Below are 52,723 nucleotides of genomic sequence, written 5' to 3'. Positions count from 1 at the left end.
TTTGCCTGGCACCAGGAAAAGGGCGGAAAGCTCTGGTGGGTTCTGGAAATGGGCACCGGCGGCTGACCTTGCCGCGCGCGGCCAGCCCACGAGGGCCACACCGCCACGTCAGCGGGATCAGGCCGCCTGCACCGATTGCGCAGTGGTCAAAATCGCATACAGCTTGACCGGATCAGGATTGGCCCGCAGCTTGCTGCAGACAGATGTGTCACGCAGCGTCCGCGAAACCAAGGCCAGCGCCTTGAGGTGCTCGACACCGGCATCCTCGGGGGCAAACAGGGCAAAGGCCAGATCCACAGGCTGCCGGTCGACTGAACCGAAGTCGATCGGCTTTTCCAGCATCACGAACACGCCCGCCACGGCGTCCAGGCCCGACAGACGGGCATGCGGCAGCGCCACTCCGTGTCCGACACCGGTCGGGCCGAGGCTCTCACGCTCGAGCAGATTATCGACCACGGTCTGAGCATCCAGCCCCAAGGCGCTGGCGGCGACTTCCCCGATTTCCTGAAACAGGCGCTTCTTGCTGGATGCGGCGGACAACACGCGCACCGCTTCGGGCTTCAATATGCTCGAAAGCTCCATTATCTTGCTCCACGGCATTGCCCCCGCCGGTGCGGAGGCAGTGCCTTTATCCTTGCCTGTTACGGATCGATCCAGCCGATGTTTCCATCGTCGCGACGATATACGACATTCAATCCGTCCTTGTTTTCGTTCCGGAACACCAGCACCGGCGCGCCCGCAAGTTCCATCTGCATGACAGCCTCACCAACGCTGAGCGATGGGATCTTGGTTTCCATCTCGGCAACGATGATTGGCTGCAAGGAGTCGGGTTCCTGCTCCGGCTCCGAATCGTTCGAGGCGAGGATATAGGACGACGCCCCGAAGAGTTCAACCGGCTCGGACCGCTCGCGGTGGTGGTCCTTCAGGCGGCGCTTGTAGCGGCGCAACTGCTTCTCCATCTTGTCACAGCACGCCTCGAATGCCGCGTAGATCTCAGTGGCATGGGCCTTGGCCTGAGCCGTCAGGCCGGTGGACAGATGCACGGTGGTTTCACACACATATTCATGCGCTGAACGGGAAAAGACGACGTTGGCGTCCGTTGCGCGCTGGGCATATTTGCCCACAACCTCGCCCAGTTCGGTCTGCACGTGGGTCTGCAGGGCCGCACCGATGTCGATCTGTTTGCCGCTGATTTGGTAACGCATGTGATCTCCTTCACAATTCACACCCCTGTTTGCGCCGCATCATGCGGCAGGCTTGTTGTTATGGGGTGGGGGGTCGAGACGCTGTACGGGGTTGCCGATCATCGCGCCCTTCAACGAAGGGGGATCGAGATCCAGACTGAATCCACGCAAGCGCCATATCCCAATTCAGCCAACAGGCGGCAGCAGAGTCAATCAAAACACGAGCACAGATTCGAGAAAACTGTCGCGGAATCCCTCCGTCATCCGACAAGTTTATGAAATTCTGAAGTTTTCGCCCAAATAGACGCGGCGCACGTTCTCGTTCTCGACGACCTCGTCCGGGGTGCCCGACATCAGAACCTGCCCGTCATGCAGGATATAGGCGCGATCCACGATTTCCAGGGTTTCGCGTACGTTGTGGTCGGTGATCAGCACGCCGATTCCCCGCTTTTTCAAATCGGCCACAAGATGGCGGATGTCCCCTACGCTTATTGGGTCCACCCCCGCAAACGGTTCATCCAGCAGCAGATATTTCGGATCGGCCGCCAGGCAGCGGGCGATTTCGACCCGCCGCCGCTCGCCGCCCGACAAGGCCAGCGCCGGCGCCCGCCGAAGGTGCTCGATCGAAAAATCCGACAGCAGTTCCTCCAGCCGCTCCTTACGCCGATGCGCATGTTTGACCGAGATATCCAGAACCGCGGCGATGTTGTCCTCGACGCTGAGACCGCGGAAGATCGACATCTCCTGCGGCAGATAGCCGATTCCCATCCGCGCCCGCCGATACATCGGCAACGTTGTGACGTTCTGACCGTCCAGCGTCACCGAGCCAGCCTCGGGGAAGACCAGCCCGGCCACGGAATAGAAGGTCGTGGTCTTGCCCGAGCCATTCGGCCCCAGCAGCGCCACGACTTCGGACCGGTCCAGCGTCATCGAGACATCCCGGATCACCGTCTTCTTGCGATAGGATTTCCGCAGCTTGTCGATCTTCAGCCCGGACGCCCCTTCAGCAACGGACAGTTTCGGCCCCGCCATCAATCACCGCCCGACTTGAGGATTGTCTTGACCCGGCCGGTCATGGTCGCGGTTCCGTCCGCCAGATTCGCGACCATCCGATCGCCGCTGATCGTGCTGGGCCCCTGGCTCAGCAGAACGTTGCCTGTCATGACGACAACCCCGCTGTCGATCGTGTATTCCGCCCAATCCCCCTCGGCCGCATCCGGTGGGCTGACCAGCAGAACGTTGTCGGACGCCTCGAGGCGCTCGATCCCCGAGCGGTCCTCGTTGTAGATCACCAGAACCCGATCGGCCGACAGGCGCATCTGGCCCTGCACGACGACGACATTGCCCAGAAACTCGGCCGACCCGTCCTCCTGGTTGACCTTGAGCGTCTCCGACGTGACCTCGACCGGCAGGCTGGGGTCTGCTGCGGCTGCCCCGAACGCCACTTGGGCTTCCTGGGCGCCCGCCGGGGCCGCCCCAAAGGCCAATGCGGCACACAAAGGAACTATTCGAAAATCAAACACGGGTTATCTTTCGGTCTTTTTCGGCTCGTATATCAGCTTCACGCCGTCTGTAAAAACAATATGGACGGGGCCGTCGGAATTTTCGGCACCGAAGGTCATCCGCCCGGCCGTGAAGTTGCCGATCGGCCCGGTCCCAGCAACCTGCCCCGGGGTGTCGCCTCGAATCTCGTCTAGCGAGGTGTTCAGAAGATCGGTCGTGACCCGGATACCATCGGTCGTGGTGATGACCACATCGTCGGAGAAGGTCGCCGTGCCCTTGTCGGGGCGGATCAGGCCGGTGTTGGAATCAAGGGTGATGACGCGGCCGCCGTTCAGGCCAAGCTGCCCCTTGAACTCGGCCGCCGTGGGCGCCTCGTCCGCGGTCCCGCGGCTGGCGCGGACGGCTTCCACCTGAATATCCTCGCCCTTGCGGGTGACGCCGCGATAAATTGGCTGCGTCACAAGCTGATTGTTCAGGCGTTCGTCGATATCCTGCTGCGAAAACGGAACCGCCACCTTTGTCTCGATGCTGCGCGACAGCAGAAACACCATCGACAGCAGCAGGATGGCCGCCAGCGGCAGCAGAACCTTGAGGAACTGCACCATGCGCGAATAGCGATCCATCCCGGCCCTCACTCAACCCAGCCCGACGCGCAGGCAGTCGTGGATGTGCAACAGCCCCTGCGCCCGGCGCGGCTGCTCCGGGTCCACTACAAACAACGAGGTGATCTTGCGCGCGTTCATGATCGCCACCGCCTCTTCGGCCAGCGCGTCGGGCGCGATGGTCGTGGGGTTGGCAGTCATGACCTGGGCCGCCGTGTTGTTCAGCAACCCGTCCATATGCCGGCGCAGGTCGCCGTCGGTGATGATGCCGACCAGGGTGCCCTCTGCATCGGTCACGCCGACCACGCCAAAGCCCTTCTGGCTGATCTCGATCAGCGCGTCGCTCATCGGGGTGTCGGCCGACACCAGCGGCAGTGCGTCGCCGCTATGCATCAGGTCGCGCACCGCGCTCAGCTGCGCACCCAGCTTGCCGCCGGGATGGAAGGCGCGGAAATCTTCGGGCTTGAAATCGCGGTATTTCATTAACGCGATCGCCAGCGCATCGCCCATAGCCAGTGTCAGCGTGGTCGAGATCGAGGGCACCATGCCGTATCCGCAGGCCTCGCCCAGCGCGGGGATCAGCAGATGCACGTCAGCCTGCTTCATCAGCGTACTGTCCAGCCGGCTGGACAGGCCGATCAGCGGAATCCCGAACCGCCGGGTAAAGGCCAGCAGGTTGGCCAGCTCGGGCGCCTCGCCGGAATTCGATATCGCCAGCACCACGTCATCCTTCGACACCATGCCCAAGTCGCCGTGGCTGGCCTCGGCCGGATGCACGAAATAGGCGGGCGTGCCGGTGCTGGCCAACGTGGCCGCGATCTTGTGCCCGATATGACCCGACTTGCCGATGCCGCTGACGATCAGCCGGCCTTTGGCCTGCAGGATCAGCCGCACCGCGTCGGCGAAACGGTCATCCAGCCCTTCGGCCAGAACCTCGAGCGCGCGGGCCTCGTCGGTGACGACCTGCCGGGCGGTTTTCAAAAAGGAGTCGGTATCGGTCATGAGTGCGCAAAAATGTCGGTTTCGGGCCAGCCCGCCAGATCCAGCCTGGCTCGCATCGGCAGGAAGTCGAAACAGGCCCGCGCCATCTCGGTCCGGCCCTCGCGTTCGAGCCGCGCATCCAGCGCCGCGCGCAGCTGGTGCAGGTACAGAACGTCCGAAGCGGCATAGTCCAGCTGCGCCCCGGTCAGGGTCTCGGCACCCCAGTCGCTCATCTGCTGTTGTTTCGAAATGTCGATGCCCAGCAGCTCTTGGCACAGGTTCTTCAACCCGTGCCGGTCGGTATAGGTGCGCACCAGGCGGCTGGCGATCTTGGTGCAATAGACCGGCGCCGCCAGCGCGCCGAAAGCGTGGTACAGCGCGGCGATGTCAAAGCGGCCGAAGTGGAACAGTTTCAGCACCTCGGGGTTTTCCAGCATGGCGCACAGGTTCGGGGCCTCGGTCTGACCCTTTTCCACCTGCACGATGTGGCTGTGGCCGTCGCCGCCCGACATCTGGATCACGCACAGACGGTCGCGATGCGGGTTCAGGCCCATGGTTTCGCAATCGATGGCCACGACGGGGCCCAGGTCCAGCCCGTCGGGCAGGTCGTTCTTGTAAAGGTAGTTCGCCACGAATGTTTCCTTTGCACGGTGGTGTCACCGAAATAGGGTGTTTGACCCGCAAACTCAACGCCATCCGCCCCATGGCGGTACTCGGGTGTCATTGCGGTTGAGGCATCTACGTCCGGCGCATAGGGTCGGGTCATGACTCAACCGTCCTGTGCCTCGTCTGAACAAACTACCGCCCGCCCGGGCGACGGTGGCCCCCACGACGCGCGCCGGGCCGTTTCAGGGTTTGCGCGGTGCTGAACATTCTGCGGAACCGGACGTACCGTCACCTTCTGGCCGCGCAGGTGGTGGCGCTGCTGGGCACCGGGCTGGCGACCGTGGCGCTGGGGTTGCTGGCCTATGATCTGGCCGGCGAGTCCGCCGCGATGGTGCTGGGCACGGCCCTGACCATCAAGATGATCGCCTATGTCACGATTGCACCCATCGCCGCGGCTTTTGCCGAAAGGCTGGACCGCCGCCGCATGCTGGTGACGCTGGACATGGTGCGGGCCGCGGTCGCGCTGTGCCTGCCTCTCGTGACCGAGGTCTGGCAGGTCTATGTGTTGATCTTCGTGCTGCAATCGGCCTCGGCCGGGTTCACGCCCGCGTTCCAGGCCACGATACCCGATGTTCTGACCGACGAGCAGGATTACACCAAGGCCCTGTCGCTGTCGCGACTGGCCTATGATCTGGAGAACCTTGTCAGCCCGATGCTGGCAGCGCTGCTGCTGCTGGTCGTCAGCTTCGACAGCCTGTTCTGGGGAACGGCGCTGGGCTTTGCGGCCTCGGCCTTGCTGGTGGTCTCGGTGGTCCTGCCCTCGCCCACGCCCCGTCAGCCACGTGGGGTCTTTGACCGAACAACACGCGGTATTCGCATCTATCTGCGGACACCGCGCCTGCGTGGCCTTTTGGCGCTGAGCTGGACCGTCGCCGCCCTCAGCGCGATGGTTCTGGTCAATACCGTGGTGATCGTGCGCAGCGACCTGGGCCTGCAGGACAGCGCCGTGGCGATCGCCCTGGCCGGGTTTGGCGGCGGGTCGATGCTGGCGGCTTTCGTGCTCCCGGCGCTGCTAGAGCGTCTGCCGGATCGCCGCGTGATGCTGGCCGGCGCAACGCTGGCGACCGCGACCATGGCTACCGCTGCGCTGCTGTCCGCGGTGGTGCCGATTTCGCTGGCGATGCTGACCACGCTTTGGGCGCTTGTGGGTTTCGGCTATTCCTGCACGCTGACCCCATCCGGGCGGTTGCTGACCCGATCCGCCCATCCCGAGGACCGCGCGGCCGTGTTCGCCGCCCAGTTCACCCTGTCACATGCCTGCTGGCTGGTTCTGTATCCGCTGTCGGGCTGGCTGATGACGCAACATGGGGCGACAGTGGCGATGGCCGCGCTGACCGTTATGGCCTTGGGCGGCCTGATGCTGGCCGCCTGGACCTGGCCCGCATTCCAGCCGCGGTCCATCGCGCATGACCACCCGGACCTGCCGGCCGATCACCCGCATCTGTCCGGGCCCGATCCGCATGCGCACCCAATCATCATCGACGACCTGCACCCCCGATATCCGCACAAACCTTGAGGGCGACCGCCCTATTGCCGTAGACCCGAACCACTCGACCGACAGCCGAAAGCCCCATGGACCAGCTTGACCGCCGCATCATCGCCGCCCTACAGCACAACGCGCGCGCCTCGACCACGCAGATCGCGGCGCGTCTGGGCGTGGCCCGGACCACCGTGCACGAACGTATCCGTCGCATGGAGGAAACAGGCGTGATCGCGGGCTACTCGGTCCTGCTGGGCCGGACCGACGACACGCCCAGGGTGCAGGTCGTGGTGCTGCTCGAGGTGCAGCAGAAAGAGACATCGCGCATCATCAAGCGGCTGGAAGCCTATCCCGAGGTCAAGCTGTGCCTGTCGATCAACGGCGAATTCGACCTGCTTCTGTCGGCCGAAGCCCCCCGGATCGAGGATCTCGACATCTTGGTGGACGAGCTGGCCAAGATCCCCGGCGTGCTGCGCACCAATACCAGCGTCGTGTTCGGTCGCAGGATCGACCGGAGCTGATCGGCGCTAACCCTCTGTAAACCGAAAGCTGGCTAGTTTGGCCCGGTCAGAAGAATCCCGGACCGGCAGAATGCCAGAACTCAAGATCGTTTTCCTATCGCTGTGGGTGCAGGCCATGGTCGCCACGGTGGCCTTGGCCATACCGGACATGCGCACCGCCGACATCTGCGACCAAGCGGCCCGGCGTGCCGCCCGGGCCGAGGGTGTCCCGCTGGATGTCATGCAGGCCATCACCCGGGTGGAAACCGGGCGCCGCGTCGATGGCAGCCTGCACCCCTGGCCCTGGACCGTGAACCTGGAAGGCAAGGGATACTGGTTCGGGTCCGAGGCCGAGGCCAAGGCCTATGTGTTCGAGGTGTTCAAATCGGGCGCCCGCAGCTTTGATGTGGGCTGTTTCCAGATCAATTATCGCTGGCACGGCAAGGCGTTCCGGTCAATCGACGCGATGTTCGACCCCGATCAGAATTCTGCCTATGCGGCGCAGTTTCTCAAACAGCTTTATGCTGAACATGGCGACTGGTCGGCCGCTGTCGGCGCCTATCACTCACGCACCCCAGAATATGCTCGCAGATATGTCACCCGGTTCCAGACGGTTCTGGCCGCGCTGTCCGACACGCCCGAACCGGCCGCCCGTCAGGCGGTCGACCCGTTCCACCGCTCCGCGCTTCCGTTGATCCCGCTCGGCCCCTCCCCCACCAAGGTCGACCGCCCCGCCCTGGGATCACTTGTTCCGGTATCCGGGACCGCAGTGGCCTTCATCACGTTCGATCAGGAGTGACGCGTGCTGAAACTTGACCCAAGGACCTTGTTTTCACCCACGGTTCTTCTGGCGCTGGCGCTGATGACCGTGATCGTGATGATGATTCTGCCAATGCCGTCCTGGGTGCTCGACATCGGGCTGGCGGCCTCGTTCGCACTGGCGATTTTGATCTTCACCCTGACCCTGTTCATCGAGCGCCCGCTGGATTTTTCGTCCTTCCCGACGATCCTGCTGGCCTCGCTGATGCTGCGGCTGTCGCTGAACGTGTCCTCGACCAAGCTGATCATCGGGCAGGGCCACACTGGCCCCAACGCCGCCGGCGACGTGATCGAAGGCTTTGCCCAATTCGTGATGAGTGGCAGCATCTTCCTGGGTCTCGTCGTGTTCGGTGTGCTGCTGATCGTGAATTTCATGGTCATCACCAAGGGCGCCGCGCGCATGGCCGAGGTCGGCGCAAGGTTTGCGCTGGACGGGATGCCGGGCAAGCAGCTGGCCATCGACGCCGACATGTCGGCCGGTGCGATCGACCACCAGCAAGCCAAAGAACGGCGCGAGCTTGAACAGCAGGAAACCACGTTTTTCGGCTCGCTGGACGGGGCGTCGAAATTCGTCAAGGGAGATGCGGTCGCCGGGCTGCTGATCACTCTTCTGAACCTCGTGATGGGGCTGATCATGGGGGTGATCGTGCATGGCATGCCGGTTGCATCGGCGTTCGAAACCTATGCCATCCTGACCGTGGGCGACGGGTTGGTGTCGCAGATTCCAGCCGTGATCATCTCGATCGCATCGGCCCTGTTGCTGGCGCGCGGCGGCACGCAGGGCGCGACCGACAACGCGTTGTTCTCGCAACTGGGCCGGCATCCGGCGGCGCTGGGCACGGTTGCGGTGCTGATGGCGCTGTTCGCGCTGGTGCCGGGCCTGCCCTTCCTGCCCTTCATTCTGGGCGGGGCGGTCCTAGGCTATGCCGCCTATCACGTTCACAAGAAACAGAAGGCCGAGGCCTTGGCCGCGCGATCGCCGGCTCCCGAAGCCCAGGCGCCGTCCGCGCAGGCGATCGGCGATGTTCTGGACCTGGACGATGTGCATTTGGAGTTCGCGCCCGATCTGGTCAGCATGGTTCTGAACCCCGGAACCGGTCTGGATGCGCGGATCGCCAACATGCGGACCTATGTCGCCTCGAGCTTCGGCTTGATCCTGCCCGAGATCCGCCTGACCGACCGTGCCGATCTGCCGATGGGCACCTATGTGATCAAGGTGCAGGGGGTCGAACAGGCCCGCGGCGTGCTGCACCCCGACCTGATCCTGGCGCTTGTGCAGGAAGGCGCTGATCTTCTGCCCGACGGCAATGATGTGACCGAACCGGTCTATGGTGCCCCGGCCCGGTGGATCCTGCCCAAGGACCAAGAGGCCGCCGCCCTGAGCGGTGCCACCATCGTGACCCCACCCGAGATCCTGGCCACACACCTTCTAGAGATCATCAAACAGAATTTCTCGCGCCTGCTGACGCTCAAATCCTTGCGCCGCCTGCTGTCCGAGATGACCCGCCTCAGTGATCCCGCACGGGCTGAGGCCAACCGCAAACTGCTGGACGAACTGATCCCCGACAAGGTTCCGATCGACACGCTGCATGCGGTGCTGCGGCTGCTGCTGGACGAGCGGGTCTCGATCCGCAACATGGCGCTGATACTCGAAAGCGTGGCCGAGGCGCGGATGACCACGACCCAGCCCAAAGCCATCTGCGAAATTGTGCGCCAACGGCTGGGCTTCCAACTGGTGGCCGAACTAAAGCGCACAGACGGCTCGATACCGCTGATCCAACTGGCACCGGAATGGGAAGAGACCTTCGCGACCTACCAGATCGACGCGCCTGGCGCCGGATTGGATGTGGCGCTGCCGCCCAACCTGTTCAACAAACTTGCCGACGGAGCCGTGCAGGCCTTGGCCAGTACTGCGGATCAGGGGTTGCATCCGGCCCTGGTCACATCCACCCGCCGCCGCAGATTGTTGCGTACGATCCTGCAGGCGCGCGGTGTGTCGAACCCGGTTCTGTCGTTCGAGGAAATCGGGCTCGAGGCGCGGCCAGCATTGGTCGGGACGGTGCCGGCATGATCGCCCTGCCTCCGGCGCTGCTCGACCAGTTGGGAGCCGGGCTTTGGCTGGCTTTCGTCGTGTTTCTGCGCGTTTCGGCCTTTGTGTCTCTGCTGCCCGCCTTCGGCGAGCGCAGCATTCCCACCCGAGTCAAACTGGGCGCGGCCATCGCCTTCACCCTGCTGATCGCTCCGGCGGTACCGGGGCCGGAAGTTTCTGCAGGCCTGCTACCGCTGGTGAAGGCAATCCTGACGGAGACCCTGATCGGGCTGTTTCTAGGTTTTGGTCTGCGGTTGTTCGTGCTGGCGCTGCAAACCGCCGGTTCGATCGCGGCCCAGGCAACCTCGCTGTCCCAGATCCTGGGGGGTGCTGCGGCCGAGCCGGTGCCCGCCATGGGGTATCTGATGACACTGGCCGGGCTGGCATTGGCGACGGTGATGGGCCTTCACATCCGCGCGGCGCAATTCCTGATCTACAGCTACGCGCTGTTTCCGATCGGCAGCGCACCCGCAGCATCAGATCTGTCGCAATGGGGCGTGGCCCAAATTTCCCGCAGCTTTTCCCTGGCCTTCGGGCTGGCAGCCCCATTCGTCATCGCCTCGCTGATCTACAACCTGGCCCTGGGTGTCATCAACCGGGCCATGCCCCAGTTGATGGTTGCCTTCGTGGGAGCGCCCGCGATTACCTTCGCCGGCCTGTTTCTTCTGTTTGCCGGAACGCCCATCATCCTGTCCACCTGGAGCGACGCTATGTTCGCGTTTCTCAACGACCCGGTCGGAGCCAGCCCATGAGCAGCCAGGACGACGACACCGATAAGTCGTTCGAAGCCACACCGCAGAAGCTTCGGAAGGCACGCGAAAAAGGCGAGGTGGTCAAGTCCAATGACCTGTCCGCCGTGGCGGCCTATGCCGGGCTGACGATCGCACTGATCGTTGTCGGCCACTACTCTGCAGAGCACTTGGGCTCGGCCTTCGTCGTTTTGATCGACCAGTCTTTCGCCCTCGGCCCGCTGCTGGTCACCGGATCGTCCAGCGGGCCGGTGGGAGGATTGATGGCGGTCGTTGCAAGCTCGGCCGGTGCGCTGCTGGCCGTGCCCGCCATCGTGGTACTTCTGAGTCTTCTGGCGCAAAGGGCGCTGGTCTTTGCCCCCAGCAAACCGAAGCCGAAACTGTCACGCGTTTCCATCCCGTCAAACGCAAAAAACAAGTTCGGCCGCGGAGGTTTGTTCGAGTTTGCCAAAAGCTTTGCAAAGCTGGTCATCTACAGCGTCTGCCTGGCATTATTTCTGCACGCAAACCTGTCCCAGATTCTGTCGGCCGCAGCGGCGCCGCCCAAGGCGTCGATCATTTTGCTGATGAACCTGCTGCTGCGCTTTCTCTTCATCGTGGTTGCCGTGACGCTCGCGATCGGCGCCATCGATTATCTTTGGCAATACGGCGAACACATGCGAAAGAACCGGATGTCGCGAAAGGAGCTGCAGGACGAAACCAAAGAGTCCGAAGGCGACCCCCACCTGAAGCAGCATCGCAGACAGCGCGCACAGGAAATCGCGACCACGCAAATGATGGCGGACGTACCAAAGGCCGACGTGGTCATCGTCAACCCTACGCATTATGCCGTTGCACTGAAATGGTCGCGCGCGCCCGGAACGGCGCCCGCCTGCGTGGCCAAGGGGGTCGATGAAGTTGCGGCGACGATCCGAAAAACCGCGATCGAGGCCGGCGTTCCCATCCATTCCGACCCGCCGACGGCGCGCGCGCTGCATGCGACGGTCGAAATCGGTCAGGAAATCCCGGAAAACTACTATCGCCCCGTCGCCGCGGCCATCCGCTTTGCCGAAGCCATGCGCAAACGCGCCAGGAAAGGTATCTGATGAAGGCAGACAAGCTCTCGGACCTTGTTGCGGTGACCGCTGCCGCCTTTGAAAAGGAACATCAAAAGCTGCGCCCGATCCTCGAACAGGAGGCCCGTGTTCGAAACCGGATCTCGCAACTGGACGCACAGCTGGCACAGGTCCGTTCGACGGCCGCCGACGCGACGGGCTACAGAATGGCCGGCGCCGACGTCATTTGGTACGGCTGGGAGGCATCAACACGCAGGCAACTGAACGCCGAGCTGGCTCGGATCCGGTCGCAGAAGCTTGCGATGATGGACGGGTTGCGTCAGGCCTTCGGGCGGAAACAAGCATTGGAAAATCTCGTGGAACGGCAAGCGACCGCGCTGCGGCGCGCACACCTGCGAAAAACCGATTGAGGCGACACCGCCACGACTGGAGAGGAGCCGTCAGGTATCCTGACGGCTCATGCTGACGATCAATACGCGGTTGACGTCATCCCCAAGGTCTTTCCTGGCGGCCTCCAAAAGAGATCGGCGCAAGGTTTCCATGTTGTCCGAATGGGTGAACGCCCCGTCAAACCCCCCCATGTTCGCATGGTCGAACAACACCTGAAGGAACGCGTCACGTAACTTCGGTTCGAGCCTGTAGAACGTATCTTCGTTGCCGGGCTGGGCTTCGAGGCTGAGCGACACAGTGACCAGGGCGGAAATCCTGTCATCCTCCACCAACGGCACAACGAACTGCTTCGTCAGCTTGAGGTACTCATAGCTCGCTTCCTCGCCTTTCTTCCCATGCGCACTTTCATCATGAGAACCCGCCGGCGCAGTTTGGGTCTGTGGTATTTCCTCTTCGGCTTTGGGGGGGGCCTTCTTTGCGCTCTCTCCATTTCCCTGGGCTTCAGCCGACTTGTTCGACGCAAGGAAAAGGCCGGCTGCGGCGCCCGCGCCCAGCCCCACGACCAAAAACACGATGGGCACCAGTTTTTTCATCTCGCGTCACTTTCAAAACGGCAACAGGGCGTCCAGAACCTGCTGCCCGTACCTGGGCTGCTGGACATCGGTGATCTGGCCGCGGCCACCGTAGGATACGCGGGCCGAGGCGATCTTGTCGTAGGTGATCTCGTTCTGGCGCGAGATATCCTGCGGTCGCACATAGCCCGAAACCAGAAGTTCCCGCAGTTCGAAGTTCACCCGCAACTCCTGTGACCCGGAGATCGACAGAACGCCGTTGGGCAGCACATCCACCACGGTTGCAGCCACGCGCAGCGTCAGCTTTTCCTTTCGCTTGACCGATCCCTTCCCCTTGCTTGAGGATGCCGAGTCGATGGAAACGGCCTCATCTAGGGATGCGCCCTCGGGCAAGTGACCGGCCGCCCGCTGCGGCAGGCCGAACAGGCCCGGTATCTTCAGCTCGTCCGACCCGCTGCGCGAGCGGCTGGTGTCATTCGAAATTTCCGCTTTTTCGTCCAATTCGATCACAACCGTGAGGATATCGCCCTTTTTCATCGCACGTTGGTCACCCAACAATGATTGCTGACCACCGCTCCATAGCGACGCACGATCGACCGCGCGCTGCGGTTGCGTGTGCAGAGGCAGGCCGGGCCACAGCATGGCGACATGTTCAGGCGATTTCGTGTTGGGCGACAGGCTTGGCGGCTTGCCCAGATGGTCCAGACGCCCGCAGGCGGCCAATGCCAGGATGGCAAGAAGCCGTGTTGAGACTTTCATGATCAGTTCACCTCGATTTGGCCATCCGGCTGGATTTCGCCCGACACCGTCGTGCGGGATGACAGGTTCATGACCCTGATCCGCTCGCCGGCGGCCCCCCGACCCAAGGCTCGGCCCTCCGCGGCAATGGTCAGGCCGTTCCGGGAAAACTTCAGCGTCACCAGGTCATTTCGGTCCACGATTGCCGGCGGGCCAACGTCAGATGGGTGAATCGGACGACCCGGATAGAGCGCTGTTCTTGCCTCTTTCCCGACCAACTGTTCCAAGGACCGGGCTGCACCGGCCACATCGCCCGGCTTGGTCTGCAGATCCGTTTCCGCGATGATTTCCTTGGGCCGGATCGTTCGGGTCGGCACGACGATATCGGCGAACGCGGAAAGCGGGCTGAGCAAACACAGGGAAAGAAGCACCACCTTCATCAGCGCACCTGCGTCGTCGCGCCCATCATCTGATCGACGGCCGAGATCACCTTGGCGTTCATTTCGTATCCACGCTGTGCTTCGATCAGTTCGGTCACTTCGCGCACCGCATCCACCGAACTGTCTTCCAGATAGCCCTGCCGAAGCGTACCCAGACCATCTTCGCCCGGTGTTCCCACGATCGGCGCACCCGAGGCTTCGGTTTCCTTGAACAGGTTGCTGCCGATCGCTTCGAGCCCTTTGGCATTCGAAAAACTCGCCAGCGTGAACTCGCCCAATAACTGCCCTTCGGCGGTGTCGTCGAAATAGGCATAGACCTCGCCGGCGGCGTTGATCGAGATTGACCGGGCATCGTCCGGAATGGTGATTTCCGGTGCGACGGCGAACCCGTCCGATGTGACGATCAACCCTTCGGCCGAACGCTTGAGGCTGCCATCGCGGGTGTAGGCCGATTGCCCGTTGGGCAGCGTCACTTCCAGATATCCACGCCCTTCGATGGCGATGTCCAAATCGCTGCCCGTCGCCGAGAGCGCACCCTGGGCCAGTTGCACGGTGACCGCCGCCGGACGAACCCCCAAACCCAGTTGGATTCCCGTCGGCAAAACAGTTCCGTCCGAGGCGTTGACCGTTCCGGCCCGCGCCATCTGTTGATAGTGCAGATCCGCGAACTCGGCGCGCCGTGCGTTGTAGCCGGTGGTGTTCATGTTCGCCAGGTTGTTCGAGATCGTCTCAACCCGCATCTGCTGGGCCGACATTCCGGTCGCGGCAATCTTGAGAGCTCGCATTTCACATTCTCCTGCTGTTTGAGATCAGCGCATCAAGGTTTTAAGGGCGCCGCGGACTCGGTCGTCCTCGGCCTCGAGAAAACTCTGGCCCAGTTCGTAGGCACGCTGAATCTCGATGAGCTTGGTGACCTGGTCGATCGCATTGACATTCGACCCTTCGAGAAACCGGTTCAGCACCACTGGTTCCTCCACCGGCTCGACTTCGCCTTCAGGCCGAAACAGTGTACTGGCTTCGCGCACCAGCCGCGTCCCGTCCGTGGGGCGGTAGACCCCGATCTGGCCCAACAGCTGCCCATCGATGCTGAGCGTTCCATCGCCCCCGACATCGATCGTCGCTGCGTCGGGCGGAATGAAGACAGGCGCCCCGTTGCTGTCCAGAACCCGATATCCGTCGGGGGTGACCAGATCTCCGTTGGCGTCGGGCGCAAAGCTGCCCGCGCGGGTCAGACGGTTGCCGGACGGAGTCTCGATCAGGAAGAAACCGTCACCCTCGATGGCAAAGTCGAACTGACCGCCAGTTTCCGTCAGAATCCCCTGCTGGAACGAAGTGTTGCGCACCTGCGCGCGACTCATGGACAGCGACGGGCCGCCCGACATATCCCGAACGAACTCGGAGAACACCAGCCCTTGCTGGCGATAGCCGGTGGTATTGGCGTTGGCGACGTTGTTCGCCACGATGCGCATTTCGCTCATCAACCCCGACTGCCGGGACAAAGTAACATAGGCGGTATCCATCAGCGGCCTCCTGCAATCAGCGGAACCAGTGTCGAGGTGAAGAAGGTGACCAGCGTCTGGGTCATGAACCCCATCGAAATCCAGAAGACGATCACGATGGCCACCAGCTTCGGAACGAAGGTCAGTGTCATTTCCTGGATCGAGGTCAGCGCCTGGAACAGGCCAACCGCCAGGCCGGTGACCAGCGCCACCGTCAGGATCGGAACCGAGGTGATCACCGCGATCCACAAGGCCTGGCGCACGATGTCATAGAACAAACCTTCGCTCAGCATGGCTCAGACCGGCATCCGAAGGATTTCCTGGTAGGCCTCGACCACCTTGTTGCGCACGACGACCGCCGTTTCCACGGCAAGTTCGGTCTGGGCCAAAGCCTGCACCAGCGCATGTGGATCCGCCTGGCCGACCATCGCGTCCTTCGCCACGCTTTCGCTGTGTTTCAGCGTCGCGGCAAAATCCTGGAAGGTGGCCCGCAACCCTTGCGCGGCGCCGGACCGCTCCGGGTCGGCCTGTGTGGCCGGACGGGCGTGAGCATAGTTCTGTGCGGCGTTGATCGTTCGGATATCCATTCTGGTCGTCCCTTATTTTCTCAGCAATTCCATCAGGCTGGATGACATCTGTCGCGCCTGATCGAACATCTTCAGGTTGGCCTCGTAACTGCGCTGCGCTTCGCGCGCGTCAGCGATCTCGATCATCAGATCCACGTTCGACCCCTGATAGTGGCCGCTTGCATCCGCCAGCGGATGGCTGGGGTCATAGATCTGCGACAGCGCTTTCTGGTCCAGCTGGACGCGCCCGGTTCGGACCAGATCGACACCTTCGTCGTTCACCGCCTCGAACGAGACGGTCTTGCGGCGATAGCCCGGCGTGTCCGCGTTCGAGATGTTCTCGGACACATGCCGCAGCCGCGCCGACTGGGCCCGCAATGCGCTGGCCGTCACTTTGAGGGAATCCGAAAAGTCACTCATCTCCCGCTCCTCATGCTTTGCCCAGGCTGGTGCGCAGGATGCCGATCGACGATTTGTAGATGGCCAGAGCCCGGTCATGCTGGCGCTTGACCTCGACGGCCTTCAGCATCTCCTCCTCAAGCGAGACGCCGTTGCCGTTGGGGTCGACGGCCCCCGCGCGGACCTGTTCGGCCCACAGCCTGCCATCCATACCCACGCCGTTCAGGTGGCCAGGCCGTGTGGCGACCATCGCCGGCGTGGATGACGTGTTTTCGAATGCTTTGGAAAACGGCTCGATATCGCGAGCCCGATAGCCGGGCGTATCCGCGTTGGCCATGTTGCGCGAGACCACGGCCTGCCGCTGACCGGCATGGGTTGCCATGGCGTACGCAACTTTAAAGACGTTCAGGTCCGAGAACATCGGGGCTTCTCCCTCGATCAATTTCAATCAAGGCTTAACCCCGATTCCTTTAGAAACCGTTTTCAGAAACCAGTTGGAGCCAACACCATGTCAGACCTCGATCCGTCGATCCTGAAGCCCCTGTTCGACCGGCTTTCACCGGCGCGGCGCATGGGTCTCGTCAACGGTGTCACCCGCGGAGTGATCGAAATCGAGGGTCTGGAGAACGCGGCCCGAATCGGTGACCACCTCACCTTGCAGCGGCAATCCGGTCCGGATCTGGCGGGTGAAGTGCTGCGGGTCGAAAGCGGCGTCGTTCACATGCTCCCCGCCGGCGCGCCCGATGGCGTCCGCCTGGGCGATCGCGTGTTTCTCGAGCCGACCCCGGTCTTTGCCCCCGGCATGCATTGGCTGGGCCGGGTCGTGGACCCGTTCGGGCAGCCGCTGGACGGCAAACCGCTGCTGCCGGGCACGACCCCACGCGACATCATGGCCGCGCCCCCGCCGGCGGTCGATCGCAAGCCGCTGGGTGAACGCATGGCATCCGGGCTGGCCGTTCTGAACACGGTTCTGCCCATCGTGCGCGGGCAGCGCATCGGCTTGTTCGCGGGATCCGGTGTCGGCAAATCGACTTTGCTTGCCACCCTGGCCAGATCGATGCAGGCCGACGCGGTGGTCGTGGCCCTGGTCGGCGAGCGAGGTCGCGAGGTCAACGCGTTCGTCGAGGAGGCCCTCGGGGCGGACGGGCTGAAGAGATCGGTCGTCGTGGCCGCGACATCGGACCAGTCGGCCCTGGCCCGGCGCCGCTGCGCCTGGTCAGCCATGACCGTTGCCGAATATCTGCGCGATCAGGGGTTGAACGTTCTGTTTCTGGCGGATTCCGTCACCCGTTTTGCCGAAGCCCACCGCGAGATCGCCGCCGCCATGGGCGAGGCGCCATCGTTGCGCGGTTTCCCGCCCTCGACCACACCCCTGATCGCTGGCCTGTGCGAACGGGCCGGCCCCGGCACCGCGCAACAGGGGGACATCACCGCCGTTTTCAGCGTGCTGGTGGCCGGGTCAGACATGGACGAGCCGGTGGCCGACATCCTGCGCGGGGTTCTCGACGGCCACATCGTCCTGAGCCGCGAAATCGCGGAACGTGGACGTTTCCCGGCCATAGATCTCAGCCGCTCGGTGTCGCGGTCACTGCCGAACGCCGCAACGGACGAGGAGAACCGGATGATCGCCGAGACCCGCAGCCTGGTGGGCAGCTATGAACAGTCCGAGGTTATGATCAAGGCCGGGCTGTACACGCCGGGCACCGATCCCCTGCTGGATCAGGCGGTGCGCGCCCATGACGAGCTGGATGGATTCTTCGCCAAGCCGGACCCCGACGGGATCCGAAACAGCTTTGACCGCCTGGCCGTCATCCTGCGCCGCGCCAAGGCCGGAACTGCGCTCTAACACTGAGATCGTTTCTTAGAATTTTAAGTGTTAAGCGGACCTTAAGCCCCTTCCGATAGTTCTGAACACCGGGTGAAAAAGGGTGGTGGAGATGGGTGCGCAAACGAATGCGCCGCCGATCATCATCAAGAAGAAGCGCGCATCAGGTGGCGATGGCCACCATGGCGGTGCCTGGAAAGTCGCGTATGCCGACTTTGTCACGGCGATGATGGCCTTCTTCATGTTGATGTGGCTGCTGAACGCAACGACCGAAAAACAACGCAAGGGACTGGCGGACTATTTCTCACCGACGATTCCGGTGCACCCGGTGTCGGGCGGTGGCGACGGCGCCTTCGGGGGCGAGAACATGTTTTCGGAGAAGACCATGGTGATGGATGGCTCCGGCGCAACGAACAAGAATCCGACCGAAGCGAAACGGGCCCGCGGATCGACCGGGGTCGATTCCCTTGGCGACGGGCGCGGCGCCTTCGAGGATTTTTCGACGCTCGAAGCGCAGTTGTTGGGCCGGGCCGGTGAGAGCCTGGTCTCGAAGAAGGCTCTCAAACACATCGTGACGCGGGTCACCGATGAAGGCCTGGTCGTCGAACTTTTCGCGACCGAGTCCGAACCGCTGTTCGAACCGGGTACCGACACGCCGACGCAGATGATGCGCGCGTTGATCCTGCTGGTCGCGCGGTCCTCGGATCTTGTGACCAACGCGATTGCGGTGGACGGCCATGTCCGATCTGCTCCGGTGGTTCTGGCCCAGGATCCTGCGTGGGATCTTTCCACGTCCCGCGCGCAGGCGGTCCGCAAATTGCTGCAGGACGATGGTGTCGATGCCCGCAGGCTGGACCGCGTGACCGGCCATGCCGACCGGGAACTGGCCGTCGAAAACCCGATGGCCCCGCGAAACGACCGGATCGAGATCGTGTTCCTGCGCGACCCATGACCGGAAATGATGCGTCGCATTTTACCTGTTAGCGCGCTGTTAAGGCCCGGCGCGTTAGCTGTTGCGGAAAGATTAGACGCAACAAAAGGGCGTGCCGATGACAATTTCTTCTTCGCTGAATGCCGGCGTGGCCGCATTGAAGGCCAATGCCAACCGGCTTGCGACCATTTCGGACAACATCGCCAACTCCTCGACCTACGGATACAAGCGGGTTGAAACGGATTTTCATTCCATGGTCACGTCCGGACAGGGCGGCAGCTATTCCGCCGGCGGCGTGCGCACGACCAGCCAGCGCCTGATCGACCAGCGCGGATCCCTCGTGACCACCAACAATTCCACCGATCTGGCCGTGCGAGGCCGCGGCATGCTGCCGGTTCGGTCCAGCTCTCAGATCGGCACATCGTCAAACGAGATGCTGCTGACCACGACCGGCTCGTTCCGGACCAATGCCGAAGGTTACCTTGTTACCGAATCGGGGCTGGTACTGCTGGGCTGGCGGGCCAATCCCGACGGTTCGATCCCCAACGTCTCACGCGACACGCCCGCCGCGCTGGAGCCGGTGCAACTGAGCGTCAATCAGCTGTCGGGCTCGCCAACGACCGAAATGAACCTGCGCATGAACCTGCCGGCAACGGCCACCGATGCTGGTGCGCCCGGCGATCCACAGCCCCTGTCGGTCGAATATTTCGACAACCTCGGCAAGCCCGAGACCGTGGATATCGAGCTTGTGCCGACCGTCCCGACCACTGGCTCCAGCAACCAATGGACGATGACCCTGCGGGATTCGGCTTCGGGCGGGGCGATCATCGGAGAATACGTTCTGACCTTCACCGACAGCCGCACCGCAGGCGGAACCCTGGCCAGCGTCACTGCGGTTTCGGGTGGGGCCTATGACCCCGCGACCGGAAGCTTCGTGGTCAACGTCGCGGGCGGGCCGATGGAGGTCAATGTCGGGCTGATCGGCGACCCTGACGGCATCACGCAATTGTCCGACACGTTCGCCCCGGTCTCGATCACGCGCGACGGTTCCGCCGTCGGCACGATGTCGAGCGTGCAGGTTGACGAAAATGGTTATGTCTATGCGCTGTACGATACAGGAGTGACGCGGCGGATGTACCAGATCCCGCTGGCGGATGTTCCAAACCCCAACGGCCTGACCGCGCTGGACAGCCAGACCTATGCCCCCTCGCGCGAAAGCGGCACCTATTTCCTTTGGAACGCGGGCGAGGGCCCGACCGGTGAACTGATTTCCTTTGCCCGTGAAGAATCGACAACCGATGTCGCCACCGAACTGACATCGATGATCCAGACGCAACGCGCCTATTCGTCCAGCGCCAAGGTGATCCAGACCGTGGACGAGATGCTTCAGGAAACCACGAACATCAAACGCTGAGCCTGACCTGAGCACCTGAAAGGAGCGGTCCCATGAGCATGTCAACGGCATTGAACAACGCCCTGGGCGGGCTGAGCGCGGCCAGCCGTGGCGCCGCCGTCGTATCCGGCAATATCGCCAACGCGCTGACCCCCGGCTATGCCAAGCGAACGCTGGAATTGGCCACAAGTCAAATCTCGGGAAACGGGGTGCAGGTTGTCGGTGTCACCCGGCACCACGACCCGGTTCTGGCCGCCAATCTTAGGGCAGCGGATGCCAATCTGGCACTGAATTCGGCCATCGCCGATTTTCACGCTGCTTTTGAAACGCTGGTCGGCAAACCCGGCGACGCGGCCTCGGTATCGGCGCGGCTGGTCGGCTTCGAAAACAGCCTGATCACTGCGGCCAGCAATCCCGGCTCGGCCGAGCGGTTGGATCAGGTCGCGCGCGCCGGCGACGATCTGGCCCGGGCCCTAAACGATGCGTCGGAGGGGCTGCGGGACATGCGATCCGATGCAGACCGCAAGATCGGAAGCTATGTCGATACGCTGAACGCCACTCTGAAGGACATCGAAGACCTGAATGCCCGTATTCCGGCCGTTCAGAACGCCGGCGGCGACATCAATGGCCTTCTTGACCGACGGCAGGTTCTGATCGACCAGGTCAACGAGCTGATTCCCGTGAACGTGGTGGCACGGGACAACAACCGCGTGTCCTTGTACTCGGACGGGGGCCTGATCCTTCTGGAAGGGCGCGCAGCCGAGTTCACGTTCACGACGACGGGCGACACCAAACCGCACATGACGATCGGCAACGGGCTGTTGTCCGGCCTTGAGATGAACGGGCAACCGGTCCGCACCAGCGGCGAAACCGCGCAGATTCGGGGCGGCGCCCTGATGGCTCAGTTCCAGATCCGGGACGAGCTTTCGATCGAAGCGCAGGCCCAACTCGACGCCGTTGCTCAGGACTTGATTGAACGCTTCGAAACGCCAGGCCTGGACCCGACGGCCCTAGCAACCGATCCTGGCCTGTTTACTGACGACGGGGCCCGGTACTCCGCAACCGCGCCCGCAGGATTGGCCTCGCGCCTTGAATTGAACGCCGCGGTCGATCCAGATGCAGGGGGGAACAGTTGGAAGCTGCGCGCGGGTCTGGGTGCCGCCGCCCCGAACGATCCCGGCGACGCCACGCAACTGCAGGCCTTCAGCGCAGCGCTGAACCAGGCGCGCCCGGTCTCCATGCCGGATTTCGGCACCGGCAATCTGCGCGCGGCCGAACTGTCCGAGGCGCTGCTGTCCAAGGCCGGCACGAATGCGCAAACGGCCCAGTCCCGTCAGACCTATGCGGCCAGCTTACACCAGCAGATGGAACAGTTGGTCGCGGAACAAGGCGTGGACAGCGACGCCGAGTTGCAGCTGATGATGCAGATCGAACAGGCCTATGCCGCCAACGCCCGGATCATCTCGGTCGTCGATGAACTGATGGAAATGCTGCTGAGGATGTGAACATGACATTGAATGCCATCGGCGATCTGGCGCGCGGCCTGACCCTTAGGACCCGCAGCACCGAGATCAAGTCGCAGATTGAAACGCTGTCTTATGAAATGTCTACCGGCCAGGCGGCGGATATTTCCGGCCGGGTCGGCGGAGACTATTCTCACCTTTTGGATCTAGACCGGAAAATCGCGCAGCTGGGTGCTTTCTCGGTTGCCACCTCCGAGGCCCGCCTGTTCTCGGACGCAATGCAGCTAAGCCTATCGACATTCAGCGATTCGCTGGGCGAAGTATCCAGGTCTCTTCTGGCGTTCGGCACGTCGAACCAAGCCGTGACGCATGCCCAGGCCGCGGATCAGGCGCGCAATGAGCTGGACAGCATGATCTCGGCGCTAAATACGCGGGCCGGGGGGCGCAGCCTGTTCGCCGGCATCGCCACGGACGCCACGCCGCTGGAATCAGCCGAAACCCTTCTGAGCGCGCTGCGCACGCAACTGGCCGGCTTGACAACTCTGGCCGACATTCGCCAGGCCGCCCAGACCTGGTTCAACGATCCAGTCGGCTTCGAAGCGGTCATGTACCGCGGGTCGAATGCGACATTGGCGCCGATGCAGGTCTCGGAAACCGAGAGGGTCGAATTGCCGTTTACGGCAAACGATCCAGCCATGCGCGATGCCTTGCGCGATGTTGCGGTGGCCGCGTTGGCCTCGGATCCCAGCCTGGGTTGGCCACCGACCCTGCAGACCGCCTTGTTCACTGAACTTGGGGTCGATCTGGCCAACGCAAAAGACGATACGACGACGATGCGTGCCCAGGTCGGCGCGGTCGAGGCCCGGATCGAACAAGCCGCGACGCGCAACTCGGCCGCCAAGACCAGTTTCGAGTACGCCAGAAACGAAATCGTGGCGGCGGACCCTTACGAAACTGCCGCCAAGTTGCAGACCGTCCAGTTCCAGCTCGAGAGCCTCTATTCGGTCACCGTCCGCAATTCAAACCTTTCACTGGTGAACTTCCTGAGATGAGACTCCTGGCTTTTGTTTTGATGCTGCTTCCTTCCGTTGCATTCTCGGGTGCCGTGCGCCTCAAGGATCTGGTCGATTTCGATGGAGTGCGCGGCAACGATCTGGTGGGGTACGGCCTGGTCGTCGGGCTGAACGGCACCGGGGACGGTTTGCGCAATTCCCCGTTCACCGAAGAGATCATGTCGAACATTCTCGAACGGTTGGGCGTCAACGTGAATGGCGAGGATTTTCGGCCAAAGAACGTGGCCGCGGTTCTGGTGACCGCGACACTGCCCCCGTTTTCGAGAGTCGGAAGCCAAATCGATGTCACGGTTTCGGCCATTGGCGATTCCAAAAGCCTTCTGGGCGGGACCCTTGTGATGACCCCGCTGAACGCCGCCGACGGACAGATCTACGCGGTGGCCCAGGGGACGGTGCTGGCCGGTGGAGCCGTGGCCGAGGGCGAGGCCGCATCCGTCACCCGAGGAGTGCCGACGTCGGGTGTGATACCCTCGGGTGCCCGGGTCGAACGCGAAATCGACTTCCAGCTCTCGGGCCTGACGCAACTGCGCCTTGCTCTTCGCGAGCCGGACTTCACGACCGCCGGCCGCATCGAGGCGGCGATCAACCGCGAGTTCAACCGCCCGGTCGCGATCATGCGTGATTCCGGCACCGTCGAGCTGAGCATCGCCGAAACACGGGCGGCATCGACTGCCCATGCGATCGGTCAGATCGAAAACATCCTGATCGAGCCCGAGTCCAAGGCCCGGGTCGTCGTGGACCAGCGTTCGGGAACCATCGTGATGGGGCAGGATGTCCGCATTTCACGTGTTGCCGTCTCGCAGGGCAACCTGACCTTGCGGGTCGAGGAGGCCCCGATTGTCGTTCAACCAAACCCCTTCGCCGAGGGTCGGACCGTCGTGGTTCCGCGCACCGTTGCCGGGCTTGAGGAAGAGGAAGGCACTAGCTTGGCCGAGATTCCCGAGGCGACCACTTTATCAGAGGTGGTCGCGGGCCTCAATGCACTGGGCGTTTCACCGCGCGACATGATCGACATTCTGAAAACGATCAAGGCCGCGGGCGCGCTCCATGCCGAATTCGTCGTCAGATGAACTCTGCCGGTTCTCCTGTCGCGCCGACGCCGCTGGACTGATCGAACCCTATTTCGATTTCCGTCCCTCCCACCAGCGACGCAGGCCGGAACGCCGTTCCTCGATCGCGTCGCCCACGGCGTAAAGCCCATCCTCGGCTTGCTCAAGCAAAGGGTCTATCCGCGCTTCGCGGAACCGCCGCCAGCGTACCCAGATTGCCCAAACAAGGCCAAAGAAGACTGTCAGGAAGACAATGTTGAACCAGGGGATGATCCGCACGTCGGGGCCTTCGACATCTTTGATCGAGATGGCATTCGGAAAGATCGTAAGAAACTCGTTCCGCCATCCGTAGTGGGTCACGACGACCCATTCCGGATCGTCCTTTGAAGAAATCGCATCATTGGCTTCGGTATACAGGTTCGCGGTATCGAACTTGAAATAGGGCGGCCACCCCCACCCTGTGTCCTCATTTCGGTAGACGATCGGCCTGCCGTTCGCCCGCACGGCCTGAATGAACTGGACATCCCTGCTCGAGAGGTTGGTAGATTGATCCTCTGGCTCGGACCAGAACATGCGTGTCCAATCGTTCAGATCCTGCCGCTCTTCATAGGTGTTCACGATGCGCACGATGTCATGCTGCGGCAGGGCATAGTGAAGAATGGCGCCGACAGTGGCCCAAAAAACCACGATGATTGCCCATTTGGCATAGACCATTCCCAAGACCTCACAAGTAGTTCACGACATAGATTACGGCAGCGATGGCGACCCAGGGTACAATATAGACGCCGAGGATCAATTTGCGGCGGAAAGACCTGTCATAGGTCCTCAGTCCACGTTCGACGAAAGCCTCCTTGCCGCCCGTCTTTCCCTTTTTGTCCCACCTTTCCTCAAGCTTGCGTCGACGGGCCCGTCGCGCATACAGCGACAGCACCGTATAAGCAATCGTCTGTACCACGAGCAGACCGACAAACAGGCGCAAAGCTCCGATCATTTCACCCTTTCCCGCCCGCAACCCGTGCCGACACCAGGCCGCCTGTCCCCTCGGCTCCCGAACGAACTGTGCAGCACCCGATCCGGCATTGTCCACCGCATTTCGCGGTTCCGTACGCCGCACTGAATTCGTATTTTTGATCAAATCTGGATTGATCGACTCGTGCCGGTGGCGCTAGACATGACCAGCGCCACCTGTTTGGGTATGCGCAAACCCTATCCCTGCGCCGGAGACCGCCCCATGCTGGACACCACGACCGACCTGAAATCGCTGTTGAAGAACCCCGACCTTTTGGTCACCAAGGCCTATATCGGCGGTCAATGGGTCGATGGTGACAACGGCACCTTTGTTGTCACCAACCCGGCCCGCGGCGACGTGATCGCCGAAGTCGCGGATGTCAGCCGCGCCCAGGTGGCTGGCGCAATCGCCCAGGCCGAGGCGGCACAGAAGGAATGGGCCAAGCTGACCGGCAAGGAACGCGCCGCGATCCTGCGCCGGTGGTTCGACCTGATGATGGAAAACGCCGAAGACCTTGGCAAGATCCTGACCGCCGAACAGGGCAAACCTCTGGCCGAGGCGGTGGGCGAGATCGCCTATGGCGCTTCTTTCATCGAATTCTTCGGCGAAGAGGCCAAGCGGGTCTATGGCGAGACCATCCCCGGCCATCAGCGCGACAAACGGATCATGGTGCTGAAACAGCCGATCGGGGTGGCGGCCTCGATCACGCCGTGGAACTTCCCCAACGCGATGATCACGCGCAAGGCAGGCCCGGCACTGGCCGCCGGCTGCGCCTTTGTCGCGCGCCCGGCCACCGAAACGCCCCTGTCGGCGCTGGTGCTGGCGCTGCTGGCCGAACAGGCCGGCATTCCGGCGGGCGTGTTCAACGTGGTCCCCTCGACGCAGGCCAGCGAGATCGGCAAGGAGTTTTGCGAGAACCCTGGCGTGCGCAAGCTGACCTTTACCGGCTCGACCGAGGTGGGCCGGATCCTGCTGCGCCAAGCCGCGGACCAGGTCATGAAATGCTCGATGGAACTGGGCGGCAACGCACCGTTCATCGTGTTCGACGACGCCGATCTGGATGCCGCCGTCGAAGGCGCGATGCTATGCAAGTTCCGCAACAACGGCCAGACCTGCGTCTGCGCCAACCGCATCTATGTGCAGGCCGGTGTCTATGACGCCTTTGCCGCCAAGCTCAAGGCCGCGGTCGAGGCATTGAAAATCGGCGACGGCCTGTCCGAAGGAACAACGACCGGTCCGCTGATCAGCGACGAGGCGGTGGCAAAGGTGCAGGAGCACATCGCCGACGCCAAGGCCAATGGCGGCGCGATCCTGACCGGTGGCCTGCCGCACGATCTGGGCGGCACCTTCTTTCAGCCCACGATCATCACCAACGTGACCCAGGACATGAAGGTCGCGCAGGAAGAGACCTTTGGCCCGCTGGCGCCCCTGTTCAAATTCGAGGACGAGGACGAGGTGATCGCGATGGCCAATGACACGATCTTCGGCCTCGCCTCGTATTTCTACGCCAAGGATCTGAGCCGCGTGTACAAGGTGGCCGAGGCGCTGGAATACGGCATCGTCGGCATCAACACCGGTATCATCAGCTCGGAACTGGGGCCGTTCGGCGGCGTCAAGCAATCCGGCCTGGGCCGTGAAGGCAGCCATCACGGCATCGACGAATATCTCGAGATGAAATACATCTGCATGGCGGTCTGACCGAACCGGCCATGACACGAAGGGCGCCCGGAGGCGCCCTTTTTCTTCCGACAATCGAAAACCCCACGCTCCGAAGGAACGCGGGGCTGGCGATAATCGAGGGAGGAAGCGATTATCGGATCGGTCGGTTGCCGCCTCAGTTCACGGGCTTGGCGTCGACCACGTCCTTTTCGATGGCCTTGGCCGAGGTGATCGCGATCCGGCGCGGCTTCAGCGCCTCGGGCACCTCGCGTTTCAGGTCGATATGCAGCATGCCGTTTTCCAGGCTGGCGCCGGTTACGCGGACATGATCGGCCAAGGCGAAACGGCGTTCGAAGGCACGGGTGGCGATGCCACGGTGCAGATAGGTACGCTCCTTGTCGTCAGCGGCCTTCTTGCCGGCCACGACCAACGCGTTTTCCTTCACTTCGACCGATAGGTCATCTTCGCCAAAACCGGCGACGGCCAGCGAGATGCGATAGGTGTCGGCATCGGTCTTTTCGATGTTGTAGGGGGGATAGCTGGGTTGTGACACTTCGCTGGTCAGAACCCGGTCCATGATATCGGCGATCTGATCAAAGCCGATGGTTGCACGATGCAACGGTGCAAAATCAAAACTGCGCATTGTCGTCATCCTCATGTCAGAGCGATCTACGATTTGCCCTCCATCCGGACGGGCGGTGATGTTCAACGGGCCCCGATATGGCGGCCCGCCAGACATGAGATGGGAAGCGGTTCGGCGCGGTTCAAGACCCGCCCGGGCGGATGAATTTCGCGCCCGAGTCGGATTTGCCCGAGCCGACCTGCAGCCGCTTGATCGATGCCTTGGGCTGCGGCGCATCACGCCGCAGGATCGCCTTCAGGTCCGTCACGATCCCCGACAACTCCATTCCAAAGCCGACCTTGCCTCGACCGTCGTTGCCCACGGCCGAAACGACCGACAGGATCTGCCAGCGCGGCCCGTTGCGGGCCAGAATGGCCGACCCGGACGATCCGAAGGTGATGTCGCAGTTGAAGGTGATCAGGCCCTGCCGCCGCTCGAGGATCCGGCAGGACCGCTCGCGCGTGATCGCCTCGGACCGGCCCCGGCCATAGGACGCGATGCTGATCTCGTTTCCGGCCACCCGGCCGCCGTGCAGGGCAAAGGGGTTGGCGATGCCATAGGGGATGGGCTCTTCCAGCCGCATCAGGGCCACGTCGGCGCGCACGCTTTCCGGCGACAGGCCCGCCTTGGGGTCATAATCGGGATGCGCGGCGATCTGCACCACCTTGCGTTCGGCCAGCGCGTGGCCATTGCTGAGGCCCGCGCGAAACGTGACCTCGCCCGGCGCATAGGGCTGCCCGGTGGTTCGGTCCATCGCGCAGTGGGCTGCGGTCAGCACCAGATCCTGCGCGATCAAGGTTCCGGTGCAGAACGACCGGGTTCCGATATCCAGGCGCCCGATCGCCTCCCAGCCGTACAGGTCGTCGCGGTCGGTCAGGCGGCGTTTGCCGCTGTCCTGGGCCAGCGCGGCGCCTGCCAGGACACCCAGGCAAAGCGCTGCCCTGAAAATCGCCCCGATCATGGCCGCACGAACCTTGCGCCCAGGTTCTTGCCCGCGCCCGCCGTGCTGCCCGACAGGCCAAAGCCCCGCCCCGCGGACAGTTCGGCCTGCAATACCTCGAGCGACTCTTCCAACGCCGTGCCCAGCGCCACGCGCTTTCCTTCCAGTTCGGCCTTGGCTGAAACGACCGACACGATGCGTGGGTGATCGCCCGAGAAGGAAAAGATCGGCGCCCCCGAGGCGCCGAAATCCACATCGCAGGACATCACCAGAACCCCGGATTGCCGCGCCATGACCGAGCAGACCTCTTGCAGCGAGGGGGCCTCGGCTCGGTCATGCGCATAAGACACGACACCGACATCCTCGCCGCGCGACGGGCGATAGCCGGTCTCGAACGGAACGACGGCGGTGTTGCGGATGGGCTGCCACAGCTCGATCAGCGCGATGTCATGGCGCACACGGGTGACGGTGGCCCTGCCGTCATAGTCATAATCGGGGTGGATTACCGCCTGCCGCGCCGCACGATAGGCCGAGGCCCGTCCCCGCCGCCAACCGGCCAGAAACTCAATTCGCGACGGGTCGATACGTTGGCGCGTGGCCTTGTCGAACAGGCAATGCGCCGCAGTCAGGACAAGAGTCGGGGAAATCAGCGCACCGGTGCAGAACCCGGTGCCGTCGATGTCCAGCCGCCCGACCGCCATCCAGTCGCGCCCCGCCTCCGAGGTCTCGAGGCTTTGCAGCCCGGTATCCTGCGCCATGGCCGCCATCGGCAAGACACACAGCGCAATCGCCCTTATCCATCTGCGCACGCGGTTCTCCGGCTATTTGGTTTCGCGCCATGGTGGTACGCGCCGCGTTTGGCGAAAATAGGGCAGGGCCGAGCCACGACGATTCCTCCATCGACTGATGCGCCGGCGCACCAGGCCCGCTCACCGCAGGATCGGCACCGTATCCGCAGGCTGTCCGGCCCGATCCAGCGCAGGGGGCCGAGGCCCGCCCGTGGCCCAGTCCAACAGCTCGACCGTGTGCACGATGGGCAGTCGGGTGCCCGACCCGATCTGCATCATGCAGCCGATGTTCCCGGCCGCGATCAGATCGGGGTTCTTGGCCTCCAACGCGCGCACCTTGCGCTGTTTCAGCTTGGCCGAGATCTCGGGCTGCATCAGGTTGTAGGTGCCCGCGCTGCCACAGCACAGGTGGCTGTCGGCAGGTTCGACCACCGAGAACCCCGCCTTTTTCAGCAGATCCTTGGGATAGGTTTTGATCTGCTGCCCGTGTTGCAGCGAGCAGGCCGCGTGATAGGCCACCGTCAGCCCCTTGTCGTCGCCCTGCGGCAAGTCCAGCTGCATCAGGATTTCGCTGACATCCATGGCAATGCCCGACACCCGCGCCGCGTCCTCGGCAAGCGGGTCGTTGCGGAACATGTGCCCGTAATCCTTGACGGTGGTGCCGCAGCCCGAGGTGTTGATGACGATCGCATCCAATCCCTTGCCGTCCATCTCGCGCGTCCATGCGCGGATATTTGCGGCGGCGGTGTCATGGCTTTCGCGGGTCTTGCCCATGTGATGGGTCAACGCCCCGCAACAGCCGGCGCCCTTGGCCACAACGACCTCGCAGCCCAGCCGGGTCAGCAGGCGGATCGTGGCATCGTTGATGTCGGTGTTCAGCGCCTTTTGCGCACAGCCCGTCATTAGAGCCACGCGTTTGATCGCCTGCCCCTTGGGCGCAAAGCTTTGGGGGTCGTCATTGCGGCTGACCGGCGGGATGTGTTTCGGCGCCATGTCCAGCATCGCCTTCAGGCGCGCGTCGGGCATCAGAAAGCGGAACGGCCGCCCCAGCTTGGCCCCGATCAGCGCCCAGCGGAACCGCATCGGATAGGGCAGGATCCGTGCCAGAACCCACCGCAACGCCCGGTCCGAGAAGGGTCGCTTGTACCGGTTTTCGATATATTCGCGGGCGTGATCGACCAGATGCATGTAATGCACGCCCGACGGGCAGGTCGTCATGCAGGCCAGGCAGGACAGGCAGCGATCGATATGCTTGACGGTCTTTTCATCCGGCACACGCTCGTTTTCCAGCATGTCCTTGATCAGGTAGATGCGCCCGCGGGGGCTGTCCAATTCGTCGCCCAACACCTGATAGGTCGGGCAGGTGGCGGTGCAGAACCCGCAATGCACGCAGTTGCGCAAAATCTCGTTTGCGCGGCGGGTGCCGGGGTCTTTCAACTGGTCTTCGGTGAATGTGGTCTGCATCGCCCTATCCCATCAGCCCGGGGTTGAACACGCCGCGCGGGTCGAATTTCTGTCGAATCCCCTGTGTCAGAGCCGCAATGCCCTGCGGTTCCGGCTGAAACCGGCCTAGCCGGGCAAAAGTATCGGCCCCGGCCCGCACCAGCGTGGCGTGGCCGGAAAACGCGCCGATGCGCGCGCGCAGGTCGGTGCCTGCGGGCACCAGCGCCCAGATCAGCCCCCCGCCCCAGTCGAACAAGGTCCGATCGGCCTCGGCCCGCGCGGCGATTTCGGGCGCATCCCCGGGTTTGACCGAGATCCGCCAGACATCGCCTGGCGTGTCGGCAAAATCGACCGCATCGCGGATCCTCTGCCACAGCTCAGCCGATGGCTCGACCAGATCAACCGCGCCAAACTGGCCCAGCAGGTCCTGCAGGCGCCCGGTGCGATACGAGACGGACGCAGCAAACCCCTCGATCCGGATCAAGGCGCGCTGCTGCTGCGGATCATAGGCTGCTCCGGAGACTTCAAAGGGTGATTTCAGCGCCTCGGACAGGATGCGAACCGCAGTCGCGGCGTCCTTGGCGGGTACGGCCAGCGTCGCGCTGGCCTCGGGTTTGGGCAGCACCTTCAGCGACACCTCGGTCAGCACGCCCAGCGTGCCCCAGGACCCGGCCATCAGCTTGACCAGGTCATAGCCGGTGACGTTCTTCATCACCCGGCCGCCATTCTTGATGATCTGCCCTCGCCCGTCGACAAAGCGCACGCCCAACAGGAAATCGCGGCAGGCCCCGGCCTGGATCCGGCGCGGCCCCGAGACGTTGGCGGCCACGACACCGCCGATCGTGGGCGCGCCCGAGGACCCCAGCAGGGCGCGATGGTCCATCGGCTCGAACGCCAGTTGCTGGCCTTCGGCCTCCAATGCCGCCTCGATCTCGGCCAGCGGCGTTCCGGCCTGCGCAACAAGCGTCAGCGCCCCGGGCTCGTACAGGGTGATCCCGCGCAGCCCTTCGGTGCCCAGCACCCGGTCGGGGCTGGTCACACCGCGCGTGCCGCCACCGAGAACGCGTATCGGTTCGTTCAGGCCGGTCACGATTTCGGCCAGTTCAGACTCTGATTCAGGTCTCATTGCGAGGTCCGTTCTGTCTTGGGATTCATTCCGCCGCCATCGGCACGACGCGTCGGTCCGCGCTGGCATCCAGCGGGAACACCTTGGCGGGGTTCAGCAGCCATTTCGGGTCGAACACGTCCTTGACGGCCATCTGCGCCTCAAGGTCCTGAGGCGCGTATTGATGATGCATCAGGTCGCGCTTCTCGATGCCCACCCCATGCTCGCCGGTCAGGCAGCCGCCGGCATCCACGCACAGTTTCAGGATCTCGGCCCCGAAGGCCTCACATTTTTCCAGATCGCCGGGCTTGTTCGCATCGAACAGGATTAACGGGTGCATGTTGCCGTCGCCGGCATGGAACACGTTGCCGACCGCCAGCCCGAATTCCTTGCTCAGTTCGCCGATGCGGCGCAGCACCTCCGGCAGGGCCGACACTGGGATCGTGCCGTCCAGGCACATATAGTCGTTGATCTGCCCCATCGCACCAAAGGCCGATTTCCGACCCAGCCAGATGCGGGCGCTTTCCTCGGCCGACTGGCTTTCGCGCAGCTCGACCGGGTTGTGGCGTTTGGCGATCTCTACGATCTTGGCCAGCTGGCTGTCGATCTCGGCGTCCGAGCCTTCGACCTCGACGATCAGCAGCGCCTCGCAGTTCGGATAGCCGGCATGGGCAAAATTCTCGCAGGCCTCGATGCACAGCCGGTCCATGAACTCGATCGCCACGGGCAGGATACCCGACTTGATAATGTCCGAAACGCATTCGCCCGCCACCGCATTGTCATCAAAACCCATCAGGACCGGGCGCGCGCCCTCGGGCTTGCGCAGGATGCGCAGCGTCGCCTCGGTGACGACCCCCAGCTGCCCTTCCGAGCCGCAGATCACGCCCAACAGGTCCAGCCCGCCGCAATCCAGATGCGCGCCGCCGATCTCGACCACGCGGCCATCCATCAGCACCATGGTCACGCCCAGCAGGTTGTTGGTGGTCACGCCGTATTTCAGGCAATGCGCGCCGCCAGAGTTCATCGCGATATTACCCGCGATGGCGCAGGCCAGCTGCGACGACGGATCGGGCGCATAGAAGAAATCCTCCTCTTCGACCGCGCCGGTGACGCTTAGATTGGTGCGGCCGGTCTGCACGCGGATGAAGCGGTTGTCATAGTCGACCTCGAGCACCTCGTTCATGCGGGCCACGCCCAGGATCACGCAATCGGCGGTGGGCAGCGCCCCACCGGCCAGCGAGGTCCCAGCCCCGCGCGGCACGACCGGCACGCCTTCGTCATGGCAGATGCGCAGAATGTCCGAGACCTCCTGCGTCGAGGACGGCAGAACCGCGATCATCGGCGCGCATTTGTAGGCGGTCAGGGCGTCGCACTCATAGGCGCGGGTTTCGGCCGGGTCCGCGATGATCGCGTCTTCGGGCAGGACCTGCCGCAGACGGGCAAGCACGTTAGCCTTGCGGGCCAGAACGTCGGGGTTGGGCTTTGGCATGTCCATGGCGGGTCCTCCAGTTTGGTAAAATAATATTACCAATTTCTGCATCTGGCAAGTTGCCTTCGTCGGACGTACTGTCGCGCCATGACATTGACCGAACGCGCCCTGCTGTTTTCGCCTCTGGACTACGCCGCCGTCCTGTTGTTGCTGATCGCCTGGCAATGGATGGGCTGGCGGATCGAGAACCCCGCGCCAGGCAAGCGCTCGGTCGCGGTGATGATGGACGAATTCCGCCGCTGCTGGATGCGCGAAATGGTGACCCGCCAGCCCCGCATGTTCGACGCCCAGGTCGTGGGCACGATGCGTCAAGGCAGCACGTTCTTTGCCTCGACCACAATGATCGCCATCGGGGGCGGGCTGGCCCTTCTGGGCAATACCGAGCGGCTGTCGGGTGTCGCCAAGGATCTGGCGATAGGCAGCGCGCCGGCCATGGTGTGGGAGGTCAAGATCCTGACCGTGCTGCTGTTTTTGTCGAATGCCTTTCTGAAATACGTCTGGGCGCACCGGTTGTTCGGCTACTGCGCGGTGCTGATGGCGGCGGTGCCGAACGACCCCGAGGATCCGCTGGCCTATCCCCGCGCGGCGCAGGCAGCCGAGATCTGCGTGACCGCCGCGCGCAGCTTCAACCGCGCCCTGCGCGCCACCTATTTCGCGCTGGCTTCGCTGGCCTGGATCCTGGGCCCGATCGCGCTGATCATCGGCACGCTTCTGACGCTGGGAGTCCTGTACCGGCGCGAGTTTGCCTCGCATTCCCGCGCGATCCTGCTGAGCCTGCCGCCGGACACGCAGACGTGATCGCGCCCCGCCCGATCAGACCCTAGACTGGCGAGATGCGACACCTGATCATCTGCCTGTTTCTGGCCGCCCCGGCCCTCGCCGACCCGCCGACGGTCGAAAATGTCACCGCGACGCGCACAGGCGAGACCTGGCGATTCGACGTGACCATCCGCCATCCCGATACCGGGTGGGACCACTATGCCGATGGCTGGCGCGTTCTGGCAATGGACGGGACCGAGTTGGGGATGCGAGTGCTGCATCACCCGCACGAGACCGAGCAGCCCTTTACCCGGTCGCTGGGCGGAGTCGCGATCCCCGAAGGCGCGAACCAGGTCCAGGTCCAGGCCCGGTGCAGTGTCGATGGCTGGAACGCGGACACCACGCTTGTGATGTTGGAATAATCGTCAGAACACGCCCAGCGACAGCCCGGCGCCAAGCGCTGCGCCGATCTCGCGGCATTTGTCCAGTTCATCCTCGGGGATGGTCTTTTCCGCCAATATCGCCTCGGGCGTCTGGGCATGGGTGCAGACAATGAGGGGCGGCTGCACCTCTTTCAGGCGCCAACCGGTGGTGATGCGCGCCAGTTGCCGCGCCGCGTTCTGACCGTCGGACCCGGCGCAGATCATCTGCGCATAGGGCCGCCCCTCGATCCTGCCCAGAACCGGGTAGTAGCAGCGGTCGAAGAAATCCTTCATGACGCCTGACAGCGCTGCCAGGTTCTCGGGCGCGCAAAAGACGTATCCGTCGGCCGCCAACAGATCGTCGGACCCCGCCTGCGCGGCGGGCTTCAGGCTGACCTCGGCCTCGGCGCTGGCCGCCTGTGCGGCCGCCTCGGCCATCTGTCGGCTGCCGCCGGTGCGCGAATGGTAGACGATCAGTAGACGGGCCACAGCGGTCAGGCCCGATGATACGGGCCGCCCGACAGGATCGTCGCGGCACGATAGAGTTGTTCGGACAGCATCACCCGGACCAGCATATGCGGCCAGACCATCGCGCCGAAAGAGATCGAGAAATCGGCTTCGGTCCGTAGCTCCGGGTCGATCCCGTCGGCGCCGCCGATGACAAAGGCCAGATCCTGCCGGCCCATGTCACGCCACCCGGCCAGCTTCTGCGCGAAATCGGGTGACGACATCACCTTTCCTCGCTCGTCCAATGTGCAGATCACCGCCCCGCCGGGCAGCGCCTTGCGCAGCAAGGCGGCCTCGGCGCCCATACCGGCGTTCTTCTTGTCTTCGACCTCGATCACGCGCGCAGGCCCCAAACCCAGGCCGCGGCCGGTCCGTTCGAAACGGGTCAGATAGTCGTCAAGCAGGGTCTTCTCCGGTCCGGCGCGCAATCGCCCGACCGCACAAATACTGATACGCATCTCGCTCTCGCCGCCGGCCCTTCAATACGGGCCGGGATGGCGCCTCAGTTGGCCGAGGCGCTGCCGCCCTGAGGCAGCCACATCTTTTCCAGCTGGTAGAATTCGCGCACTTCGGGGCGGAAGATATGGACGATCACATCCCCCGTATCGATCAGCACCCAGTCGCCGGCATCCTTGCCTTCGACCTTCGAGGTGAACCCGAATTCCTGCTTGATGCGATCCGTCAGCTTTTCCGACATCGCCGACACCTGACGCGTCGACCGGCCCGAAGCGATGACCATGTAGTCGGCCACCGAGGATTTTCCGCGCAGATCGATCTGCACGACGTCTTCGGCCTTGTCGTCGGAAAGAGAGGAAAGAACGCGCTCAAGCAGCTTTTCGCTGATTGGCTGAGACTGGGCCATCACCGTGGCCCCATCGTCGGCGGGCAAACCCGCCTGTGTATGCAGAGACAGGACATGGTCCTCCTTGATAAAGCGCCGCCAAACCCCGGCGCCGGGGTAGTAATAAGGTAGCAAGCCGATTGCAACAATTCAATGAATCGCGGGCCGTGTGCGCACAGGCGTGATCACTCCGTGTCGATTTGTTGCGCAACCACGCCGGTCTGCCCCTGACCCAGAAGGCGCACCTCGCGCTGCGGGAAGGGGATCGAGATGCCCTCGGCCTTGAACGCGTCCCACAGCGCCAGATAGACATTGCCGCGGATGTTGGTCAGGCCGGCGGTCGGGTCGCGGATCCAGAACCGCAACACGTAGTCGACGCTGCTGTCGCCGAATCCGGTGATGTGGCAGACCGGTTCGTGCTTGCCGCCGCTCAGCACGCGCTTGACCGTTTTCACCGTCCGCACGGCGGTCTCGCGCACCGTGTGCGGATCGTCGCCATAGCTGGTGCCGAAGGTCAGATCCAGCCGGACGAACTCGTCGGAATGGGACCAGTTCACCACCTGTCCGGTAATCAGATCCTCGTTCGGGATCAGGTATTCGCGCCCGTCGCGGGTGACGACCGAGACATAGCGAGCGCCCAGCGCGTTGATCCAGCCGAACGTGTCGCCCAGCGAGATCACGTCGCCCGGCTTGATCGACCGGTCCATCAGGATGATGATCCCCGAGATCAGGTTCGACACCACCTTCTGCAAGCCGAAACCGATGCCCACGCCCACCGCGCCGGACAGCAGCGCGATCCCGGTCAGGTCGAAGCCCAGCGTGCGGATCCCGACCAGAAAGACCAGCCCGTACAGAGCCACCTGGATGCCCTTGGCCAGCAGAACCTGCATCGAGGGCGAGATGTCGTCGTTGCTTTTCAGCCCCCGTTCAGCCGCCCGGGTGCCCAGTCGGGCCAGAACCAGCAACGTGCCAATCAGCAAGATTGCCTTGAGGATCCCGAGAACCGAGATGTGCATCTCTCCGATCGTGATCGCGACCCCGTCCAGAAACTCGGCCACGTCGTCGGTCAGGCTCAGTGCCACCAGCGTAGCATAGACCCACATCGACCAGCGAAAGATACGCCGGATCGTGCGGTTGCGTACAAGATGCGACAGCAGCGCAATGACCAGCCACGCGGTTGCCAGCGTTGCCAGAACGCCGATGATATAGCTTCGCGACGGCCATGTGACCTGCTGCATCACCAGGTAGACGCTCCAGGACAGAAGCACGAAATAGACCAATGTCAGCCGCCGCATGAACTGGACCAGAGTCCGTAGCCGCCATTTGGGCCAGCCGCTTCGCGCCCTTGCCCATGTTTCCCATCTGCCAAGTGTGGCGGCCTTCAGAACAAAGGACGCGGCCACCAGAAGCAGCACGATCAACAATTGATACTGACGCCATCCCGGGGTCACGATCAGCTCGATCAGTGCTCCGAACTGAAGCAGGAATGCCTCGACCATTGTATCGAACAGCTCGGAAATCGAGCGGGGGATCAAGTCGTTGTCCAATCGCGCCTCCTGCCTGCCAGATTGACCAGCTATGCGCCGGTATGCAAGGCACTTGGCGGCCACTGGATTGAACCTTGATTGACAGGCGCTCGCGATATATCTGGATCGCATGAGATTAAATCAGGCCCCTGCTCCCAACCTGCAAGACCGCGCGCGCCTGCGTGAACGGTTCTTCGGGGCCGCCCGCACGGTTCTGGCCCGCCTATAATCGGCGCCCAGCCACTCGCCAGCATTTCTCAATACAGACGGGAGAGGACCGATGTCCCCCAAAACACTCTATGACAAGATCTGGGATGCCCATGTCGTGCACGAAGCCGACGATGGTACCTGCCTTCTTTATATCGACCGCCACCTGGTGCACGAAGTGACCAGCCCGCAGGCGTTCGAAGGCCTGCGCATGGCAGGCCGCAAGGTGCGTGCGCCGGAAAAAACGATCGCCGTGCCGGACCATAACGTGCCCACCACACCCGATCGCGTGAACGGGATCGAAAACCCCGAATCGCGCATTCAGGTCGAAGCGCTGGACAAGAACGCCCGCGATTTCGGCATTCACTACTACCCGGTGAATGACATTCGTCAGGGCATCGTTCACATCGTGGGCCCCGAACAGGGCTGGACCCTGCCGGGCATGACCGTGGTCTGCGGCGACAGCCACACCGCCACTCACGGCGCTTTCGGCGCGCTGGCCCACGGCATCGGCACCTCCGAGGTCGAGCATGTTCTGGCCACTCAGACGCTGATCCAGAAGAAATCCAAGAACATGAAGGTCGAGATTACCGGCAAACTGCAGCCGGGCGTGACCGCCAAGGACATCACCCTGGCTGTGATCGGCGAAACCGGCACCGCCGGCGGCACCGGCTATGTGATCGAATATTGCGGCGAGGCGATCCGCGACCTGTCGATGGAAGGCCGCATGACGGTCTGCAACATGGCAATCGAGGGTGGCGCACGGGCCGGCCTGATCGCGCCGGACGAAAAGACATTCGAATACGTCAAAGGCCGCCCGCACGCCCCGAAGGGCGCGCAGTGGGAGGCCGCTCTGGCCTGGTGGAAGACGCTCTATTCCGATGACGACGCCCATTGGGACAAGGTCGTCACCATTCGCGGCGAGGACATCGCCCCCGTGGTCACCTGGGGCACCAGCCCCGAAGACGTTCTGCCGATCACCGCCACCGTACCCAACCCCGAGGATTTCGAGGGCGGCAAGGTCGAGGCCGCGCGCCGTTCGATCGAATACATGGGTCTCAAGCCGGGCCAGAAGCTGAGCGACATCGAGATCGACACGGTCTTCATCGGCTCCTGTACCAACGGCCGGATCGAGGATCTGCGCGCCGCCGCCGAGATCCTGAAGGGCAAAAAGATCAAGGACGGCATCCGCGCCATGGTCGTGCCCGGCTCGGGTCTTGTCCGCGCTCAGGCCGAAGAGGAAGGCATCGCCGAGATCTTCAAGGAGGCCGGCTTTGAGTGGCGCCTTGCGGGCTGCTCGATGTGTCTGGCCATGAACCCCGACCAACTGCAGCCCGGCGAACGCTGTGCTGCCACCTCGAACCGCAATTTCGAGGGCCGTCAGGGACGTGGCGGGCGCACCCATCTTCTCAGCCCGGCCATGGCTGCCGCCGCAGCAATCACTGGAAAGCTGACAGATGTGCGCGAATTGATGTAAGCTTCCCTCATCATTGATTTTTTGAGGGAGAGAATGAAATGAGTGATTGGGTCAAATGGCTCCTGATGGGGCTGCTGTCGGTCGTGTTCGGCATCTTCGTGCTGGGCGCGCCCATCGTGGCATCGGTGGCGGTGACCGTGGTCACCGGGGCGCTGTTGCTGGTCTCGGGCGTGCTGCAGGTCGTGGGCGGGTTCTCGGTGGAAGGCACCGGCAACAAGATCCTGGCCTTCATCATGGGCGCCGTGATGCTGTTTCTGGGCTGGTCCTTCCTGGATCATCCGCTGCAGGGCGTTCTGACGCTGGCCACGGTGGTGATGATCCTGTTCATCGCCGGCGGTCTCGCCCGGATCATCCTGTCGTTCCAGATGCGCGGCACGCAGTATTTCTGGCCCACGCTCATTTCCGGCCTGCTGTCCCTGGCGCTGGCCGCCTACATCATGGCCAATGCCTCGGTCGGACTGGCGCTCAGCCTGCTGGGTATCCTTCTGGGTATCGAGATGCTGTTCAACGGGTTCGGCCTGATCTTCATGGCGTTCTTCGTCAAGAACGCCGGCAACGAAACGACGGAAGCGAAACAAGCTTGAAACGCGGGGCATGGGGCCGGGCCTCTCCCGCAGGAGTGTGAACATGGAAAAGTTTGAAAAAGTCCACGGCGTGGCCGCCCCCATGCCCCTGATCAACATCGACACCGATATGATCATCCCCAAGGTCCACCTGAAAACGATCAAACGGTCGGGCCTGGGCGTCGTGCTGTTCGACGAAATGCGCTATCACGATGACGGGCGCGAAAACGAAGAGTTCGTTCTGAACAAACCCGCCTATCGCAACGCCGAGATCCTGGTGGCCGGCGACAATTTCGGCTGCGGCTCGTCGCGCGAACACGCGCCATGGGCGATCAAGGATTTCGGCATCAAGGTCATCATCTCGACCAGCTTCGCCGACATCTTCTTCAACAACTGCTTCAAGAACGGCATCCTGCCGATCGTGGTCGAGGACGAGCATCACGCCATCCTGATGGAAGACGCCCACAAGGGCGAAAACGCCCGCATGACCGTGGACCTCGAAGAGCAGAAGATCGTCACCTCGGACGGGGTCGAGATCACCTTCGACATCGACCCGCACCGCAAGCACTGCCTGCTCAACGGCCTGGACGATATCGGCCTGACCATGGAGAAGGCGCATCACATCGATCAGTTTGAATCCCAGGCCAGCCAGGCCCGCCCCTGGGTGTGACGCGGGCGGCGAATCTGCCGACACTCAACCAGACGGGGTCGCCGCGGCGGCCCCGTTCGCGTCTTAGGGGTTGACGGTCAAGCAACCACAACATGTAGTCGCGCCCGACAAGCCAGCGACGATTCTGCGGCGCAATTGATGCAAAGCCGCACCAGTTTCGCCATCATTTTGCCCGAAATCACCTGTTTTCTGCCCACCGGCTTGAGCGAAATGCCGCTTATCGCTGATGATGGCGTCAAACGGCATCCGCCATTTGGGAATGGGCGGGCACAAGTTGGAATTGAGTCGGCAAAGAAACGACGGGTCCGGTTTGGAAAGGGTTCGGATAGTGATTGCACGCACAACAGGGGCGGCAGTTCGTGGGATTTTGGTGGCGCTTCTGGTGCTGACCCCCGCGCTGTATCTGCCGGTCTCGGCCACTAACGGTACCGAAGTTGTCGTCTTCGTCGCCATCCTGGCGTTCATCCTGACCTTTGCCGAATACAACTCGACCTTCCCCAGCTTCATCGAATTCCGCGACGCACCGCCCGTAAACCGGCTGAGGTTCGTCGGGCTGATGTCGATGGTGTCGATCCTGACCTTGATCTGCAAGAACGCCTACACGCCCACGGAGCTGTCCAGCGCCGCCTATTCCGTGGGCCTGGCCGTGGCCAATGTCGTCGACTTCCCCTATTCGCCGGTTCGCCTGGTGGTCCTGATGCTGCCGGCCGAGGCCAGCGCACCGCTGACCGAACTGGTCCGCATCACCGCAAGCGTCGCCTATGTCGCGGCGCTGGTGACGATCGCCAGCTTCGTCTATGCGGTCAGGGTCCGGGGATGGCCCACGGGGAACGGGGCGTTCAACGTCTGGACCAACCTGCCCCTGTTCGACCCGACCAAGGGCGGGGACGTGGTGACCCGCCTGCAACGCGACGGGCGCCTGAACATTTCGATCGGCATCCTGCTGCCGTTCCTGATCCCTGCGCTGATCAAGCTGCTGACCAACGTCATCGATCCGCTGACCCTGGCCAATCCGCAGACCCTGATCTGGACCATGAGCGCCTGGGCCTTCCTGCCCGCCAGCATGATCATGCGCGGCATCGCCACGCTGCGGATCGCCGGGCTGATCGTCGAAAAGCGGCGCGCCTATTCCACCTCCGAGGCCACCCAGACCGCATGATCCGCATTCTGGTTCTGGCGCTGCTGCCTTTTGCGGCCCAGGCCGATTCCCTGCGCGTGGCCAGCTTCAACACCGAGTTGCAGCGCGATGGGCCGGGGCTGATGCTGCGCGACATCCGCAAGGAGACACCGCAGGTCCGCGCCGTCGTCGATGTTCTGCTGGCCACTGCGCCGGATATCGTCGCCCTGCAGGGGCTGGACTGGGACCATGACAACGTGGCTCTGTCGGCGTTGGCCGATCTGCTGGCGGCGGCGGGTCTGGATTATCCCTATCGGTTCGCCCGTCAGCCCAATTCGGGGTTGATGACCGACCTCGACATGGACGGAGACGGCAGGCTTGGCGGGTCGGGCGATGCGCAGGGCTGGGGGCGATTCACCGGCAACGGGGGGATTGCCGTCCTGTCCCGGTATCCGATCATCGAAGATCAGATCGCAGACCACTCGGCCCTGCTGTGGCAAGATCTGCCCGGCGCAACGCTTCCCAGCCGGGACGGCGCCCCGTTTCCCTCGCAGCAGGCACAATCGGTCCAACGCCTGTCCTCGACCGCGCATTGGGTCGTTCCGATCGACACGCCGCAGGGCCGGTTGACCCTGATGACCTTCCACGCCACCCCGCCCGTCTTTGACGGCCCCGAGGACCGCAACGGCCTGCGCAACCGCGATGAAATCCGGTTCTGGTCCGTTCTTCTGCGGGGCGATCTGGGGCCGGCGCCGACCCGCCGCTTCGTAATCGCCGGGGATGCCAACCTGGACCCCGGGCGCGGCGAAGGCCACATCGAGGCCCTGCGCGCCCTGCTGACAAACCCGTTGCTGCAGGATCCGCGACCGACGGATGCAACCGGCGCAGACACGACCGTCACCTGGAAAACCGTCGGAGACCGCCGCGTCGACTATGTTCTGCCATCGGCGGATTGGGTGGTCGAAGATGCCGGCGTGTTCTGGACCGGAGCGGACGGTCAACCCCATCCCGCGGCCCGGGCGGCAAGCCGGCACCGGCTGGTCTGGGTCGACCTGACCAGAGCGGGCGCGCAGGACCGGCAGGCCGGCACCGACTGAAGCGCCGCCCACCCCTGCTGACCTGCGCCCGCATGACGCGTGATACCTGGGCAAAACGGTCGGAACGCCTCATTGACCAGATGCCCCGCAAACGCTAGGCCCGGTTCTGAAAAACGCAAGGAGACCGCTCATGTCCAACCCCTCGCTCCTCATCCTGCCCGGAGACGGAATCGGCCCCGAAGTGATGACCGAAGTGCGCAAGATCATCGACTGGTTCGGCGCCAGGCGCGATCTGAAATTCGACGTGAGCGAGGATCTGGTCGGCGGTGCCGCCTATGACAAGCACGGCGTTCCTCTGGCGGATGAGACGATGGCCAAGGCGCAAGAGGTCGACGCGGTTCTGCTGGGCGCCGTAGGCGGCCCGAAATACGACGATCTGGATTTCAGCGTGAAGCCCGAGCGCGGCCTGCTGCGCCTGCGCAAGGAGATGGACCTGTACTCGAACCTGCGCCCGGCCCAGTGCTTTGACGCGCTGGCCGATTTCTCGTCGCTGAAAAAGGACGTGGTCGCCGGCCTCGACATCATGATCGTGCGCGAGTTGACCTCGGGCGTCTATTTCGGCGAGCCGCGCGGCATCTTCGAGGAAGGCAATGAACGCGTGGGCATCAACACCCAGCGCTACACCGAATCCGAGATCGAGCGGGTCGCGCGTTCGGCTTTTGAGCTGGCGATGCGCCGCAACAAGAAGCTGTGCTCGATGGAAAAGGCCAACGTGATGGAATCGGGCATCCTGTGGCGCGAGGTGGTGACCCGCGTGGGCAAGGATTACCCCGAGGTCGAGCTGAGCCACATGTATGCCGACAACGGCGCCATGCAGCTGGTGCGCGCGCCCAAGCAGTTCGACGTGATCCTGACCGACAACCTGTTCGGCGACATCCTTTCGGACTGCGCGGCGATGCTGACCGGGTCGCTGGGCATGCTGCCTTCGGCCTCGCTGGGGGCGCCCATGGCCAACGGCCGGCCCAAAGCGTTGTACGAGCCCGTCCACGGCTCGGCCCCCGACATTGCCGGGCAGGGCAAGGCCAACCCGATCGCCTGCATCCTGAGCTTTGCCATGGCGCTGCGCTATTCCTTCGACCAAGGGGCCGAGGCCGACCGTCTGGAAGCCGCCATCGAGAAGGTGCTGGCCGATGGTGTCCGTACCGCCGATCTGCTGGCCGAAGAAGGCGTGCAGCCGGTGTCGACCACCGAGATGGGCGACGCGATCGTCGCCGCGCTGGACGCCAGCCTCTGAGCTTTGATCCGGGCGGCGCCGCGCGCCGCCCGTCCGATCATCCGCGGCCTAGTTGCCGCCGAAGATATCCTTCAACAGATTGTCGACCGCCCGCGCGAAACTGCCCTGCTGTCTGCGGCGGGGCTGGGATTGCTGCGTGGTCTGAACCGGAGCCGCCGGCGCCAGCATCGGCAGGGGCGTGGGGGTCATGCCCTCGGTCACGCGCAGCATGGTTTCCCGCCAGATCTCGGCCGGCAACCCGCCGCCGGTGACGCCTTTCAGGGGCGTATTGTCGTCATAGCCCATCCAGACGCCGGCCACATAATCGGCAGTGAAGCCGATGAACCACGCATCCCGCGCGGCCTGGGTCGTACCCGTTTTGCCCGCCACCTGCCATCCGGGCAGCTTGGCCCGCTGACCGGTGCCTTCGGACACCACTCGCTCCATCATCCAGATCAGCTGTTTGGCGGCCTCGTCGCGGATCACCCGTTCGCCGATCCCGGTCGTCGTCACCATCACCGGCGTGTCATCGCCCAGCAGCTTCAGCTCGGTCAGGCCATAGGGTTCCACCGCCGAGCCCCCGTTCAGGATACCCGCATAGGCGCCGGTCATCTCGATCAGCGTGCTTTCCGACGCGCCCAGCGCCAGCGCAGGACCCGCCGCCAGATCGCTTTGGATGCCGAAGCCGCTGGCCACCGTGCGCACATTGTCCAGCCCGGCCACCTCGGCCACCTTGACGGCCGGAATGTTCAGCGAGTTCTTGAGCGCATCCGCCAGCGTAACACGACCGTAGAACTTGTTGGTATAGTTCTTGGGGCACCACTGGCCGGACCCCGGGATGTCGATGCAATAGGGCTCGTCCACCACCGTGGCCAGCGGTGAGTAGCCAAGCTCCAGCGCGGTGGCATAGACGAAGGGTTTGAACGAGGACCCGGTCTGGCGCAGCGCCTGCGTCGCGCGGTTGAACGCGCCCGACACCTTGGTCTTGCGCCCGCCCACCATGGCCCGGACCGCACCATCGGCCGACATCACCACGATCGCGGCCTGCGCCTTCGACCCTTCGCTGACCTTTTCGTCGAACACCTGTTTCAGCGCCGCCTCGGCCGCCTGCTGGATCCGCTGGTCCAGCGTGGTCTTGATCACCACGTCCTCGGTGGTGTTGCGGGTAAAGAACTCGGGGCCGCTGGCCATGACCCAGTCGGCAAAATAACCGCCAGCGCGCGCGGCGGCGGCCTCGGACAGCTCGGCCGGGTTGTTGCGCGCCGCGGTCGCCTGTGACGCGGTCAGGTAACCCTGATCCTCCATCAGGCTGATCACCACCTTGGCCCTGTCTTGCGAGCGCTGCAGGTTGTTGGTGGGCGCATAGCGCGTGGGCGCCACCAACAGCCCCGCCAGCATCGCCGCCTCGGCCGCGTCGACCTCGGCCGCGGACTTGCCAAAATAGCGCTGGCTGGCCGCCTCGAACCCGCGTGCGCCGGCCCCCAGAAATGCCCGGTTCAGATAGATGGTCAGGATCTCGTCCTTGGAATACTTGACCTCCATCGCCATCGCGTAAATCGCTTCCTTAGCCTTGCGCCACAGCGACCCCTGGCGGCAGTCAGCCTCATACGCCGCTTCCGACTCCCACTGGCTCGGATCATACGGGACACCCAGACACAGCAGCTTGGCCGTTTGCTGGGTGATGGTGGACCCACCATGCCCCGACAGCGGCCCGCGCCCTTCCGACAGGTTGATCCTAACCGCGCTGGCGATGCCGCGCGGGCTGATGCCGAAGTGACGATAGAACCGCTTGTCCTCGGTGGCGATGACCGCGTTCTTCAGATGGGGTGACACGGTATCGGCGGTGATGACGCCGCCGAACTGATCACCGCGCCAAGCGAAGACCTTGCCGTCGCGGTCCAGCAGGGTGACCGACCCACGCGCGCGCCCGTCCAGCAGGGCATCGACCTCGGGCAACGTGCTGTAGACGACGCCGACCGCCAGCGCAATCAACAGCGCCACCACCGCCCCCACGCGCCAGGTCAGGCCCCAGATCAGCCGTCCGATCCATCGGAGCAGCCGGCGAAAGAAACCGCCCTGCCCGCCACCCGAACGCTTGCGCCGGGTTTTGCGCGTTGTGGTCTTGCGCGCCGTCGCCTTCTTGCCCGCCGGTTTCGCCGACCGCTTGGTAGACGCGGTCTTGCGGCCTCCGGACGGATACCGTTTGTCCGCCACCAGCGGTTTTCGACGCTTGGACTCAGTCATGCTCAAACTCTGCCCGTTTTTGCTTTTGTGGCACCATACCGTGCTGTCGCGCCCATGTAGAGGTGTGAAATAGCAGCAATTCCCCTCTCACATTTGCCTGTTTTTTGATCACTTCACATATTTTGTGCAAAAAATGTGCAACTTTGACCCTCTTCCCCAGCGTCTTTTTGCCGAAATCGTTCCTTGAGCGGCCATGTCGGGCTCTTTTTCTGCAGGTGCAAAGCCGGACCCACCGGAACAGAAGAGGGGAAAGACGTGAAACTGATCATTGCGACAATCAAGCCGTTCAAGCTCGAGGAGGTGCGCGAGGCACTGACCGAGGCGGGCGTGCGCGGCATGATGGTGACTGAGATCAAGGGCTTCGGCTCGCAATCCGGTCACACCGAAATCTATCGGGGTGCCGAATACGCGGTGAACTTCGTGCCCAAGATCAAGCTGGAAATCGTGGTGCCTGCCGCGATGACAGACCAGATCGTCGAGACCATCACCAAAACCGCCAAGACCGGCAAGATCGGCGACGGCAAGATTTTTGTCCTCGATGTCGAGCAGGCCCTGCGCGTGCGGACCGGGGAACTCAACGAAGAGGCGCTCTGAGCGCCGCCACCGACAATCATTCGAGGACTGAACATGAACCTGATGAAATCACTCATCCCTGCCGCCGCGATCGTCGCGCTGCCGCAGATGGGCCTGGCGCAGGAGACCGCCGCAACCGGCGAAACCGCGCAGCATACGCAATATATCCTGACTTCGCTGCTGTTCCTGATGGGCGGCTTCCTGGTGTTCTGGATGGCCGCGGGCTTTGCCATGCTCGAGGCCGGTCTGGTGCGCTCCAAAAACGTGGCCATGCAGCTGGTCAAGAACATCGGCCTGTTTTCTTTTGCAGCCATCATGTACTGGCTGGTCGGCTTCAACCTAATGTATCCGGGCGACGGCTGGACCATCACCGGCATTCTGGGTGCCTTCTCGCCCACCTCGTTGGAACCGGTCGGCCTTGAAGGCGTCGAAACCGATCTGTCCTATGCGTCGGTCGGTTCGGACTTCTTCTTCCAGCTGATGTTCTGCGCCACCACCGCCTCGATCGTGTCGGGCACCATGGCCGAGCGGGTCAAGCTGTGGCCCTTCTTCATCTTCGTGATCGTCCTGACCGGTGTCATCTACCCGATCGAAGCCTCGTGGCAGTGGGGCGGCGGCTGGCTGTCCGAAATGGGCTTCAGCGATTTCGCAGGCTCGACCCTTGTGCATGCCGCAGGTGGCTTTGCCGCACTGGCCGGTGCGATCGTGTTGGGCCCCCGGATCGGCAAGTACAGCAAGGACGGAAAGGTCGTTCCGATCCCCGGCTCGAACCTTGCGCTTGCCACCCTGGGTACGTTCATCCTGTGGCTGGGCTGGTTCGGTTTCAATGGCGGCTCGCAGCTGGCCATGGGCACGATCGGCGACATGGCTGACATCAGCCGCATCTTCGCCAACACCAACATGGCCGCAGCCGCCGGCGCCGTCGCTGCCCTGATCCTGACCCAAGTGATGTATGGCAAGGTCGACCTGACCATGGTGTTGAACGGCGCGCTCGCCGGGCTGGTCTCGATCACCGCGGAACCGCTGGCACCGTCGCTGTTCCAGGCACTGATCATCGGCGGCATCGGTGGCGTGATCGTGGTCTACACCGTGCCGCTGCTGGACAAGATGAAGATCGACGACGTGGTCGGCGCCATCCCGGTTCACCTGATCGCGGGCTTCTGGGGCACCTTCATCGTGGCCTGGACCAATGGCGACGCGTCCTTCGTGACCCAGATCATCGGCTTTGCGGCCATCGGGATCTTCGTCTTCGTGGTGAGCTTCATCCTGTTCTCGATCCTCAAGGCCACCGTCGGCCTGCGGGTCGGCGAGGAAGAAGAGATCAACGGCCTCGACATGGGCGAGCTGGGCATGGAAGCCTATCCCGAGTTCTCGAAGGGCTGAGCCCTTTTCAAACCAAACAAAAAACCCGGGCATTCGTGCCCGGGTTTCTTTTTTGAGAAATGTCTGAGCTCAGACGCCGACGTCGATGATGGCCTTGGCCAGGATCGGCACGGTGGCCTCGTTCAACCCGGCGATGTTCATGCGGCTGTCGCCGACCATGTAGATGCCGTGTTCGACCCGCAGCTTCTCGACCAGCTCGGGCGCGGCGCCCAAGCGCGAGAACATGCCGCGATGCTGGGCCAGGAAGCCGAACCGGTCCGATCCGCTCAGCCGCTGCAGCTCATCCGCCAGTTGGCGGCGCAGGCCCAGCATCGACAGGCGCACCTCTTCCAGTTCGGCCATCCAATCAGCGCGCAGGCCCTCATCCATCAGGATCGTGGTCACCACGCGCGCGCCGTGATCCGGCGGGAACGAATAGTTCTGGCGGTTCAGAAACGCCAGCGTGCCCTGGTTCAGCGCGGTCTGGCCCGCATCGGCGCTGACAGCCATCAGCAGGCCGGTGCGCTCGCGGTAGACACCGAAATTCTTCGAGCAAGACGCCGCGATCAGGCATTCCTTGACCGAAGAAGCGACCAGCCGGGTCGCCTGCGCATCCTCGTTCAGACCGTCGCCAAAGCCCTGATAGGCGATGTCGATCATCGCCACCAAGCCGCGGTCGTTGATCAGGTTCACCACCTCTTGCCACTGCACCATGTTCAGGTTGGCGCCGGTCGGGTTGTGACAGCAACCATGCAACAGCACCACGTCGCCCGCCTTGGCAGTCTTGAGGTCCTCGATCATTCCGTCGAAATCGACGCCGCGGGTTTCCTCGTCGAAATAGCGGTAGGCGACGGTTTCGATGCCCAGATAGTTCAGGATCGAGATGTGATTGGGCCAGGTCGGGTTCGACACGAACACCCGGGCCGAGGGGTTGGCCATGCGGATCAGTTCGAACGCCTGACGGCAGGCACCGGTGCCGCCCGGGGTGGCCACGGCGGCAATATTGGCGCGCGGCACGCTGGTGCCCAGTATCAGCGCGATCATCGCATCGGCATAGGCCGGGTCACCGGCCAGCCCGGTATAGGCCTTGGTCTGCTGTTCTTCCCAGATGCGATGCTCGGCGGCCTTGACCGCGCGCATGACGGGCGTCACGCCCTCGGCATTCTTGTAGACGCCGACGCCCAGGTCGATCTTCTGCTCGCGCGGGTCATCGCGATACATCTGCATCAGCGCCAGGATCTTGTCGGCTGGCTGCGGCTTGAGGTTCTCGAACATCAGGAGTCTCCGGTTGCGACGGGCAGGGTCGGGAAGGCGCCCCATTCGGCCCAGCTGCCGTCATAAAGTGCATGGTCTTTCTTGCCCATGCGCTCGAGCGCAAGGCTGAGGATCGCGGCGGTCACGCCCGACCCGCAGGTGGTGATCGCAGGTTTCGACAGATCGACGCCTGCGGCTTCGAACACCGCGCGGCAGTCCTCGGGCGATTTCATGGTGCCATCGGGGTTCAGCAACTGTCCGAAGGGCACGTTGCGCGAGCCGGGGATGTGCCCTGCCCGCAAACCTTCGCGCGGTTCGGGCTGGGTTCCGGCGAAACGGTCGGCCGCGCGGGCGTCGATGATTTCGTGATCGGCCAGCTTGGCGGCGGCCGATACCTGGGTCACGTCGCGGACCAGGTGGTTCTGCACACGCACGGTCATGTGGCGGTCACGGATGACGGGGGGCAGATCCTCGATCTCGCGCCCTTCGGCGACCCATTTGGGCAGGCCGCCGTCCAGAACCGCGATGTTCTCTTGCCCCATCAGGCGGAACAGCCACCAGACCCGCGCCGCCGAAAACAGGCCCGCGCCGTCATAGACCACAACCTGATGGCCGTCGCCCACGCCCATGGCCCGCAGGCGCGACATGAATTTCTCGACCGGAGGGGCCATGTGCGGCAGGTCCGAGCGGTGGTCCGAAATCTCGTCGATGTCGAAGAACCGTGCGCCGGGAATATGTCCGGCCTCGTACTCGGCCGGGGCGTCGCGCCCTTGCTGCGGCAGGTACCACGAGGCGTCGAGGATCCGCAGATCCGGGTCCTTTAGGTGGGCGGCCAGCCATTCGGTGGAAACCAGGGTTTTTGGATCGTCCAGCATCAAAGCCTCCCCTATACGCGCAAGGATTTCCCTATACGCGCAAGGGTGCGGGTTCAAGGCTGGATCGGGTCCCTGCGGCCCTATCGCACCCGTCGCAGGCGGAAATGCTGGATGATGCCGATCACGCTGATGGCGATCCAGAAGCTTTCGATCAGCATTGAGGCCAGGTTGAAGTTCTGCAGCAGCGAATAGACGATCAAAACCGACCCCACCAGGTTGACCACCGGAAAGGCCAGATCGTCGGAATTCATCATCCGCATCTGGGTGGCGAAATAGGCCGCAACCACGATCAGCGCCCCGAAGGACCCGATGCCATCGGCCAGCGTCAGGCCGTTCAGGAATTCCGCCATCAGGTTGTCCCTTTCTGCCGTATCAACCGGCCGCAGCGGTCGCGGGCCGATGTCCGTAGTGATGCATGTTCAGAAACGCCGCGCCCTCGGGCCCGGCGCGATAGCCATGCGGCAGGTCGGCCGGAAAGCGCAGCCCCTGGCCCGCGCTCAGCGGCACCCATTCGCCGTTCCGCAGCACCTCGAGCGCGCCGCTCAGTACAAAGACTTCCTCGGTTACGCCGGCGGCATGGGCGGGGGATTCGTGGCATTGGTTGCGGTCCAGTTCGACGTGAAAGGTCTCGGCCCCCAGAACCGGGTCGAAGGGAAAGACGATCTTGACCTTCAGACTGCCCGGAAAGGTCACGGTGCGGAACCGGGCCGCATCCGCCGGGTCGCGCAGGGCGCTGGTGCCGATCAGCGCGCTCAGCGGCATCTGGAACCCCTTGGCGATCTTCCACAGCGTCGCGATGGTGGGGCTTGATTCTCCGCGTTCGATCTGGCCCAGCATGGCCTTGCTGACCCCGGTCAATTCGGCCGCTTTGGCCAGGCTCAGCCCCGATGCCGTCCGGACGTCTCTGAGTTTCAGGGTGATGTCGTCCGATTCCATGGCCACGTCCCGCGATTTACCTTGTGCGTTATAACGCACATGTGCTACGTGCGCTATAACGCACGCAACCCTGGTTTTGCAACCGGGCAAAAGGGAAACAGCATCATGCCAATGTACCGATCCAGAACTTCGACCCATGGCCGCAACATGGCCGGTGCCCGCGGCCTGTGGCGCGCCACCGGGATGGGAGACGACGATTTCGGCAAGCCGATCATCGCCATCGTCAACTCGTTCACGCAATTCGTGCCGGGGCACGTCCACCTCAAGGATCTGGGTCAGATGGTCGCCCGCGAGGTCGAGGCCGCCGGCGGTGTAGCCAAAGAGTTCAACACCATCGCCGTCGATGACGGCATCGCCATGGGCCATGACGGGATGCTGTATTCGCTGCCCTCGCGCGAGATCATCGCCGACAGCGTCGAATACATGGTCAACGCACACTGCGCCGATGCGATGGTCTGCATCTCGAACTGCGACAAGATCACCCCGGGCATGCTGATGGCGGCGATGCGGCTGAACATCCCGGCCATCTTTGTCTCGGGCGGCCCGATGGAGGCCGGCAAGATCGACATTGCTGATCTGGATGTGAAGAAGATCGACCTGGTCGATGCCATGGTCGCCGCCGCCGATGACAAATACACCGACGAGCAGGTCAAACATATCGAAGAAAACGCCTGCCCCACTTGTGGGTCGTGCTCGGGCATGTTCACGGCGAATTCGATGAACTGCCTGGCCGAGGCGCTGGGCCTGGCGCTGCCGGGCAACGGCTCGACCCTGGCCACCCATGCCGACCGCAAGGAGTTGTTCCTGGAAGCCGGTCGCCGCATCGTCGAGATCACCAAGCGTCACTATGAACTGAACGAAAAAGGCTTCCTCCCACGCGAGATCGCGACCTTCGAGGCCTTCGAAAACGCCATGAGCCTGGACATCGCCATGGGTGGCTCGACCAACACGGTGCTTCACCTGCTGGCCATCGCGCATGAGGGCGGGGTGAATTTTACCATGTCCGACATGGACCGGCTCAGCCGCAAGGTGCCCTGCCTGTGCAAGGTCGCGCCCAACACTGAAAACGTCCACATGGAGGACGTGCACCGCGCGGGCGGCATCTTCTCGATCCTGGGTGAGCTGAGCCGCGCCGGTCTGCTGCATGACGACTGCTGTACGGTGCATTCGGCCACAATGGCCGAGGCGATCGCCAACTGGGACATCAAGGTGACCAACAACCCCAAGGCGCAGGAGTTGTTCAAGGCCGCGCCGGGCGGTGTGCGCACGACACAGGCGTTCAGCCAGTCGAACCGCTACAAGGAACTGGACACAGACCGGGCAAACGGCGTGATTCGGTCCAAGGAACATGCGTTCAGCCAGGATGGCGGTCTGGCCGTTCTGTTCGGCAACATCGCGCGCGACGGCTGCATCGTGAAGACCGCAGGTGTGGATGAGAACATCCTGAAATTCACCGGCACCGCCTATGTCTGCGAAAGCCAGGACCAGGCGGTGAACGACATCCTGACCGGCAAGGTCAAGGAAGGCGACGTGGTCGTGATCCGGTATGAAGGCCCCCGCGGCGGGCCGGGAATGCAGGAGATGCTGTACCCGACCTCGTACCTGAAATCCAAGGGCCTGGGCAAAGCCTGTGCGCTGCTGACCGACGGGCGGTTCTCGGGCGGCACCTCGGGCCTGTCGATCGGCCACGTCTCGCCCGAGGCGGCCGAAGGCGGCGAGATCGGTCTGGTGCAGAACGGGGACACGATCGAGATCGACATCCCCAACCGCTCGATCCACCTGGCCGTATCCGACGAGGAACTGGCCGAACGCCGCAAGGCGCAGGACGCGAAAGGCTGGGAGCCGGCCCAGCCGCGCAAACGCAAGGTGTCCACGGCGTTGAAGGCCTATGCGAAGCTGGCCACCAGCGCCGCAAAAGGCGCCGTGCGCCAGGTCTGAATCCTGCCGGCCCGTGCTATGCGGGCCGCACTGCCCCCTGACCCCGAAGGGCTCCCGCGCCTGAGTGGATCCATCGGCTGCGCCGCTGCCTCCGTCAGCCTTGGGCCGGGCGCCGCGCTGT

59 protein-coding genes are annotated in these 52,723 nt (G+C 63.4%); 26 read left to right on the top strand and 33 right to left on the bottom strand.

The features are described from left to right. Nucleotides 1-117 precede the first annotated feature (117 nt). From ptsN to AC2FME_RS16585, 7 genes are all read right to left on the bottom strand, one after another. A complete protein-coding gene (ptsN, locus tag AC2FME_RS16615) occupies nt 118-582 on the bottom strand; it encodes a PTS IIA-like nitrogen regulatory protein PtsN (RefSeq protein ID WP_496680476.1) in 465 nt (154 codons plus the stop codon). 59 nt (nt 583-641) lie between these two features. Beyond that, nucleotides 642-1,205 (bottom strand): ribosome hibernation-promoting factor, HPF/YfiA family, encoded by a 564-nt coding sequence (hpf, locus tag AC2FME_RS16610; protein ID WP_496680477.1) that lies wholly within the window; start codon nt 1,203-1,205, stop codon nt 642-644. A 252-nt stretch (nt 1,206-1,457) separates the two neighbouring features. Continuing rightward, on the bottom strand, nt 1,458-2,216 hold the full coding sequence (lptB, locus tag AC2FME_RS16605; protein WP_496680478.1) for an LPS export ABC transporter ATP-binding protein: 759 nt from the start codon (nt 2,214-2,216) through the stop codon (nt 1,458-1,460). Further along, complete coding sequence (locus AC2FME_RS16600) at nt 2,216-2,629, bottom strand: LptA/OstA family protein (protein WP_496687524.1); 414 nt, start codon at nt 2,627-2,629, stop codon at nt 2,216-2,218. Before AC2FME_RS16600 ends, lptB begins: the two co-directional genes overlap by 1 nt. A gap of 81 nt (nt 2,630-2,710) precedes the next feature. Continuing rightward, the gene (gene lptC / locus AC2FME_RS16595; RefSeq protein ID WP_496680480.1) at nt 2,711-3,310 is read right to left on the bottom strand and encodes an LPS export ABC transporter periplasmic protein LptC; all 600 of its coding nucleotides are present in this window, start codon (nt 3,308-3,310) and stop codon (nt 2,711-2,713) included. Between the two features lie 12 nt (nt 3,311-3,322). Further along, nucleotides 3,323-4,291, bottom strand: coding sequence for a KpsF/GutQ family sugar-phosphate isomerase (locus AC2FME_RS16590; RefSeq protein ID WP_496687520.1), 969 nt, complete (start codon nt 4,289-4,291; stop codon nt 3,323-3,325). Then, nucleotides 4,288-4,902 carry a ribonuclease D gene (locus AC2FME_RS16585; protein WP_496801021.1) on the bottom strand — a complete coding sequence of 205 codons (615 nt, stop codon included), beginning with the start codon at nt 4,900-4,902 and terminating at the stop codon, nt 4,288-4,290. The genes AC2FME_RS16590 and AC2FME_RS16585 overlap by 4 nt, the downstream gene beginning before the upstream one ends. A 230-nt stretch (nt 4,903-5,132) precedes the next feature. Here AC2FME_RS16585 and AC2FME_RS16580 point away from each other — a divergent pair, with 230 nt between their 5' ends. The 7 genes from AC2FME_RS16580 (at nt 5,133) to AC2FME_RS16550 (ending at nt 12,038) form a co-directional block, all read left to right on the top strand. After that, nucleotides 5,133-6,452, top strand: a complete 1,320-nt coding sequence (locus tag AC2FME_RS16580) for an MFS transporter (protein WP_496801020.1) — start codon at nt 5,133-5,135, stop codon at nt 6,450-6,452. Nucleotides 6,453-6,508: 56 nt separating this feature from the next. Then, nucleotides 6,509-6,937, top strand: coding sequence for an Lrp/AsnC family transcriptional regulator (locus AC2FME_RS16575; protein ID WP_496680486.1), 429 nt, complete (start codon nt 6,509-6,511; stop codon nt 6,935-6,937). 70 nt (nt 6,938-7,007) lie between these two features. Then, a complete protein-coding gene (locus AC2FME_RS16570; protein WP_496801019.1) occupies nt 7,008-7,715 on the top strand; it encodes a lytic transglycosylase domain-containing protein in 708 nt (235 codons plus the stop codon). 63 nt (nt 7,716-7,778) lie between these two features. Further along, a complete protein-coding gene (gene flhA / locus AC2FME_RS16565) occupies nt 7,779-9,806 on the top strand; it encodes a flagellar biosynthesis protein FlhA (protein WP_496801022.1) in 2,028 nt (675 codons plus the stop codon). Next, nucleotides 9,803-10,576, top strand: a complete 774-nt coding sequence (locus tag AC2FME_RS16560) for a flagellar biosynthetic protein FliR (protein ID WP_496801018.1) — start codon at nt 9,803-9,805, stop codon at nt 10,574-10,576. The genes flhA and AC2FME_RS16560 overlap by 4 nt, the downstream gene beginning before the upstream one ends. Then, nucleotides 10,573-11,658 carry a flagellar type III secretion system protein FlhB gene (gene flhB, locus AC2FME_RS16555; protein ID WP_496801017.1) on the top strand — a complete coding sequence of 362 codons (1,086 nt, stop codon included), beginning with the start codon at nt 10,573-10,575 and terminating at the stop codon, nt 11,656-11,658. Before AC2FME_RS16560 ends, flhB begins: the two co-directional genes overlap by 4 nt. A 32-nt stretch (nt 11,659-11,690) precedes the next feature. Continuing rightward, on the top strand, nt 11,691-12,038 hold the full coding sequence (locus AC2FME_RS16550; RefSeq protein ID WP_496687508.1) for a hypothetical protein: 348 nt from the start codon (nt 11,691-11,693) through the stop codon (nt 12,036-12,038). A gap of 30 nt (nt 12,039-12,068) precedes the next feature. Here AC2FME_RS16550 and AC2FME_RS16545 read toward each other — a convergent pair whose 3' ends face one another. From AC2FME_RS16545 to AC2FME_RS16505, 9 genes are read right to left on the bottom strand one after another with little or no spacing between them, the layout of a single operon-like run. Then, nucleotides 12,069-12,611 (bottom strand): flagellar basal body-associated FliL family protein, encoded by a 543-nt coding sequence (locus AC2FME_RS16545; protein WP_496801016.1) that lies wholly within the window; start codon nt 12,609-12,611, stop codon nt 12,069-12,071. A 12-nt stretch (nt 12,612-12,623) separates the two neighbouring features. Continuing rightward, entirely contained in the window at nt 12,624-13,349 is a 726-nt protein-coding gene (gene flgH / locus AC2FME_RS16540) for a flagellar basal body L-ring protein FlgH (protein WP_496801015.1), read from the bottom strand. A gap of 2 nt (nt 13,350-13,351) precedes the next feature. Then, the gene (gene flgA, locus AC2FME_RS16535; RefSeq protein WP_496712739.1) at nt 13,352-13,768 is read right to left on the bottom strand and encodes a flagellar basal body P-ring formation chaperone FlgA; all 417 of its coding nucleotides are present in this window, start codon (nt 13,766-13,768) and stop codon (nt 13,352-13,354) included. After that, the gene (gene flgG, locus AC2FME_RS16530) at nt 13,768-14,553 is read right to left on the bottom strand and encodes a flagellar basal-body rod protein FlgG (protein WP_496680495.1); all 786 of its coding nucleotides are present in this window, start codon (nt 14,551-14,553) and stop codon (nt 13,768-13,770) included. Before flgG ends, flgA begins: the two co-directional genes overlap by 1 nt. 24 nt (nt 14,554-14,577) lie before the next feature. Further along, nucleotides 14,578-15,288 (bottom strand): flagellar hook-basal body complex protein, encoded by a 711-nt coding sequence (locus AC2FME_RS16525; RefSeq protein ID WP_496796853.1) that lies wholly within the window; start codon nt 15,286-15,288, stop codon nt 14,578-14,580. Then, nucleotides 15,288-15,560 (bottom strand): flagellar biosynthetic protein FliQ, encoded by a 273-nt coding sequence (locus tag AC2FME_RS16520; protein WP_149775970.1) that lies wholly within the window; start codon nt 15,558-15,560, stop codon nt 15,288-15,290. Before AC2FME_RS16520 ends, AC2FME_RS16525 begins: the two co-directional genes overlap by 1 nt. 3 nt (nt 15,561-15,563) lie before the next feature. Next, the gene (gene fliE / locus AC2FME_RS16515; protein WP_149775969.1) at nt 15,564-15,854 is read right to left on the bottom strand and encodes a flagellar hook-basal body complex protein FliE; all 291 of its coding nucleotides are present in this window, start codon (nt 15,852-15,854) and stop codon (nt 15,564-15,566) included. A 12-nt stretch (nt 15,855-15,866) separates the two neighbouring features. Beyond that, nucleotides 15,867-16,253 carry a flagellar basal body rod protein FlgC gene (gene flgC, locus AC2FME_RS16510; RefSeq protein ID WP_496680499.1) on the bottom strand — a complete coding sequence of 129 codons (387 nt, stop codon included), beginning with the start codon at nt 16,251-16,253 and terminating at the stop codon, nt 15,867-15,869. 10 nt (nt 16,254-16,263) lie between these two features. Further along, nucleotides 16,264-16,653 (bottom strand): FlgB family protein, encoded by a 390-nt coding sequence (locus AC2FME_RS16505; RefSeq protein WP_496680501.1) that lies wholly within the window; start codon nt 16,651-16,653, stop codon nt 16,264-16,266. Nucleotides 16,654-16,740: 87 nt separating this feature from the next. Between AC2FME_RS16505 and AC2FME_RS16500 the strand changes: the two genes are divergently transcribed. The 6 genes from AC2FME_RS16500 (at nt 16,741) to AC2FME_RS16475 (ending at nt 23,987) form a co-directional block, all read left to right on the top strand. Beyond that, entirely contained in the window at nt 16,741-18,078 is a 1,338-nt protein-coding gene (locus AC2FME_RS16500) for a FliI/YscN family ATPase (protein WP_496794953.1), read from the top strand. A gap of 91 nt (nt 18,079-18,169) precedes the next feature. After that, nucleotides 18,170-19,009, top strand: a complete 840-nt coding sequence (locus tag AC2FME_RS16495) for a flagellar motor protein MotB (protein WP_496680505.1) — start codon at nt 18,170-18,172, stop codon at nt 19,007-19,009. 97 nt (nt 19,010-19,106) lie between these two features. Further along, nucleotides 19,107-20,402, top strand: a complete 1,296-nt coding sequence (locus AC2FME_RS16490; RefSeq protein WP_496796855.1) for a flagellar hook protein FlgE — start codon at nt 19,107-19,109, stop codon at nt 20,400-20,402. Nucleotides 20,403-20,434: 32 nt separating this feature from the next. Continuing rightward, on the top strand, nt 20,435-21,886 hold the full coding sequence (flgK, locus tag AC2FME_RS16485) for a flagellar hook-associated protein FlgK (protein ID WP_496801014.1): 1,452 nt from the start codon (nt 20,435-20,437) through the stop codon (nt 21,884-21,886). Between the two features lie 2 nt (nt 21,887-21,888). Next, the gene (locus AC2FME_RS16480; RefSeq protein ID WP_496687483.1) at nt 21,889-22,896 is read left to right on the top strand and encodes a flagellin; all 1,008 of its coding nucleotides are present in this window, start codon (nt 21,889-21,891) and stop codon (nt 22,894-22,896) included. Beyond that, nucleotides 22,893-23,987, top strand: coding sequence for a flagellar basal body P-ring protein FlgI (locus tag AC2FME_RS16475; RefSeq protein ID WP_496680513.1), 1,095 nt, complete (start codon nt 22,893-22,895; stop codon nt 23,985-23,987). The genes AC2FME_RS16480 and AC2FME_RS16475 overlap by 4 nt, the downstream gene beginning before the upstream one ends. A gap of 48 nt (nt 23,988-24,035) precedes the next feature. Here the strand turns inward: AC2FME_RS16475 and AC2FME_RS16470 are convergent, their stop codons facing one another. Together AC2FME_RS16470 and AC2FME_RS16465 are read right to left on the bottom strand one after the other, a co-directional pair. Continuing rightward, nucleotides 24,036-24,680: a DUF1523 family protein gene (locus AC2FME_RS16470; RefSeq protein ID WP_496712725.1), complete on the bottom strand. Its 645-nt coding sequence runs from the start codon at nt 24,678-24,680 to the stop codon at nt 24,036-24,038. Nucleotides 24,681-24,690: 10 nt separating this feature from the next. Beyond that, nucleotides 24,691-24,957 carry a hypothetical protein gene (locus AC2FME_RS16465; RefSeq protein ID WP_496801013.1) on the bottom strand — a complete coding sequence of 89 codons (267 nt, stop codon included), beginning with the start codon at nt 24,955-24,957 and terminating at the stop codon, nt 24,691-24,693. Nucleotides 24,958-25,197: 240 nt separating this feature from the next. On the opposite strand from AC2FME_RS16465, the gene AC2FME_RS16460 reads away from it, so the two are divergent. Next, nucleotides 25,198-26,673, top strand: a complete 1,476-nt coding sequence (locus AC2FME_RS16460) for an NAD-dependent succinate-semialdehyde dehydrogenase (protein WP_496687668.1) — start codon at nt 25,198-25,200, stop codon at nt 26,671-26,673. A gap of 136 nt (nt 26,674-26,809) precedes the next feature. Here AC2FME_RS16460 and AC2FME_RS16455 read toward each other — a convergent pair whose 3' ends face one another. The 6 genes from AC2FME_RS16455 to AC2FME_RS16430 all read right to left on the bottom strand — a co-directional run bounded on the left by AC2FME_RS16455 (nt 26,810) and on the right by AC2FME_RS16430 (nt 33,027). Then, the gene (locus AC2FME_RS16455) at nt 26,810-27,277 is read right to left on the bottom strand and encodes an Hsp20 family protein (protein ID WP_005979400.1); all 468 of its coding nucleotides are present in this window, start codon (nt 27,275-27,277) and stop codon (nt 26,810-26,812) included. Between the two features lie 121 nt (nt 27,278-27,398). After that, on the bottom strand, nt 27,399-28,217 hold the full coding sequence (locus tag AC2FME_RS16450; protein WP_496801012.1) for a trypsin-like serine peptidase: 819 nt from the start codon (nt 28,215-28,217) through the stop codon (nt 27,399-27,401). Beyond that, on the bottom strand, nt 28,214-29,005 hold the full coding sequence (locus AC2FME_RS16445) for a trypsin-like serine peptidase (RefSeq protein ID WP_496801011.1): 792 nt from the start codon (nt 29,003-29,005) through the stop codon (nt 28,214-28,216). Before AC2FME_RS16445 ends, AC2FME_RS16450 begins: the two co-directional genes overlap by 4 nt. A 120-nt stretch (nt 29,006-29,125) precedes the next feature. Next, entirely contained in the window at nt 29,126-30,448 is a 1,323-nt protein-coding gene (gene glcF / locus AC2FME_RS16440) for a glycolate oxidase subunit GlcF (RefSeq protein ID WP_496801010.1), read from the bottom strand. A 4-nt stretch (nt 30,449-30,452) separates the two neighbouring features. After that, on the bottom strand, nt 30,453-31,553 hold the full coding sequence (locus tag AC2FME_RS16435) for an FAD-binding protein (protein WP_496801009.1): 1,101 nt from the start codon (nt 31,551-31,553) through the stop codon (nt 30,453-30,455). A gap of 25 nt (nt 31,554-31,578) precedes the next feature. Continuing rightward, nucleotides 31,579-33,027: an FAD-linked oxidase C-terminal domain-containing protein gene (locus AC2FME_RS16430; RefSeq protein ID WP_496801008.1), complete on the bottom strand. Its 1,449-nt coding sequence runs from the start codon at nt 33,025-33,027 to the stop codon at nt 31,579-31,581. Between the two features lie 81 nt (nt 33,028-33,108). Here AC2FME_RS16430 and AC2FME_RS16425 point away from each other — a divergent pair, with 81 nt between their 5' ends. Both AC2FME_RS16425 and AC2FME_RS16420 read left to right on the top strand, forming a co-directional pair. Beyond that, nucleotides 33,109-33,819 carry a DUF599 domain-containing protein gene (locus tag AC2FME_RS16425; RefSeq protein WP_496801007.1) on the top strand — a complete coding sequence of 237 codons (711 nt, stop codon included), beginning with the start codon at nt 33,109-33,111 and terminating at the stop codon, nt 33,817-33,819. A 35-nt stretch (nt 33,820-33,854) separates the two neighbouring features. Further along, nucleotides 33,855-34,202, top strand: a complete 348-nt coding sequence (locus tag AC2FME_RS16420; RefSeq protein ID WP_496801006.1) for a hypothetical protein — start codon at nt 33,855-33,857, stop codon at nt 34,200-34,202. Between the two features lie 3 nt (nt 34,203-34,205). Here AC2FME_RS16420 and AC2FME_RS16415 read toward each other — a convergent pair whose 3' ends face one another. The 4 genes from AC2FME_RS16415 to AC2FME_RS16400 form a co-directional block, all read right to left on the bottom strand. Next, a complete protein-coding gene (locus tag AC2FME_RS16415; RefSeq protein WP_496687465.1) occupies nt 34,206-34,691 on the bottom strand; it encodes a flavodoxin family protein in 486 nt (161 codons plus the stop codon). Nucleotides 34,692-34,696: 5 nt separating this feature from the next. After that, complete coding sequence (gene rlmH, locus AC2FME_RS16410; RefSeq protein ID WP_496801005.1) at nt 34,697-35,167, bottom strand: 23S rRNA (pseudouridine(1915)-N(3))-methyltransferase RlmH; 471 nt, start codon at nt 35,165-35,167, stop codon at nt 34,697-34,699. 44 nt (nt 35,168-35,211) lie between these two features. Next, nucleotides 35,212-35,571, bottom strand: coding sequence for a ribosome silencing factor (rsfS, locus tag AC2FME_RS16405; protein ID WP_149775947.1), 360 nt, complete (start codon nt 35,569-35,571; stop codon nt 35,212-35,214). Between the two features lie 164 nt (nt 35,572-35,735). After that, nucleotides 35,736-37,049 (bottom strand): mechanosensitive ion channel family protein, encoded by a 1,314-nt coding sequence (locus tag AC2FME_RS16400; RefSeq protein WP_496687666.1) that lies wholly within the window; start codon nt 37,047-37,049, stop codon nt 35,736-35,738. A 157-nt stretch (nt 37,050-37,206) separates the two neighbouring features. Here AC2FME_RS16400 and AC2FME_RS16395 point away from each other — a divergent pair, with 157 nt between their 5' ends. The 7 genes from AC2FME_RS16395 (at nt 37,207) to leuB (ending at nt 43,441) form a co-directional block, all read left to right on the top strand. Next, entirely contained in the window at nt 37,207-37,305 is a 99-nt protein-coding gene (locus tag AC2FME_RS16395) for an isopropylmalate isomerase (protein WP_496680530.1), read from the top strand. Between the two features lie 51 nt (nt 37,306-37,356). Next, nucleotides 37,357-38,760, top strand: a complete 1,404-nt coding sequence (gene leuC / locus AC2FME_RS16390) for a 3-isopropylmalate dehydratase large subunit (protein ID WP_496801004.1) — start codon at nt 37,357-37,359, stop codon at nt 38,758-38,760. A 38-nt stretch (nt 38,761-38,798) separates the two neighbouring features. Beyond that, nucleotides 38,799-39,344, top strand: a complete 546-nt coding sequence (locus tag AC2FME_RS16385; protein ID WP_005979425.1) for an HdeD family acid-resistance protein — start codon at nt 38,799-38,801, stop codon at nt 39,342-39,344. A 43-nt stretch (nt 39,345-39,387) separates the two neighbouring features. After that, the gene (gene leuD / locus AC2FME_RS16380; protein ID WP_496801003.1) at nt 39,388-39,993 is read left to right on the top strand and encodes a 3-isopropylmalate dehydratase small subunit; all 606 of its coding nucleotides are present in this window, start codon (nt 39,388-39,390) and stop codon (nt 39,991-39,993) included. A gap of 328 nt (nt 39,994-40,321) precedes the next feature. After that, nucleotides 40,322-41,152, top strand: a complete 831-nt coding sequence (locus tag AC2FME_RS16375) for a hypothetical protein (RefSeq protein ID WP_496801002.1) — start codon at nt 40,322-40,324, stop codon at nt 41,150-41,152. Continuing rightward, the gene (locus AC2FME_RS16370; protein ID WP_496801001.1) at nt 41,149-42,207 is read left to right on the top strand and encodes an endonuclease/exonuclease/phosphatase family protein; all 1,059 of its coding nucleotides are present in this window, start codon (nt 41,149-41,151) and stop codon (nt 42,205-42,207) included. The genes AC2FME_RS16375 and AC2FME_RS16370 overlap by 4 nt, the downstream gene beginning before the upstream one ends. 130 nt (nt 42,208-42,337) lie before the next feature. Further along, nucleotides 42,338-43,441 carry a 3-isopropylmalate dehydrogenase gene (leuB, locus tag AC2FME_RS16365; RefSeq protein ID WP_496680539.1) on the top strand — a complete coding sequence of 368 codons (1,104 nt, stop codon included), beginning with the start codon at nt 42,338-42,340 and terminating at the stop codon, nt 43,439-43,441. A 48-nt stretch (nt 43,442-43,489) separates the two neighbouring features. On the opposite strand, the gene AC2FME_RS16360 is transcribed toward leuB, so the two are convergent. Beyond that, on the bottom strand, nt 43,490-45,664 hold the full coding sequence (locus tag AC2FME_RS16360) for a transglycosylase domain-containing protein (RefSeq protein ID WP_496801000.1): 2,175 nt from the start codon (nt 45,662-45,664) through the stop codon (nt 43,490-43,492). Nucleotides 45,665-45,919: 255 nt separating this feature from the next. Between AC2FME_RS16360 and AC2FME_RS16355 the strand changes: the two genes are divergently transcribed. Next, complete coding sequence (locus AC2FME_RS16355) at nt 45,920-46,258, top strand: P-II family nitrogen regulator (RefSeq protein ID WP_093963790.1); 339 nt, start codon at nt 45,920-45,922, stop codon at nt 46,256-46,258. 33 nt (nt 46,259-46,291) lie between these two features. Then, nucleotides 46,292-47,620, top strand: a complete 1,329-nt coding sequence (locus AC2FME_RS16350; RefSeq protein ID WP_496687448.1) for an ammonium transporter — start codon at nt 46,292-46,294, stop codon at nt 47,618-47,620. Nucleotides 47,621-47,689: 69 nt separating this feature from the next. Here the strand turns inward: AC2FME_RS16350 and AC2FME_RS16345 are convergent, their stop codons facing one another. The 4 genes from AC2FME_RS16345 to AC2FME_RS16330 form a co-directional block, all read right to left on the bottom strand. Beyond that, a complete protein-coding gene (locus AC2FME_RS16345) occupies nt 47,690-48,874 on the bottom strand; it encodes an amino acid aminotransferase (RefSeq protein ID WP_496680544.1) in 1,185 nt (394 codons plus the stop codon). Further along, nucleotides 48,874-49,728: a 3-mercaptopyruvate sulfurtransferase gene (sseA, locus tag AC2FME_RS16340; protein ID WP_496800999.1), complete on the bottom strand. Its 855-nt coding sequence runs from the start codon at nt 49,726-49,728 to the stop codon at nt 48,874-48,876. Before sseA ends, AC2FME_RS16345 begins: the two co-directional genes overlap by 1 nt. 80 nt (nt 49,729-49,808) lie before the next feature. Next, nucleotides 49,809-50,078, bottom strand: coding sequence for a CBU_0592 family membrane protein (locus tag AC2FME_RS16335; protein ID WP_496680547.1), 270 nt, complete (start codon nt 50,076-50,078; stop codon nt 49,809-49,811). Between the two features lie 22 nt (nt 50,079-50,100). Continuing rightward, complete coding sequence (locus AC2FME_RS16330; RefSeq protein WP_496712594.1) at nt 50,101-50,664, bottom strand: helix-turn-helix domain-containing protein; 564 nt, start codon at nt 50,662-50,664, stop codon at nt 50,101-50,103. A 105-nt stretch (nt 50,665-50,769) separates the two neighbouring features. Between AC2FME_RS16330 and ilvD the strand changes: the two genes are divergently transcribed. Continuing rightward, on the top strand, nt 50,770-52,602 hold the full coding sequence (ilvD, locus tag AC2FME_RS16325) for a dihydroxy-acid dehydratase (RefSeq protein ID WP_496800998.1): 1,833 nt from the start codon (nt 50,770-50,772) through the stop codon (nt 52,600-52,602). Nucleotides 52,603-52,723: the final 121 nt, after the last annotated feature.

Source organism: Ruegeria sp. BHSC026 (assembly GCF_059613065.1).
The sequence above is the reverse complement of the archived record's forward strand: the minus strand, read 5'-3'. Positions and strand labels throughout refer to the sequence as shown.

What these genes read in the sequence shown, in the direction of transcription:
- ptsN (WP_496680476.1), bottom strand. Translation starts at nt 582, where the DNA reads ATGGAGCTTTCGAGCATATTGAAGCCCGAAGCGGTGCGCGTGTTGTCC.
- hpf (WP_496680477.1), bottom strand. Translation starts at nt 1,205, where the DNA reads ATGCGTTACCAAATCAGCGGCAAACAGATCGACATCGGTGCGGCCCTG.
- lptB (WP_496680478.1), bottom strand. Translation starts at nt 2,216, where the DNA reads ATGGCGGGGCCGAAACTGTCCGTTGCTGAAGGGGCGTCCGGGCTGAAG.
- lptC (WP_496680480.1), bottom strand. Translation starts at nt 3,310, where the DNA reads ATGGATCGCTATTCGCGCATGGTGCAGTTCCTCAAGGTTCTGCTGCCG.
- AC2FME_RS16590 (WP_496687520.1), bottom strand. Translation starts at nt 4,291, where the DNA reads ATGACCGATACCGACTCCTTTTTGAAAACCGCCCGGCAGGTCGTCACC.
- AC2FME_RS16575 (WP_496680486.1), top strand. Translation starts at nt 6,509, where the DNA reads ATGGACCAGCTTGACCGCCGCATCATCGCCGCCCTACAGCACAACGCG.
- AC2FME_RS16570 (WP_496801019.1), top strand. Translation starts at nt 7,008, where the DNA reads ATGCCAGAACTCAAGATCGTTTTCCTATCGCTGTGGGTGCAGGCCATG.
- flhA (WP_496801022.1), top strand. Translation starts at nt 7,779, where the DNA reads ATGACCGTGATCGTGATGATGATTCTGCCAATGCCGTCCTGGGTGCTC.
- AC2FME_RS16560 (WP_496801018.1), top strand. Translation starts at nt 9,803, where the DNA reads ATGATCGCCCTGCCTCCGGCGCTGCTCGACCAGTTGGGAGCCGGGCTT.
- flhB (WP_496801017.1), top strand. Translation starts at nt 10,573, where the DNA reads ATGAGCAGCCAGGACGACGACACCGATAAGTCGTTCGAAGCCACACCG.
- AC2FME_RS16545 (WP_496801016.1), bottom strand. Translation starts at nt 12,611, where the DNA reads ATGAAAAAACTGGTGCCCATCGTGTTTTTGGTCGTGGGGCTGGGCGCG.
- flgH (WP_496801015.1), bottom strand. Translation starts at nt 13,349, where the DNA reads ATGAAAGTCTCAACACGGCTTCTTGCCATCCTGGCATTGGCCGCCTGC.
- flgA (WP_496712739.1), bottom strand. Translation starts at nt 13,768, where the DNA reads ATGAAGGTGGTGCTTCTTTCCCTGTGTTTGCTCAGCCCGCTTTCCGCG.
- flgG (WP_496680495.1), bottom strand. Translation starts at nt 14,553, where the DNA reads ATGCGAGCTCTCAAGATTGCCGCGACCGGAATGTCGGCCCAGCAGATG.
- AC2FME_RS16525 (WP_496796853.1), bottom strand. Translation starts at nt 15,288, where the DNA reads ATGGATACCGCCTATGTTACTTTGTCCCGGCAGTCGGGGTTGATGAGC.
- AC2FME_RS16520 (WP_149775970.1), bottom strand. Translation starts at nt 15,560, where the DNA reads ATGCTGAGCGAAGGTTTGTTCTATGACATCGTGCGCCAGGCCTTGTGG.
- fliE (WP_149775969.1), bottom strand. Translation starts at nt 15,854, where the DNA reads ATGGATATCCGAACGATCAACGCCGCACAGAACTATGCTCACGCCCGT.
- flgC (WP_496680499.1), bottom strand. Translation starts at nt 16,253, where the DNA reads ATGAGTGACTTTTCGGATTCCCTCAAAGTGACGGCCAGCGCATTGCGG.
- AC2FME_RS16505 (WP_496680501.1), bottom strand. Translation starts at nt 16,653, where the DNA reads ATGTTCTCGGACCTGAACGTCTTTAAAGTTGCGTACGCCATGGCAACC.
- AC2FME_RS16500 (WP_496794953.1), top strand. Translation starts at nt 16,741, where the DNA reads ATGTCAGACCTCGATCCGTCGATCCTGAAGCCCCTGTTCGACCGGCTT.
- AC2FME_RS16495 (WP_496680505.1), top strand. Translation starts at nt 18,170, where the DNA reads ATGGGTGCGCAAACGAATGCGCCGCCGATCATCATCAAGAAGAAGCGC.
- AC2FME_RS16490 (WP_496796855.1), top strand. Translation starts at nt 19,107, where the DNA reads ATGACAATTTCTTCTTCGCTGAATGCCGGCGTGGCCGCATTGAAGGCC.
- flgK (WP_496801014.1), top strand. Translation starts at nt 20,435, where the DNA reads ATGAGCATGTCAACGGCATTGAACAACGCCCTGGGCGGGCTGAGCGCG.
- AC2FME_RS16480 (WP_496687483.1), top strand. Translation starts at nt 21,889, where the DNA reads ATGACATTGAATGCCATCGGCGATCTGGCGCGCGGCCTGACCCTTAGG.
- AC2FME_RS16475 (WP_496680513.1), top strand. Translation starts at nt 22,893, where the DNA reads ATGAGACTCCTGGCTTTTGTTTTGATGCTGCTTCCTTCCGTTGCATTC.
- AC2FME_RS16470 (WP_496712725.1), bottom strand. Translation starts at nt 24,680, where the DNA reads ATGGTCTATGCCAAATGGGCAATCATCGTGGTTTTTTGGGCCACTGTC.
- AC2FME_RS16465 (WP_496801013.1), bottom strand. Translation starts at nt 24,957, where the DNA reads ATGATCGGAGCTTTGCGCCTGTTTGTCGGTCTGCTCGTGGTACAGACG.
- AC2FME_RS16460 (WP_496687668.1), top strand. Translation starts at nt 25,198, where the DNA reads ATGCTGGACACCACGACCGACCTGAAATCGCTGTTGAAGAACCCCGAC.
- AC2FME_RS16455 (WP_005979400.1), bottom strand. Translation starts at nt 27,277, where the DNA reads ATGCGCAGTTTTGATTTTGCACCGTTGCATCGTGCAACCATCGGCTTT.
- AC2FME_RS16450 (WP_496801012.1), bottom strand. Translation starts at nt 28,217, where the DNA reads ATGATCGGGGCGATTTTCAGGGCAGCGCTTTGCCTGGGTGTCCTGGCA.
- glcF (WP_496801010.1), bottom strand. Translation starts at nt 30,448, where the DNA reads ATGCAGACCACATTCACCGAAGACCAGTTGAAAGACCCCGGCACCCGC.
- AC2FME_RS16435 (WP_496801009.1), bottom strand. Translation starts at nt 31,553, where the DNA reads ATGAGACCTGAATCAGAGTCTGAACTGGCCGAAATCGTGACCGGCCTG.
- AC2FME_RS16430 (WP_496801008.1), bottom strand. Translation starts at nt 33,027, where the DNA reads ATGGACATGCCAAAGCCCAACCCCGACGTTCTGGCCCGCAAGGCTAAC.
- AC2FME_RS16425 (WP_496801007.1), top strand. Translation starts at nt 33,109, where the DNA reads ATGACATTGACCGAACGCGCCCTGCTGTTTTCGCCTCTGGACTACGCC.
- AC2FME_RS16420 (WP_496801006.1), top strand. Translation starts at nt 33,855, where the DNA reads ATGCGACACCTGATCATCTGCCTGTTTCTGGCCGCCCCGGCCCTCGCC.
- rlmH (WP_496801005.1), bottom strand. Translation starts at nt 35,167, where the DNA reads ATGCGTATCAGTATTTGTGCGGTCGGGCGATTGCGCGCCGGACCGGAG.
- rsfS (WP_149775947.1), bottom strand. Translation starts at nt 35,571, where the DNA reads ATGGCCCAGTCTCAGCCAATCAGCGAAAAGCTGCTTGAGCGCGTTCTT.
- AC2FME_RS16400 (WP_496687666.1), bottom strand. Translation starts at nt 37,049, where the DNA reads ATGGTCGAGGCATTCCTGCTTCAGTTCGGAGCACTGATCGAGCTGATC.
- AC2FME_RS16395 (WP_496680530.1), top strand. Translation starts at nt 37,207, where the DNA reads ATGAGATTAAATCAGGCCCCTGCTCCCAACCTGCAAGACCGCGCGCGC.
- leuC (WP_496801004.1), top strand. Translation starts at nt 37,357, where the DNA reads ATGTCCCCCAAAACACTCTATGACAAGATCTGGGATGCCCATGTCGTG.
- AC2FME_RS16385 (WP_005979425.1), top strand. Translation starts at nt 38,799, where the DNA reads ATGAGTGATTGGGTCAAATGGCTCCTGATGGGGCTGCTGTCGGTCGTG.
- leuD (WP_496801003.1), top strand. Translation starts at nt 39,388, where the DNA reads ATGGAAAAGTTTGAAAAAGTCCACGGCGTGGCCGCCCCCATGCCCCTG.
- AC2FME_RS16370 (WP_496801001.1), top strand. Translation starts at nt 41,149, where the DNA reads ATGATCCGCATTCTGGTTCTGGCGCTGCTGCCTTTTGCGGCCCAGGCC.
- leuB (WP_496680539.1), top strand. Translation starts at nt 42,338, where the DNA reads ATGTCCAACCCCTCGCTCCTCATCCTGCCCGGAGACGGAATCGGCCCC.
- AC2FME_RS16360 (WP_496801000.1), bottom strand. Translation starts at nt 45,664, where the DNA reads ATGACTGAGTCCAAGCGTCGAAAACCGCTGGTGGCGGACAAACGGTAT.
- AC2FME_RS16350 (WP_496687448.1), top strand. Translation starts at nt 46,292, where the DNA reads ATGAACCTGATGAAATCACTCATCCCTGCCGCCGCGATCGTCGCGCTG.
- AC2FME_RS16345 (WP_496680544.1), bottom strand. Translation starts at nt 48,874, where the DNA reads ATGTTCGAGAACCTCAAGCCGCAGCCAGCCGACAAGATCCTGGCGCTG.
- sseA (WP_496800999.1), bottom strand. Translation starts at nt 49,728, where the DNA reads ATGCTGGACGATCCAAAAACCCTGGTTTCCACCGAATGGCTGGCCGCC.
- AC2FME_RS16335 (WP_496680547.1), bottom strand. Translation starts at nt 50,078, where the DNA reads ATGGCGGAATTCCTGAACGGCCTGACGCTGGCCGATGGCATCGGGTCC.
- AC2FME_RS16330 (WP_496712594.1), bottom strand. Translation starts at nt 50,664, where the DNA reads ATGGAATCGGACGACATCACCCTGAAACTCAGAGACGTCCGGACGGCA.
- ilvD (WP_496800998.1), top strand. Translation starts at nt 50,770, where the DNA reads ATGCCAATGTACCGATCCAGAACTTCGACCCATGGCCGCAACATGGCC.